Origin of the sequence: Streptomyces sp. KM273126, from assembly GCF_004337435.2 — a bacterium.
Classification (GTDB): Bacteria; Actinomycetota; Actinomycetes; order Streptomycetales; family Streptomycetaceae; genus Streptomyces; species Streptomyces acidicola.
The window spans coordinates 2,641,695-2,699,365 of record NZ_SJXB02000001.1 but is presented as its reverse complement, the minus strand read 5'-3'; the positions used below and the strand labels follow the sequence as shown (position 1 = coordinate 2,699,365).

42 protein-coding genes, 1 tRNA gene and 2 pseudogenes (2 of these 45 cut by a window edge) are annotated in these 57,671 nt (G+C 67.5%); 14 read left to right on the top strand and 31 right to left on the bottom strand.

What is annotated here, in order from left to right:
• The 5 genes from E0500_RS11605 to E0500_RS11585 all read right to left on the bottom strand — a co-directional run.
• Positions 1-2,295 carry the 5' portion of an FtsX-like permease family protein gene (locus tag E0500_RS11605; RefSeq protein ID WP_258572748.1) on the bottom strand. Its footprint begins 336 nt before the window's first position, so the window shows 2,295 of its 2,631 coding nt (coding positions 1-2,295); the start codon lies at positions 2,293-2,295; the stop codon falls past the left edge of the window.
• A 50-nt stretch (positions 2,296-2,345) separates the two neighbouring features.
• Complete coding sequence (locus E0500_RS11600; RefSeq protein WP_258572747.1) at positions 2,346-3,092, bottom strand: ABC transporter ATP-binding protein; 747 nt, start codon at positions 3,090-3,092, stop codon at positions 2,346-2,348.
• A 59-nt stretch (positions 3,093-3,151) separates the two neighbouring features.
• Positions 3,152-3,619 carry a hypothetical protein gene (locus E0500_RS11595; RefSeq protein WP_131558695.1) on the bottom strand — a complete coding sequence of 156 codons (468 nt, stop codon included), beginning with the start codon at positions 3,617-3,619 and terminating at the stop codon, positions 3,152-3,154.
• A gap of 144 nt (positions 3,620-3,763) precedes the next feature.
• A complete protein-coding gene (locus E0500_RS11590; protein ID WP_131558693.1) occupies positions 3,764-4,498 on the bottom strand; it encodes a response regulator transcription factor in 735 nt (244 codons plus the stop codon).
• Positions 4,495-5,700 carry a sensor histidine kinase gene (locus tag E0500_RS11585; RefSeq protein ID WP_131558691.1) on the bottom strand — a complete coding sequence of 402 codons (1,206 nt, stop codon included), beginning with the start codon at positions 5,698-5,700 and terminating at the stop codon, positions 4,495-4,497. The genes E0500_RS11590 and E0500_RS11585 overlap by 4 nt, the downstream gene beginning before the upstream one ends.
• A gap of 256 nt (positions 5,701-5,956) precedes the next feature.
• Between E0500_RS11585 and E0500_RS11580 the strand changes: the two genes are divergently transcribed.
• Positions 5,957-6,109, top strand: a complete 153-nt coding sequence (locus E0500_RS11580; protein WP_399120187.1) for a hypothetical protein — start codon at positions 5,957-5,959, stop codon at positions 6,107-6,109.
• Here the strand turns inward: E0500_RS11580 and E0500_RS11575 are convergent.
• The 7 genes from E0500_RS11575 to E0500_RS11545 form a co-directional block, all read right to left on the bottom strand.
• Complete coding sequence (locus tag E0500_RS11575) at positions 6,096-6,749, bottom strand: response regulator transcription factor (RefSeq protein WP_131558689.1); 654 nt, start codon at positions 6,747-6,749, stop codon at positions 6,096-6,098. The two genes, E0500_RS11580 and E0500_RS11575, sit on opposite strands and share 14 nt — an antisense overlap.
• Positions 6,750-6,849: 100 nt before the next feature.
• Positions 6,850-8,334 carry a histidine kinase gene (locus E0500_RS11570; RefSeq protein ID WP_309505028.1) on the bottom strand — a complete coding sequence of 495 codons (1,485 nt, stop codon included), beginning with the start codon at positions 8,332-8,334 and terminating at the stop codon, positions 6,850-6,852.
• Between the two features lie 100 nt (positions 8,335-8,434).
• A complete protein-coding gene (locus tag E0500_RS11565; RefSeq protein WP_131558687.1) occupies positions 8,435-9,733 on the bottom strand; it encodes a hypothetical protein in 1,299 nt (432 codons plus the stop codon).
• 158 nt (positions 9,734-9,891) lie between these two features.
• Positions 9,892-11,532: an alpha-amylase family glycosyl hydrolase gene (locus E0500_RS11560; RefSeq protein ID WP_131558685.1), complete on the bottom strand. Its 1,641-nt coding sequence runs from the start codon at positions 11,530-11,532 to the stop codon at positions 9,892-9,894.
• 8 nt (positions 11,533-11,540) lie between these two features.
• Complete coding sequence (locus E0500_RS11555; protein ID WP_131558683.1) at positions 11,541-12,419, bottom strand: carbohydrate ABC transporter permease; 879 nt, start codon at positions 12,417-12,419, stop codon at positions 11,541-11,543.
• Positions 12,416-13,252, bottom strand: a complete 837-nt coding sequence (locus E0500_RS11550) for a carbohydrate ABC transporter permease (RefSeq protein ID WP_220140494.1) — start codon at positions 13,250-13,252, stop codon at positions 12,416-12,418. Before E0500_RS11550 ends, E0500_RS11555 begins: the two co-directional genes overlap by 4 nt.
• A gap of 96 nt (positions 13,253-13,348) precedes the next feature.
• Positions 13,349-14,638 (bottom strand): ABC transporter substrate-binding protein, encoded by a 1,290-nt coding sequence (locus E0500_RS11545; protein WP_165934841.1) that lies wholly within the window; start codon positions 14,636-14,638, stop codon positions 13,349-13,351.
• 130 nt (positions 14,639-14,768) lie between these two features.
• Between E0500_RS11545 and E0500_RS44930 the strand changes: the two genes are divergently transcribed.
• Positions 14,769-15,485: a FadR/GntR family transcriptional regulator gene (locus tag E0500_RS44930; RefSeq protein ID WP_131558677.1), complete on the top strand. Its 717-nt coding sequence runs from the start codon at positions 14,769-14,771 to the stop codon at positions 15,483-15,485.
• 130 nt (positions 15,486-15,615) lie between these two features.
• A complete protein-coding gene (locus E0500_RS11535) occupies positions 15,616-16,587 on the top strand; it encodes a D-2-hydroxyacid dehydrogenase (RefSeq protein ID WP_309505027.1) in 972 nt (323 codons plus the stop codon).
• A gap of 561 nt (positions 16,588-17,148) precedes the next feature.
• Here the strand turns inward: E0500_RS11535 and E0500_RS11530 are convergent.
• Positions 17,149-17,292 (bottom strand): hypothetical protein, encoded by a 144-nt coding sequence (locus E0500_RS11530; protein ID WP_165934840.1) that lies wholly within the window; start codon positions 17,290-17,292, stop codon positions 17,149-17,151.
• 164 nt (positions 17,293-17,456) lie between these two features.
• On the opposite strand from E0500_RS11530, the gene E0500_RS11525 reads away from it, so the two are divergent.
• Complete coding sequence (locus E0500_RS11525; protein ID WP_131558675.1) at positions 17,457-18,893, top strand: DNA phosphorothioation-associated putative methyltransferase; 1,437 nt, start codon at positions 17,457-17,459, stop codon at positions 18,891-18,893.
• 13 nt (positions 18,894-18,906) lie between these two features.
• Here E0500_RS11525 and dndA read toward each other — a convergent pair whose 3' ends face one another.
• Entirely contained in the window at positions 18,907-20,079 is a 1,173-nt protein-coding gene (dndA, locus tag E0500_RS11520; protein ID WP_131558673.1) for a cysteine desulfurase DndA, read from the bottom strand.
• A gap of 231 nt (positions 20,080-20,310) precedes the next feature.
• Here dndA and dndB point away from each other — a divergent pair, with 231 nt between their 5' ends.
• The 5 genes from dndB to E0500_RS11495 all read left to right on the top strand — a co-directional run bounded on the left by dndB (position 20,311) and on the right by E0500_RS11495 (position 27,307).
• Positions 20,311-21,450, top strand: coding sequence for a DNA sulfur modification protein DndB (gene dndB, locus E0500_RS11515; RefSeq protein ID WP_309505026.1), 1,140 nt, complete (start codon positions 20,311-20,313; stop codon positions 21,448-21,450).
• Positions 21,447-23,045: a DNA phosphorothioation system sulfurtransferase DndC gene (gene dndC / locus E0500_RS11510; protein ID WP_131558671.1), complete on the top strand. Its 1,599-nt coding sequence runs from the start codon at positions 21,447-21,449 to the stop codon at positions 23,043-23,045. The genes dndB and dndC overlap by 4 nt, the downstream gene beginning before the upstream one ends.
• Positions 23,032-25,062, top strand: coding sequence for a DNA sulfur modification protein DndD (gene dndD / locus E0500_RS11505; RefSeq protein ID WP_131558669.1), 2,031 nt, complete (start codon positions 23,032-23,034; stop codon positions 25,060-25,062). The genes dndC and dndD overlap by 14 nt, the downstream gene beginning before the upstream one ends.
• Positions 25,052-25,432 (top strand): DNA sulfur modification protein DndE, encoded by a 381-nt coding sequence (dndE, locus tag E0500_RS11500; protein ID WP_131558667.1) that lies wholly within the window; start codon positions 25,052-25,054, stop codon positions 25,430-25,432. The genes dndD and dndE overlap by 11 nt, the downstream gene beginning before the upstream one ends.
• A gap of 132 nt (positions 25,433-25,564) precedes the next feature.
• Positions 25,565-27,307: a DUF262 domain-containing protein gene (locus E0500_RS11495; RefSeq protein ID WP_131558665.1), complete on the top strand. Its 1,743-nt coding sequence runs from the start codon at positions 25,565-25,567 to the stop codon at positions 27,305-27,307.
• A 108-nt stretch (positions 27,308-27,415) separates the two neighbouring features.
• Here E0500_RS11495 and E0500_RS11490 read toward each other — a convergent pair.
• From E0500_RS11490 to E0500_RS11465, 6 genes and pseudogenes are all read right to left on the bottom strand, one after another.
• Positions 27,416-28,172 (bottom strand): annotated as a pseudogene (locus E0500_RS11490) (IS630 family transposase).
• A 1,608-nt stretch (positions 28,173-29,780) separates the two neighbouring features.
• Complete coding sequence (locus E0500_RS11485; protein WP_131558663.1) at positions 29,781-30,254, bottom strand: DNA phosphorothioation-associated protein 4; 474 nt, start codon at positions 30,252-30,254, stop codon at positions 29,781-29,783.
• Positions 30,254-32,332 (bottom strand): AAA family ATPase, encoded by a 2,079-nt coding sequence (locus E0500_RS11480; RefSeq protein WP_131558662.1) that lies wholly within the window; start codon positions 32,330-32,332, stop codon positions 30,254-30,256. The genes E0500_RS11485 and E0500_RS11480 overlap by 1 nt, the downstream gene beginning before the upstream one ends.
• Positions 32,329-32,514, bottom strand: a complete 186-nt coding sequence (locus E0500_RS11475; RefSeq protein WP_086562769.1) for a hypothetical protein — start codon at positions 32,512-32,514, stop codon at positions 32,329-32,331. Before E0500_RS11475 ends, E0500_RS11480 begins: the two co-directional genes overlap by 4 nt.
• Before the next feature lie 60 nt (positions 32,515-32,574).
• Positions 32,575-34,725 (bottom strand): DEAD/DEAH box helicase family protein, encoded by a 2,151-nt coding sequence (locus tag E0500_RS11470; protein ID WP_131558660.1) that lies wholly within the window; start codon positions 34,723-34,725, stop codon positions 32,575-32,577.
• Complete coding sequence (locus E0500_RS11465; protein ID WP_131558658.1) at positions 34,725-36,524, bottom strand: hypothetical protein; 1,800 nt, start codon at positions 36,522-36,524, stop codon at positions 34,725-34,727. Before E0500_RS11465 ends, E0500_RS11470 begins: the two co-directional genes overlap by 1 nt.
• Before the next feature lie 526 nt (positions 36,525-37,050).
• Here E0500_RS11465 and E0500_RS11460 point away from each other — a divergent pair.
• From E0500_RS11460 to E0500_RS11450, 3 genes and pseudogenes are all read left to right on the top strand, one after another.
• Positions 37,051-37,725 (top strand): HAD family hydrolase, encoded by a 675-nt coding sequence (locus E0500_RS11460; RefSeq protein WP_131558656.1) that lies wholly within the window; start codon positions 37,051-37,053, stop codon positions 37,723-37,725.
• Complete coding sequence (locus tag E0500_RS11455; RefSeq protein WP_181586958.1) at positions 37,722-38,450, top strand: NAD(P)-binding domain-containing protein; 729 nt, start codon at positions 37,722-37,724, stop codon at positions 38,448-38,450. Before E0500_RS11460 ends, E0500_RS11455 begins: the two co-directional genes overlap by 4 nt.
• Positions 38,375-39,016: pseudogene (locus E0500_RS11450) on the top strand (site-specific integrase); the annotation flags it as partial. The gene E0500_RS11455 and the pseudogene E0500_RS11450, both read left to right, overlap by 76 nt.
• Positions 39,017-39,144: 128 nt before the next feature.
• On the opposite strand, the gene E0500_RS11445 reads toward E0500_RS11450, so the two are convergent.
• Together E0500_RS11445 and E0500_RS11440 are read right to left on the bottom strand one after the other, a co-directional pair.
• Positions 39,145-39,218, bottom strand: a tRNA-Thr gene (locus E0500_RS11445).
• Positions 39,219-39,319: 101 nt separating this feature from the next.
• A complete protein-coding gene (locus E0500_RS11440; RefSeq protein WP_399118978.1) occupies positions 39,320-40,810 on the bottom strand; it encodes an alpha/beta hydrolase in 1,491 nt (496 codons plus the stop codon).
• Here E0500_RS11440 and E0500_RS45385 point away from each other — a divergent pair.
• Positions 40,797-41,039: a hypothetical protein gene (locus tag E0500_RS45385; RefSeq protein ID WP_399118976.1), complete on the top strand. Its 243-nt coding sequence runs from the start codon at positions 40,797-40,799 to the stop codon at positions 41,037-41,039. The genes E0500_RS11440 and E0500_RS45385 overlap by 14 nt on opposite strands.
• Positions 41,040-41,214: 175 nt before the next feature.
• Here the strand turns inward: E0500_RS45385 and E0500_RS11435 are convergent, their stop codons facing one another.
• The 9 genes from E0500_RS11435 to bldG form a co-directional block, all read right to left on the bottom strand.
• On the bottom strand, positions 41,215-42,420 hold the full coding sequence (locus E0500_RS11435) for a DNA polymerase III subunit delta' (protein ID WP_131558652.1): 1,206 nt from the start codon (positions 42,418-42,420) through the stop codon (positions 41,215-41,217).
• A gap of 193 nt (positions 42,421-42,613) precedes the next feature.
• On the bottom strand, positions 42,614-46,036 hold the full coding sequence (tmk, locus tag E0500_RS11430; RefSeq protein ID WP_131558650.1) for a dTMP kinase: 3,423 nt from the start codon (positions 46,034-46,036) through the stop codon (positions 42,614-42,616).
• Between the two features lie 361 nt (positions 46,037-46,397).
• Positions 46,398-49,229 (bottom strand): type I DNA topoisomerase, encoded by a 2,832-nt coding sequence (topA, locus tag E0500_RS11425; RefSeq protein WP_131558648.1) that lies wholly within the window; start codon positions 49,227-49,229, stop codon positions 46,398-46,400.
• Between the two features lie 517 nt (positions 49,230-49,746).
• Positions 49,747-49,944 carry a hypothetical protein gene (locus E0500_RS11420; protein WP_131558646.1) on the bottom strand — a complete coding sequence of 66 codons (198 nt, stop codon included), beginning with the start codon at positions 49,942-49,944 and terminating at the stop codon, positions 49,747-49,749.
• Between the two features lie 130 nt (positions 49,945-50,074).
• Positions 50,075-51,601 carry a class I SAM-dependent methyltransferase gene (locus tag E0500_RS11415; protein WP_131558645.1) on the bottom strand — a complete coding sequence of 509 codons (1,527 nt, stop codon included), beginning with the start codon at positions 51,599-51,601 and terminating at the stop codon, positions 50,075-50,077.
• A 179-nt stretch (positions 51,602-51,780) separates the two neighbouring features.
• Positions 51,781-52,374 (bottom strand): small secreted protein, encoded by a 594-nt coding sequence (locus E0500_RS11410; RefSeq protein ID WP_131558643.1) that lies wholly within the window; start codon positions 52,372-52,374, stop codon positions 51,781-51,783.
• Between the two features lie 200 nt (positions 52,375-52,574).
• Positions 52,575-54,980, bottom strand: a complete 2,406-nt coding sequence (locus E0500_RS11405; RefSeq protein WP_131558641.1) for a sodium-translocating pyrophosphatase — start codon at positions 54,978-54,980, stop codon at positions 52,575-52,577.
• Positions 54,981-55,367: 387 nt separating this feature from the next.
• Entirely contained in the window at positions 55,368-55,799 is a 432-nt protein-coding gene (locus tag E0500_RS11400) for an ATP-binding protein (protein ID WP_131558639.1), read from the bottom strand.
• 103 nt (positions 55,800-55,902) lie between these two features.
• A complete protein-coding gene (gene bldG / locus E0500_RS11395) occupies positions 55,903-56,244 on the bottom strand; it encodes an anti-sigma factor antagonist BldG (RefSeq protein WP_005475923.1) in 342 nt (113 codons plus the stop codon).
• 80 nt (positions 56,245-56,324) lie between these two features.
• Here bldG and E0500_RS11390 point away from each other — a divergent pair, with 80 nt between their 5' ends.
• Positions 56,325-57,671, top strand: partial view of a DEAD/DEAH box helicase gene (locus E0500_RS11390; RefSeq protein ID WP_165934839.1) — the 5' portion only. Its footprint extends 1,131 nt past the window's final position; the window shows 1,347 of its 2,478 coding nt (coding positions 1-1,347); its start codon is at positions 56,325-56,327; its stop codon lies beyond the right edge, outside the window.

Below are 57,671 nucleotides of genomic sequence, written 5' to 3'. Positions count from 1 at the left end.
GCCGACGACCGCGATGAGGACCGTCAGGGCGACGAGCCCGAGCGCGGTGGCGCCCATGGTCCGGATCGTGTCCTGGTCGCTGTCCCGGCCCGCCGCCAGAACGCTCACGCTGAAGTCGTCGGGGTCCGGGACGTGTGCGCGGATCGTGGTCTCCAGCGCCCGGTGCGCTTCGCCGCGGGCGGCGAGGCCCTCGGCGGCGGCGTCGGCGAGGATGCCGTTCGCCTTGCGGGAGGCGCCCATCCGGTCGAGGTCGGCGGGTACGACGAGTACGTTCGCCTGGAGCGGGCCCTGACCGGGCAGCGTGGCGGCGACGGTCAGCCGGATGTCGCCGCGGCCGGACGGGAGGGTGAAGGTGTCGCCCGCCCGCACGCCGAGGAGGTCGGCCGTGTCGGAGGCTACGACCGCGTGGCCCGGGCCCAGGTCGTCCAGGGAGCCGGTGGCGGTGTCGACGTACCTGCCGGTGGGCAGCGCGTCCGGATCCAGGTCCGAGACCTCGATCTCCCTGCTGCCGACGGTCGTCAGGAGGGTGCGGTAGCCGGTGACATGAGTGAGCTGGGGTGACGCGGCGAACTGCCGTACCAGGCCGGCGTCCAGCTCCTTGCCGCCGGCCGTGACCCGGAAGTCGGCGGGGGCTTCGACGGCGGCGCTGCGTTCCGTGTAGCCGCTCAGACAGGCGACGCTGACGAGGGCGCCGGAGACCAGGGCGACGCCGAGAGCGACGACGACGGAGACGGCCGCGGCACGGTGCGGGGTGCCTCCGACCCCGCTGACGGCCAGTCTGCCGGTGGTGCCCAGCCGGCGCAGCGGCCATCCGGCCACGGCCAGCACGGGGCGGACCAGGAGCGGGCCCAGGGCGACGAGCGCCAGGAAGGCGAAGCCCGCCGAGGCGACTGTGACCATCATGGCGAAGTCGCGGTCGTAGTCCTCCTGGCCCGGCTCGGGAAGATCGCCGAGGAGCAGCGCGGCGAGCCCCGTGGCCGCCGCGGTGAGGAGGATTCCGGCGGCGAGCCGGGCGGGCCGGGTACGGCGTTCGCCCGTGGCGGTGCCGGCGGTGCGCAGTGCCTGGAGCGGGGACACGCCGGCCGCCGACAGGGCGGGGGCGAGGACCGCGCAGACGGTCACCAGCACGGTTCCCACGACCACCAGCACGGCCTGGAGCACGGGGAAGCCCGGTGCGGACAGCTCCTGTCCCGCGAGAAGACGGGCGGCCGGCGGGGCGAGGTGCCCGGCGCCCAGCGCCGTCACCACCCCGATCACACCCGCGACCACGCCCACCAGGGCGCCCTCGACGGCGAGTGCCGTCACCAGCCGGGGCTGCGGGGCTCCGATGGCACGCAGGAGCGCCAACTGCCGCAGCCGTTGCGCGAAGACGATACGGAACGCCGAGGTGGCGACCAGGGCCGCGGCCCCCACCGCAACGGCCAGGAACACGGCGATGAGCCGGAAGATCTCACGGACGTCCCCGTTCACCGCCTCGCGTGCTTCCCGGGCCCGTACGACGCTGCCGGACGTGAGTGACGCGCCGGAGGCCGCCTTGTCGAGCACGGAGGCCTTGTCGAGCACGGAGGCCTTGTCGAGCACGGCGCGCACCTGCTGGGACAACTCGCCCTCAGGAACACCGTTCCTGGCCCGGATGTCCACCCGCGGATAGCCCGGCACCTCGGCGAGACGAGCGATGTGCGCGTCGGTGGCGTAACCGCTGGTCTGCTGTACGGCGGTCGCGGTGCTCCGCACCACGCCGGTGACGGTGACGGTGACCTTGACGGTCTTCACGCCGTCCTCGTCGTCGGGGTCGGGGAGGAGCAGGGTCGTACGGGTGCCGGGAGCGAGTTGGAGTTCCTCGGCGGCCTGACGGTTGACCGCGATCTGGCCGGCGCCGTCGGGGTAGCTTCCCTTGACGAGCTCGACCTGGGACAGCGGTCCGGTGCCGGGGTCGGCGTAGAGCTGCAGATAGCGCTCGAACGGCCCGGCGATCGGCGCGCCGGCGTCCACGCGGCCGACAGCCTCGGCCACACCGGGCAACGCGCGGATCCGCTCCAGCGTGGCCTCGCTGATGGTCGTCGACGACTCGTCGTCGGCGTTCGCGATCAGGCTGACGGCATCGGGTGTGCCACGAAAGCGATCGACGGTGGTGTTGGTGGCGATCTGCTGGGCCATGACCGTGGCGAACACCACGAAGGCGGCCACCAGGACCGACAGACCGGTCGTCACCAGCCGTCCGGGACGGCGGAGCAGCTCGGCCAGCTGCGATCCCAGGACGCTCGCGCGCCAGGAGGGCTTCAAGGAAGGGTTCAAGGAGGGCTTCGAGGAGGGCTTCGAGAGGGGCTTCAAAGGGGCCGAGGGGGTCATCGGGCCCTCCCCACGGTCCGCAGGGCCCGGGTGACATCGGCGCCGGCCGCCGCGTCGACGTCGTCGACGATGCGTCCGTCGGCGAGGACGAGCACACGGTCGGCATAGGCGGCGGCGCGGGGGTCGTGCGTCACCATGACCACGGTCTGGCCGAGGTCGCGCACGGAACGGCGCAGGAAGTCGAGTACCTCCGTGCCCGACCGCGAGTCCAGGTTGCCGGTGGGCTCGTCGGCGAAGACCACGGCGGGCCGGGCCACCAGGGCCCGGGCCAGTGCCACCCGCTGCTGCTGGCCGCCGGAGAGTTCGCCGGGCCGGTGGGACATGCGGTCGCCGATGCCGAGCACGCCGACGAGGTGGTCGAGCAGCTCCTGGTCCAGGCGCCGGCCGGACATGGTGACCGGCAGCGCGATGTTCTCCAGGGCGGTCAGCTGGGGCAGCAGGTTGAACGACTGGAAGACGAAGCCGACCTTGTCCCGCCGTACGCGGGTCAGCGCCCGGTCGGACAGACCGCTCAACTCCGTGTCCTCCAGCACCACCTGGCCCGAGGTGGGCGAGTCGAGACCGGCCAGGCAGTGCATCAGTGTCGACTTGCCCGAGCCCGACGGGCCCGCGATGGCCGTGAACCGCGCACGGGCGAAACCGACCGTCACTCCGTCCAGGGCCCTGATCTGCGCCTGCCCCTGCTGATAGATCTTGACGAGATCCACGGCGGCGGCGATGTTCTCACCAGCAGCTGCGGACATTCCCGTTCCCTGAGGGATAGCCATGGCCATGAGATGAATTCCCTTGAGCCGCGGCGTATTCAGGACGCAATCGGAGGAAGCGTGAGCGTGACGCCCGCGTCCACGCAGTGACGGTTGGCCTTGTCCGCCAGCTCCTTCACCTGCCTGTCCGCCGGGGGCGTGCCCTCCCCCTTCGCCTGCAGGGCCGCCCAGATCTCGTACTGGGCGATCCGGAAGCCGAGGTAGCCGTCCTTCATCTCGGACCTGCGCAGCTTCATGGTGTTCTTCTCCCACTCCTCGACGGCCTGCTTGTCGTGGGAGAGGCCCTGCGCCCCGTCGACGATCCGCTGCGCCAGTGCGCAGTCGGCCTTGGACGCCTGGCTGGGCTGCTTGCGCTCGTACAGCCAGTATCCGCCGGCAGCCGAAATCGCCACGAAAAATGCCGCCGCGACGGTGCCGAAAATTATCGCCTTCTTTTTCCGGCTGGATTTGGAAACCACCATGACGCCCTCCGAGGATTTCTTCCGACGCTGTTCGTCGATCAGCACGGGTAATTCTCGAAGAACGGGCATCGCGGCACATCGGATCAGAACCTGATCTCCGCACCGCCGGACTGCGACCGGGAGGGGAGGGCGGGACTACGACCGCAGTCGCAGTCCCGCGGTGAGAGAAGAGCCCTGGCCGACAGCTGGTCAGCCGGCGGGGCTGACGAGGCCCGCGTCGTAGGCGAAGATGACGGCCTGCACGCGGTCGCGCAGGTCCAGCTTGGTCAGGATCTTCCCGAAGTGGGTCTTCACGGTTGCCTCGGCGATGAACAGGCGAGAGGCGATCTCGCTGTTGGACAGGCCCTCGGCGATCAGCCGGAGCACATCCTGTTCGCGCGCGGTCAGCAGGTCCAGCCGCTCGTCATGGCGGGGCGTGGGCGCCAGCTTGCCCGCGAACCGGTCCAGGAGCTGGCGGGTGACGCGCGGGGCCACGACGGATTCACCGGCCGCCACGACACGGATCGCCGTCACGACCTCCTCGGGCGGGGTGTTCTTCAGCAGGAAGCCGCTCGCTCCGGCCTGCAGCGCGGCGAAGGCGTCCTCGTCGGTGTCGAAGGTGGTGAGCACCAGCACCCGGGGCGCTTCGGGGAGCCGGCTCAGCCGCCCGGTCGCCTCGACGCCGTCCATGACGGGCATGCGGATGTCCATGATGACGACATCGGCCTCCGTGCCCGCCAGCAGCTTCAGCGCGTCCGCCCCGTTCTCCGCCTCGCCCACGACCTCGATGTCGCTCTGCGCGGCCAGCACCATCGCGAACCCCGCCCGGATCAGCGGCTGGTCGTCCACCACGACGACACGGATCGGCCCGCTCGTGTCCTTCACTCCGTCGGCTGCCCGGTCGGTTGCCCCGCCAGGTGTCTCGTCGGTCGTCCTGTCATTCATCCCGTCGTCCTCACCGAAGGCTCCTTCACCGGAAGCTCCGCGTCGACCTGCCATCCCGCGCCCAGGCGCGGCCCGGCGGTGAAACTGCCGCCGGACACCTCCACCCGCTCGCGCATGCCCACCAGCCCGTTCCCCCCGCTGACCCTCTCGGTCGCGGGCTGAGTGCCGGCCAGCTTTCCGCCTCCGTCGTCGACCACGCGGATCAGTACGACGTCCTTGTCGAACCGCAGCGTGATCGTCACCTCCGCACCGGGACCGGCATGCCGCAGCACGTTGGTCAGGCTCTCCTGGACGATCCGCAGCACGCTCAGTTCATCCGCCGCCGACAGCCCGCCTCGTTCGCCCTCGACCTCCAGGGCCACCTTCAGCCCCGCGGCGCGGGCCCGCTCGGCCACCGTCTCCAGGTCGTCCAGCGAGACCCGGCGGCGGTCCGTGTCCGCGTCCGTCGCCTCGCCCTGCCCGGAGGCCCGGCCGCCACGCAGGACGCGCACGATCCGGTGCATGTCCTCCAGCGCGTCACGGCCGGTGTCGGCGATCGTCTTCAGCGCCGAACCAGCCTTGTCGGGATCCGACTTGAGGGCGTAGCCCGCCCCGTCGGCCTGCAGAATCATCACCGCCAGACTGTGGGCCACCACATCGTGCAGCTCCCTGGCGATCTCCGCGCGCTCCTCGGCCGCCGCGATCTGCACCAGGTGCTCACGCTCCCGTTCGGCCGTGGCGGCGCGGGCTTCCAGACTGGCCACGTAGAGCCGGCGTGTCCGCAGCACCATGGCGGTCAGCCACACGGCCGCACAGACACCGCCGATGGCGACGATGTCGCCGACGCTCTCGCCCAACTCCTCGCCGAACGGAAGGAACCCGCCGAAAGTCACCACCACGCCCAGCAGCACGATCGCGCCCGCCGTGTAGGCGTCCCGCATCGACCGGGCATGGGTGACCACCGAAACCATCGCGATGAGCAACGCCGCGTCGTACGTGGCCGGGGCGGTCGCCAGCACGGACTGGACCAGCGCAAGCCCCGTGACCAGCCACATCACCTTCATCGGCCGGTGCCGGCGGAACAACAGCACCATGGCCATCGCCCCACCGATGACCGGGTCGAACGCCTGGTCGTAGGACGAGGTCATATAGACCACCAGCACCGCGAGCGCGACGTCGTACACCGTGTGTATCCACGGCAGAGCCAATAAGCGGCGCACCATGGCCGACAGGCTACGACACCACGTGGCCAACTCTCGTCCCACGCCCACGACTTCAGCGTCCGCGCGGTACCGATGACCGTGCGGCGCCCATCCCGTACTGCACACCGTCCGCGGTGCCGCGTCTCTGGAGGGCTGCGCCTCCTGCACCTGCTGTACGTCTTCGAGGAGGCTGGCGGTTCAGCGTGGAGCAGATCAGCCTGGAGGTCTCGGTGCGTTCCACCGGGCCGGGGAGGGCGGGGCGGGACTGCGCTTGGGGGTGGTCGAGGCGCGCCTCCGCGGCTCGGTGAGCCATGACTCCACCCACCGCATCCAGGTCGACCTCAAGCCCCTGCCCCGCCCGGACGGCCGCCCCCACGAGGTGAGCCGCAGCTGGCCGGAAGCCCTGGCGAGCACCCTCAGCGGTCGGTGAGCAGCCCGGCGTCGTGTGCGAGGACGGCGGCCTGTACGCGGTTGGCGCAGCCGGTGCGGGTGAGGATCCGGCTGATGTGCGCCTTGACCGTGCCGGCACTCAGGTGCAACTGGTCGGCGATCTCCGCGTTGGACAGGCCCGTGCCGAGCAGCCGCAGGACGTCCCGTTCGGCCGGGGTCAGCTCTTCGATCCTGCCCAGGGCGGCCTCGGTGTCCCGGCCGGACCGTACATGCCGGTCCAGCAGCTGCCGGGTGATCCGGGGTGCCAGTACCGGCTCTCCCCTCGCGGCGAGCTGCACGGCACGGATCAGGTCGGCGGGACCGGTGTCCTTGAGGAGGAAACCGCTCGCCCCGGCCCGCAGGGCGCGCGTCACGCTGGCTTCCTCGCCGAACGCCGTCAGCATCACCACACAGGTGCGGGGCGAGAGACGGGCGATGTCCTCGGCGGCCGCGATTCCGTCCCGGGCCGGCATCTGGATGTCGAGCAGGGCGACGTCGATGTCCTGGGCGCGGCAGGCCGCGACGGCCTCCCGGCCGTCGCCCGCCTCGGCGACCACCTCGATGTCCTCGGCGTTCTCCAGGATCAGCCGGATTCCCACGCGCATCAGCGCCTCGTCGTCGGCGACCAGGACTCGGATCATCAACTCATCTTAGAGCTGCCTCATCTTTGAACTGCCCTATCTCAGGACTGCCCCATCTCAGGACTGCCTCATCTCAGGGCTGCCCCATCTCAGGACTGCCTCATCTCAGGACTGCCGTGGTCAGCAGTACGACGAGGAAGCCCGCCGTCGGCAGAACCACGAGCAGCGCCGCGCAGCCCGACCCCAGGACGCGCGGCCAGGTCAGGATCTCGTCCGGCAGCGGGGCATGCGCCCCTTCCTGACCGGCTCCGCCGGGCTGAGGGCCGGCCGCGTCCGCAGGGGCGTCGGCACAGGTCCCGGGGAGCTCGGCTGACTCCGGGCGTCTGCCGCCGTGGGTGGGCAGCCAGGCCGCCACGCGGAAACCGCCGTTCGTCAGGGCACCCGCCTCGAACCTGCCGCCGAGCAACGAGATCCGCTCCTGGCAGCCGGCCAGCCCACTGCGGGTTCCCCCCTGGGAGTGGCCCGCCGCGCGCGGCGCCTCGTTGGTGACGGCCACCTCGATCCCCTGGTCCGTGCGCCTGACCTCCACCCTGGTGGGCGCGCCGGACGCGTGCTTCAGCACGTTCGTCAGCCCTTCGCGGACCACCCGGTGGATCGCCTGACGCGCACGGGCCCCCACCTCGGCCGTGTCCGGAACGGACCAGTCCAGCTCGACCTTGCTGCCCGTCTGCCGGGATTCCTTCACCAGAGCGGTGATGTCCTCACGCGTTCCCCTCTCGCTGCCCGTCCCGTCCGTCGGATCCGTGACGTCCTCGTGCCGCAGGACACCGAGGATTTCGCGCAGTTCCTCCATCGCCGTACCCGCGGTCGTGCGCAGCAGCTCGGCCTGCCCGGCGAGAGCGGGTGCCTGCCGCGCGGCGCCGAGCTCAAGCGCCCCGGCGTGCACCGAGATCAGGCTCAGCCGGTGACCCAGGAGATCGTGCATCTCTCCTGCGATCCGGGTCCGTTCCTCCATCCGGGCCGCCGCGGCGGTCAGCGTACGGGCCTGTTCCAGATAGGCGTTGCGCTCCCGCAACAGGCTGACCAGGGGTCGCCGCCGTCCCAGCAGGGTCCCGGACAGAGCGGGCAGCAGCAGAAGCAGCACCATGGAGAGGGCACCGTCGGCCAGGTCCCACGGCAGGTCCCCGGACCGGACCAGGGCACGGACAACGGCCAGGACACAGACGACGGCACAGGCCACCCCGACGACCTGCCACGCACGCCGCGGCGGTGCGATACGACGGGTGGCGGACAGCACGATCAGCGGCACCACCGCCAGCGTCCATACGTTGTGAGCCACCACCAGCGGAGAAACGCACAAGACCGCGCCGACCGGCCGGGCACGCCGGGCGGGCACGAGCAGCGCCGCCCACAACGCCTCCAGCACCGCCCACGCCGGCCAGTTCGGGGTTATCAGCAGAAGCGGTATCAGCCCGAAGGCCGCCGCCAGGACACAGACGAGCGCCTCGACAACGACGGTACGCCGCTCAGCGGCACGCACCGCGGCCCAGCTCTCGCCGACCTCGCGGCGCACCCACCGCGGCAATCCGCTCAGCGTGCGCCACAGCCGTACGGACGGACCCAACGGCTGTACGTTCTCGCCCACCTGACTCACCATCACCCCTGTCCCGCCACCGTGGATCCCTCGGGAGGAACGGTAACTGCGGCACCTGCGACGTCGATCGCCGCAGGGCGGCCCAGGGGTGTCACGCGCCCAGCCGGGAGCTCAACTCCGCGCGCAGCGCGGCGAGGTCCACTTGGCCGGCGACCAGCAGCCGCACGACAGCACCACCGACCCCACCGACCCCACCGTCGTCGCCATCGTCGTCATCCGTCGCCGGCTCGTCGAGCAGCGCGGAGAGCAGGTGAACCGTACCGACCGTGGGCGAACCGTGCTCGGCGGCGGACAGCCGCGCGACCGCCATGATCCGGTCGGCCGCGGCGGACAGCCACACACTGTCGCTGTCGCCGTCGGGAAGAGCAGCGGGCTGGGTCTCCGAGGCCGAGGCGACCAGGGAAGCCTGCCGTACGCCGTGCCGGCGCAGCAGTGCCGGAGCCGCGTTGACGTCCGCCAGACTCGGGGGAAGCGAGCGCCCGGCAACGGACAGTGCCCGGTCCAGAGCCAGTATCCCCAGCAGAAGATCCACCGGCTCCACCGCGGCACGCCCGCACCGTACCGCTTGCCGGACGGCCTCGGTGCTCACCGCGAACAGCACCGGTGAGCCGTTCACGGTGGACCCGGAGGTCCACGAAGCAAACGCGCGTGTCAGGGGGTTACCGCTCTTGCCCAGCGTTCCGCACCGTCGGAGAAGAGTGACGCCACGGGACTCCGGTCCCTCGGTCTCCGCCGCGGCGCTCGCGTCCAGTGCGTCGAGCGCGGTTGCCGCGGCGGCCAGATCCAGCCGCTCCAGCAGCAGGGCTTCCCGTGCCCTGGTGTCCGGCAGGTCCAGCAGGGCACGCGCCACATGCCGGCAGCGCACCGAGATCGTCCCCTCGGCGCGGGCCTTGCCGAGCGCGAGGAGCAGGCACGCGCGCAGCGCCCCGGTCATCCCGGGCAGCGCCTGATCGCTCCCCGGGGCCGAGCGGCGTGAACCGAGACCGAAGCGCCAACATGCCTCACGCCAGGTGGCATCGACCGTTTGCTCATCGGCCTCCCGATGGGTCTGCTGTTCGGCCTGCTGTCGGGCCTCCTCATCGGCGCCGTCCGCGCCGGTCGCACCGCGCACCTCGTCGTCGCTCACCCAACCTCGACCCGCATGACCGGCGATCAAGCCGCTGAGCGAACCGGCCTTCCGCATCCCCGGGGCGATCGCCTCACCGGCGTCCGAGTCCCCCAGCACGAGCTCCCCCAGCAGGGTGTCCGTCCCCACGACCGACAACTCGCACCTGACCGCACGACGCAGTGTCTCCACGAGCAGGTCCATGACGTCCTGCTCGAACTCCGTGGTCGCCCCGACCACAGCCGTGCCGTCGGAGTGGGCTCCGGTCGTCTCTCGCTGCCCCATCAACGTTCCCCTCAAAGCGCGGTGGCCTGGTCACCACGACGCTAGACGCACCCCACCCGCCACCGCGTCGGCCGACCGGCCACATTCCCGGTCCGATCGGCACACCGGCCACGGGACAGCAGCGCCCCGGGCAGCCGGTGCCGCGCAAGAAGGAGCGCCTACTGAGAACTGACCGTGAGGAGTCGCGCTTCGAACGGTGCGAGGTCGACCACTCCGTCCAGGAAGTCCCGCTCTTCGATGGCCGAGTGAGACGACCATCGAGTGCTCCTGGTACCGGGGAAGGCAACGCTCTGGGGGCGATCGGAGAGATTCACTGCCACGAGCACCGAGGCTTCGCCATCGCCACGGAGATAGAGGAGATGCTCCGGGTGGGAGGAGAGCACCGTGATACTTCCCTGGTGCAGGGCAGCCAGCTCCCGACGGAGCACGAGAAGCTCCCTGACCTGGGCGAGAACCGAGGGAGGGTTGCTTTCCTGGCTCTCGACACTGAGCGATGGCGCCCAGGAGGCGATCGGCAGCCACGGCTCGGCGCTGCCGGAAGTGAATCCGGCGTGTGCCGCGGTCTCGCTCCACGGCATCGGCATGCGCTGCGGGTCCCGGCCAAGTCCGAGTCCCGGCGCACGCAGTTCAGCGCAGTCGCGGGCATGCCTGCCGTCGACGCGGGCGTCGGGCAGGCCCAACTCGTCGCCGTAGTAGAGGGTCGGTGTTCCCCTGAGCGTGAGCAGCAGGGTGAGCGCCCCGGGGACGCGTTCCGGTCCGATGCGGCTGGCGAGGCGGGACCTGTCGTGGTTGCTCAGCACCCAGTTGGGGTGCGAGCCGGCCGGGAGTGCGGCGTAATAACGTCGAATCAGGTCTGCCAGGTCCAGGCCGTTCCACGGGGCGTCGATGAGTGAGAAGTTCATCGGGATGTCCAGCCCGCGGGCACCGAGAGCGGCCACGCGTTCGAGTTTGAGGTGCAGCTCACCCATCAGCATCCGGTCGTCGTACTCGTCGACAACCGTGTGCATCTCCGCGAGCAGGCCCGGTAGTTCGGGCTGGTCGGCGGTGTATTTCTGGATCTGCCGGACCGTTGTGTGGGCGGCTGCCCCGCCGATTTCGAACGAGTCGCTGTCGTCGCCCATCGGGTTGTCACGGAGTTGTGCGTCCTTGATGAGGCGCCACACCGCGTCCACCCTGAATCCGTCGACGCCTCGGTCGAGCCAGAATCTCATGACGTCGAACATCGCCTTTTTGACGTCCGGGTTGCGCCAGTTCAGGCTCGGCTGTTCGGGGAGATGTGCGTGGTAGTAGTACTGCCCGGTCGGCTCGTGGAAGGTCCAGGCGGGTCCACCGAAGGCGGAGGCCCAGTTGTTGGGCGGGCTGCCGTCCGGCCTCGGATCGTGCCAGATGTACCAATCCCGGTGAGCGCTGTCGCGGCTCGACAGTGCGTCACGGAACCATGGATGCTCACTTGAGGTGTGCTGGGGTACGTAGTCGAGCACGACACGGAGTCCGCGATCGTGTGCGCTCTCGACGATGCGGTCGAAGACCGCCAGATCACCGAATACTTCACCGATCTGCGTATACCCGGAAACGTCATACCCGAAGTCCAGCAAAGGCGACGCATAGACGGGGCTCAGCCAGATCGCGGTGACGCCGAGTGCCGCGATGTGGTCCAGACGCTGTTCCACGCCCCACAGATCGCCGAATCCGTCGGCGTTGCCGTCCTGGAACGACGGCACGTACACCTGGTAGAGGACCCCTTCCCGCCACCACTGTCCGCTCTTGCCAGTCTTGCTGCTCCTGGTCGCATCCGGCATCCGGGCGTTCATCCTTTCACCGCTCCCGACGTGAGGCCGGACACGATCTTCTTCTGGAAGACGAGGACCAGCAGGATCAGCGGAATCGAGATGATCAGCGAGGCGGCACTGATCGTACCGAGCGGCTGCTCGTATTCACTTGAGCCGCTGAAGAAGGCAATGGCGACCGGAACCGTGCGCGCCTCGGGGCTGTACGTCAGCGTGGCGGCGAGCAGGAACTCGTTCCAGGCGAAAATGAACGCGAGGATTCCCACCGTCGCGATGCCGGGCACCGCAAGCGGAAGAATGACCTTGTAGTACGTCTGGAAAGGTGTGGCCCCATCGATGTAGGCCGCCTCCTCAAGTTCCATGGGGATTTCCTTGAAGAAGGTCACGAGAGTGTAGATCGACAGGGGCAGCGTGAAGGTCAGATAGGGGATGATCAGCCCTACAAGGGTGTTGTAGAGCCCGAGATCGTTCCACAGGGAGAACATCGGAGCGGCGATCGCGATACCGGGGAATGCCGTCACGGAGAGTACGACGCTCAGGATGAGGAACTTGCCGCGCATCTTCAGTCGCGCGAGGGGGTACGCGGCGAACGACGCGACGATGAGCGCGAGAACGGTGGACGCCGTGGCCACGATTGCCGAGTTGGCAAGGGCTCTGAGGAACTGGGAATCACCGAGTACCGACTGGAAATTCTCGAAACTCAGGCGCGGCGGGACGAGACTCGCCGTCGAGAGATCGGCTCCGGTCTTCAGTGATGTGTTGATGAGCCAGTAGAAGGGCACCAGCGAGAAGACCATGACGACTGCGACGGCGCACCACACCAACGGGTTGCGCTCAGCGCTACGACGCCGAGACCTCCGGCGCGTTCGCGGCTGCCGGTCAACGACCGCATGGGTCATCGCGATCCTCCCTTGACGACCGATCGGATATTGCCGCCGGCGAATCGGATGTAGATGAAGGAGACGAGCATGACGATCACGAAGGTGAGGATCGACACGGCAGAGCCTTCACCGATCAGCTGTTTTCCTCGCAAGGTCTGATAGGCGAGGATCGACATCGACTCCGTTCCGTGCGCGCCGCGCGTCAGCACGAACGGCAGATCGAACACGCGCAGGGCGTCGAGCGTTCGGAAGATCATCGCCAGTGCGATCGCCGGCCACAGCAGCGGAAGGGTCACACTCCAGAAGTGCCGGAAGGCGCTTGCGCCGTCGATCTGTGACGCCTCGCGCAGTTCGGCCGGGATGACCTGAAGGCCGGCGAGCACGAGCAGCGCGACGAAGGGTGCCGTCTTCCAGACATCGGCCAGTACCACCACCGTCATCGCGTATCCGTCCTGCCCGAGCCAGACCACGTCGGTGCCCGTGATACCCACCGAGTTGAGCAGTGTGGAGACAAGTCCGAGGTCCGGATCGAACATGGTCCGCCACGTGATGGCGCTGACCACGGTCAGGATCGCGTAGGGGACCAGGACGACGCTGCGCAGGAGCGTCCTGAACCGGAACGCCACGTTCAGCAGGAGTGCCATTCCGGTTCCGATGACCAGTTCGAGCGGGACCGAGATCGCCGTGAAGAGGAACGTGTTGCCTACGGCGTCCCACCATGCTCGCGAGGTGAGCTGCTCCGCGTAATTCCCCAGGCCGACGAACCGGGAGAGCCCCGGAGTGATGACACTGTACTGGTGCAGCGAAAGCCATATCGCGTAGAGGATGGGGTATCCGGCGATGGCGGCCATGAGGATCAGAGCCGGCGCCACCATGCGGCCGGCGAGCCGCCTCTCAGTGGAATCCGCGGCCCAGTTCTTCGAGGATCGAAGGAATTGCATGGTGTATCAGAATGTCCTCATAGCCGCATCGGTCTCTTTCGCCATCTTGGAGGCCGCGTCCTCGGGAGACAGGGCTCCGGAGAGCACCTTTCCCACCGCCTCGTAGATCGCCTGTGAGATCTGCGGATAGACGGGGGACACCGGCCGGGTCTTCGCGCTCTTCAGCGCTTGCAGCAGCTCCTGCGAGAACGGCATGGCCTTCTGGACCTCGGCGGACTCGTAGGCCGCATTGGTGGCGGGGGCGAGTGCGTTGTTGATCGCTATCTGCTCCTGCCACTTCTCGCTGGTCATGAAGTCGATCATCGCGATGGCGCCGGCCTTGTTCTTGGAGAACGCACTGACTCCGACGTTGCTGCCACCGAGTACACCGACCCCGGCGCCCGGCTTGTTCCACCCCGGCAGGGGCATCACAGCGAACTTGCCGGCAATGCCCGACTTCTGGCCGGCGGCGTAGGCGTAGGGGTAGTTGCGCATCGTCGCCCCGGCGCCGGATTCAAACGCGAGGCGCGTGGCGTCCTCGTCGTACGTCAGCACTGACTTCGGAGAAGCGCCCTTGTCGATGCCGTTCTGCATGAACTTCAGTACGTCGACGGTCTTCGGCGAATCGATGGCCACCTTGCCGTCCTTGTCCAGCACCTCGCCGCCCGCGCTGTAGAGCAGCTCCAGGAAGCTGACGGTGAGCGACTCGCTCTGCGACGCCTGGTAGAGGAAACCCTTCGCGGAGTTCTTTTCCCCGTACGAGTAGAGCTCCTGCCAGGTCCCGGGAGCCCGCACCTTGTCGGTGCGGTAGTAGAGCAGACCCGCGTTCGAGTAGAAGGGAACGCCCCAGTACTTGTCCTCGTAGCGCAGGGTGCTGGCGGTGGACGGGATGAGCTCGTCCAGCTTGGGCTCGATCACCTTGCTCATGTCGGCGAGCCCGCCCTGAGCAGCCAGCTGCGCGGTCCAGACGACGTCCAGACGCAGGACATCACACTGAGTCGACTTGGTCTGCATACGCTGCGTGATCTGCTGGAGCTGGTCGTCGGCCGAGGCACCGAGCTCCACATAGCGGGCCGACATCTTGGGGTGCGCCTTGTTGAACGCCGCCATCGTGGCCTTCCAGACCCCCGACGCGTCCGTGGGCCCGCAGACCGTCACGTCCCCCTTCGCCGACTTGGCCAGCGAGGGTTCGAGCTGCGTGGAGCCGGCGCTCGTCTCCTGCGAGTCGGAGCACGCCGTGACCCCTACGGCCAGTGCCGTGACCACTCCGATCGCTGCCAGTACACGGAAGGCGCGTCGTTCACGTGTCGACGTCATTGTCATGCACCTCTTGATCACTCGGGCGGCCGTCCGCACTCCAGGTGTCCCTCTGGTTTGCCGCTGCGGCGCTCCGCTACACTGAGCCGAACAATCCTATTTGTAGGATGAATGGGAGGGAGTACAGCACGTGCCTGAACCTCGCGTCAAGGCAACCCGACGCAATCTCTCGACATCCATCGCCGACGATCTGCTGTTCAAGATCAAGAGCGGACAGCTACCGCCGGGCTCGAAGGTGCCGGGGGAAAAAGAGCTGATGGCGCACTACGGGGTGGGGCGGAACACCGTTCGGGAAGCCGTTCAGTCCCTGGTGACCATGGGCTACCTCGATGTCCGCCCCCGCGTCGGAGCAAGGGTGACCTCGGTCCCGGTCGACGAGGCCGTCGAAGCGGCGACCATCTCGACGCTCTTGGCCGGGGAGGCCATCGGGGACATCTACGAACTTCGACGCGTACTGGAGACCGAGATCGCCGAGCGTGCGGCGATCGAGGCCACACCGGAAGACCTTGAAGCGATCGCGGCCGCCCTTGAGGACTACAACCGCGCCTTCCAGGACGGCCGAGGTGCCTACCGTGCCGACGTGGCCTTTCACTCGGCGCTGGCGGTGGCGAGTCATAACGTGGCGTTCCGCAACGTGCTTGAGGGCGTGGGTGATCTCCTGCTGAACGCACGCCAGTTGACCGACCACCTCCCCGGGGCCATCTCACTTGCCGCCAAGGAGCATGCGGACATCGCGCGAGCGGTTGAGCAACGCGACCCCGAGAGGGCTCGTCACGCCATGAAGGTCCACATGCAAACCTCCGTCGAAGCGTGGAAGCGCGCCCAACGACTCTTCAGTGAAAAGTGAACCGCTCGTGAACGATCACACGACGTCGGCCACAGAGCGGATTCCGCCCGGTCAGAAGCGTCTTCGAGTAGCCGTAGCCAACCCCCTCCACGAGGAGTCCTGTCGACGCATCGTGGAACGCGAGCCACGCGTGACGTTGCTGATCGATCCCGTACTGCTTCCCCCCATGCGTCACCGAGCCGACTTCTCAGGTGATCCCGGGTACCTCCGGACCGCCGAACAGCAAGCGAGATTCCACGCCCTCCTTGATTCGGCCGACGCACTGCTCGGGATACCCGGCAGCGATCCGGCGGACCTCGCCCGCGCCGTGCGATCGAACCCGAGGCTTCGATGGGTGCACGCGACGTCTGCGGGTGGCGGTCAGCAGGTCGGGGCGGCCAATCTCGCCCCTCAGGACCTCCAGCGGGTCACTTTCACCACCTCGGCAGGTGTGCACGGATCGTCTCTGTCCGAGTTCGCACTGCTCGGCATCCTCTCCGGAGCGAAAGACCTCCCCCGGCTGCTGCGGCTGCAGGCTCAACACCACTGGAGCGACCGGTGGATGTCGCGCCCGATCTCTCGGCACAAGGTGCTTGTCCTCGGCTTCGGCGGAATCGGCAGGGAAGTCTCCAGATGCCTCTCGCTACTTGGCGCGAGCGTCACCGTGATGTCGCGGAACGCCGACGCCGAGCACCCGGACGTCGACCGATTCGTCACCCCCGATGCACTGAGTGACGTCATCGGTGAGATGGACGCGATCGTATGCGCACTGCCGGGCACCGACCTGACAAGGCACATGGTCGACGACCAGTTCCTCGCGAAGGTCAGACCCGGTGTCACCTTCGTGAACGTGGGCAGAGGCACCGTCGTCGACGAATCGGCCCTCATCACGGCATTGCAGGACGGTCGGATCGGTTACGCCGCGCTCGATGTGTTCGAGGTCGAGCCGTTGCCGCACTCAAGCCCCCTGTGGTCCATGCCCAACGTGTTGATCAGTCCACATACCGCCGCCCTCTCGGCCGACCAGGAAGAAGGCGTTGCCGACCTTTTCGCCGACAACGCCACCCGTCTGCTCGACGGACATCCGCTCAAGAATGTAGTGAACACGATCGAGTTCTACTGATATCCCTCCCGGGAGGGCGCACACTCAGGGTGAACCTCAGGCAGGGCAGGCCTTCACCCCTGCCCGAGGGCCCACGATCACATCAGCCACCGGGCCACCCTGAGCAACACAAAGGCCAGGTCACACTCTGCGTGACCTGGCCTTTTCTGGAGCCGCCTTCGGGATTCGAACCCGAGACCTACGCATTACGAGGGCTTGCAAGATCGTGACGGGTGGTGCCGGGCGGTGCCAATGAATCCTGTTCTCGCTGATCAGAGACCTGCAGCCTTGATCAGCATGACGCCCGATCCGCCGTGGTGCCACACAGTCCGCTCACGCAGCGCTCACGCTTCAGACCTACGCCCGCATACCAGCAACTGAGCGGTCCGAATTGTCATGGCGGATGCCGCGACTCAAGGAAATCGCCGCAGCGGAGTCACGCTGCCCGGGCGAGTACTCATTCTGGGGTCAGCGGTCCAGGTCTCACCCAGTGGTCGTACGGCGGCGGGGTGCCGACACGGCCGAAGCAAGGACGGCTACCACGGCACGAACCCAGAGCGCCCGGTTCTGCTGACCCTGGTTCTACGTGGTGTCGAGGGGCGCGGTGCGAACGGCGATGCCGTTCGCACCAGCCGCCGAGCCGAGGGTGCGCAGCGTCGTCGCTGCCGAGGTAGTCACGCCCAGCTGCTCGGGCGGCGACTGGTCTTGGATGAGCGCGAGTGTCATCGTAATGACAGTGCCGATACCCACCGTCTTGCCTGCCAGCCAGGCAAGTTCACTGGTCGCACTGAGGGACGCGCTGGAAACCTCAGCTTCCGGAAACCTCTTCGCCCGTACTGCCGCCCTGCCTATGCTGCGACCCGCCCCCTTCCTCGACTGACGAGGCCGACATGCAGCAGTCATGGAACAGCGACCGCCGCCGCACCGCAATCGGTCGCTCCAGCCTCTCCGTGCCGGCGCGCCAGGCTCTGGCCGACCGCCAGCTCAACACGGACCGCACGATCCTCGACTACGGCTGCGGCCGAGGCGGCGACGTCGCCTCCCTCCAGCACCTCGATTGCAAGATCACCGGTTGGGACCCCTACTACAACTCGAGCGCGCCGGTGGCCCCCTCCGACGTCGTCCTCCTCACCTACGTCCTGAACATCATCGAGGACCCCGTCGAGCGTCGGCAGACGCTCAAGGAGGCATGGAGGCTGGCCACCTCCGTACTCATCGTCTCGGCTCGCCTCACCTGGGAGCGGTCCAAAGTCCGCGGCCAGGAGTACGGCGACGGCCTCCTCACCAGCCGGCAGACGTTCCAGCACCTCTTCAGCCCGGACGAGCTCCGGATCTACGTCGAGGAGGTCACAGAAACACGCTGCATATCGGCGGCCCCCGGCATCGTGTACGCCTTCAAGGACGACTCAGCCCGACTGGGCTACCTCGCACACCGCATCGTCCCCGACGCCGAGTGGCTCGCTTCAGCCGATACCACTTCCGCTATCGCCTCGCTGGTCGACTACGTCGAACGGCGTGGCCGCCCGCCCCGTGTCGACGAGATGCCCCGGCCGATGGCCGAACAGCTCGCCCACCTGAAACCCGGCGAACTTAAGCGCCTCATACGCGACTCCGCCGACGCCGAGAGGGTCTCCGAGGGCGCCAAGCGCACGACGCTGAACACGTTGCTGTTCCTCGCCGTCGAGCTCTTCAACGGCCGAGGTCCGTTCAGCAGCCTCCCCCTCGGCATCCAGCTCGACGTCCGTTCGTTCTTCACCTCGTACAAGGAAGCCTGCAGGCGCTCCGACCGTCTGCTCCTCAAGCTCCGGGATGACACCTATATCCGGGGCGCCATGAACGCATCCAGCGTCGGCAAGATCACCCCGACCGCGCTGTACGTGCACCGCCGGGCGATCGACCGGATGCCGACAGTCCTGCGCCTGTACGAGCACTGCGCCTCCGTCGCCGCCGGCCGCCCTCAGGAATGGACCATCGCCAAGCTGAAGCACCAGGGGCGAGCCATCAGCTGGCTCGACTACCCGGAATTCGACAAGGACCCACACCCGCGGATCACGTCCTCGTACCTCGTAGATCTCAAGACCCTCGAGACCTCGCACATGTCCTACGCGAACTCTGCCAACCGTCCTCTGCTCCACCGCAAGCACGAATTCCTGGCGCCCGACGACCCGGACGTTCCGCGTTACCGCCGTCTGACCGAGTCCGAGCTACGCGCCGGCCTCTACGAGAATCCGCACCTGATCGGCACCGAGAATGGCTGGGAGGCCGAACTGATCAGGTGCGGTCGCATGCTTCGGGGACACCGGCTGGTCCAGCGCCCCGAAGACTGAGCAGCTCAAACCGTCAGGGGGCATCCGGTTGCATGTACGCGATCGTCTCCGCCAAGCCGTCCGGGTCGAAGTCCGAGACCTGCCCGGGGAACCACGAGAAGCGGAGGCCATTGGTGGCCACCTCCTCCGGGAGGCCCATTGCGGTCAGCACGTGGCTCGGCGTGTACGAGGCGCTGGTGCATGCGGAACCGGTCGCCACGGCCACCTGGTCCTTGATCCGTACGATCAGGGCCTCGGCATTGAGCCCGTCGAAGGTCACATTGAGGATGTGCGGGACCGCATGGTCGGCATCGCCGTTGATCTGGAAGCGGGTCTTCCCGAGCGCGGCGAGCAGCCGCTCCCGCATCTCCTTCGCGTCCCGTTCCCAACGCGACCGGTTCTCCTGGAAGACCTTGGATGCTTCGTACAGCCCCATGACCAGTGGCACGGGAAGCGTCCCGGGGCGCAGCTTTCGTTCCTGCCCCCCGCCAAACATGATCGGCTCCAGCGGCACCTTGTCCCAGCCGCGGCGCCGGGTCACCAGAGCGCCGATCCCCTTGGGTGCACCGATCTTGTGGCCGCTGATGCTGGTCAAATCGATGGGCGCCTTCAGGTCCTCGGGAACCTTCGCGTACCCCTGCGCGGCATCGACGTGGAGATAAGTCTGGGTCTTCTGGAGCTTCTCCGCCAGCTCGGCCACGGGCTGGATGACGCCTGTCTCATTGTTCACGTGCATTAGCGAGACGAGCAGGGTGTCTGGCCTCAGCTTCTCCAGCACGGCCTCCGTAGAAATCCGCCCCGAGGGACCGGGCTTCAGGAAGTCGACCTCGAACCCCTGCTTCTCCTGCAGATGCAGCAGGGGCTCGATGACCGCCTTGTGCTCGATAGCGGAGGTGATGATGTGCTTCCGGGCGTGCTTCTCGCCGTACGGGGCCATGCCGAGCAGCGCGATGTTGTTGGACTCCGTCGCTCCACTGGTGAAGATGACCTCTTCGGTCCTCACACCGACTGTCCCGGCGAGGAACGTCCTGGCCTCCTGGACCGCTTTCTTTGCCCGGGCTCCGTACTCATGGGTGCGGCTGCCGGCGTTGCCGAAGTCCTCGGTCATCCAGTGGAGCACCACGTCAGCCACCCGCGGCTCCACACGGGTCGTCGCCGCCACATCCAGATACGCCACCACCGCGCTCACCCATCCCAGAGCAATCATCCCGTTACCGGGTACGTCAAACCGTTAACGTACACGCATGCTCGGCTGACGCACAGCGCAGCGCCTCAGAGTTGTCAACGCAGACATCGACGTACGCCTTCCCGGGCAGGAACGTCCTTCGCGCGAGCCGAGCGTACCCCCAGACATGCCGGTGCGTCTTACGTACGTGAAGGTGACGTAACTTCAGCAAGCTCCGTACGTTAAACGGATGACGTACGCTAAGGTTGCCGGGTGGAGATCAAAGCAGCGACACCAGCGCCCCGAGTCGTAGCTCCGCGCACCTCAACGGGGTTCGAGTACACGTTCCCGGCGATCCGCGGCATCCAGGCAGGGCGCGAGTATTACGTCTCGATGTGCCCCCTGCGCCTCATCCCAAAGATCTTTATCTTCGACGAAGACGAGCTCTCGCCGGAACTGCGCGCCCAGCGGCTCCTCAACAAGGGGCGCCTCCCGGCACTCACGAGGTACATTCTGGACAATCCAGGGGATTACGTCTTCAGTGCTTTGACCGCATCCGTCGACGGCGACGTGGAGTTCGACCATCTCGGCTCCGACGGCAACGCCTTCCGTACCGGGCAGCTGCGCATCCCCATGGACTCCCGCTTCCTGATCAACGACGGCCAGCACCGGCGCGCAGCCATCGAGCACGCCCTCAAGGAGAACCCGGACATCGGCAACGAGACGATCGCCATCGTCTTCTTCCATGACGCGGGGCTCGCCCGCTCGCAGCAGATGTTCGCGGACCTCAACCGGCACGCGGTACGTCCAGCCCGGTCCATCGGCGTCCTCTATGACCACCGGGATAGCGAAGCCCAGGTCGCGCGCTCGCTGGCCGGCCAGTGCAAGGTCTTCAAGGGGTACGTCGAGATGGAGAAGAGCACCCTCTCCGCCCGTTCCCGGATGATGTTCACCTTGAGCGCTCTCTACTACGGCACCCAGTCCCTCCTGCAGGGCCTGGAGATCGAGGCAGACGCCGCAGCCGAGCTGGCGCAGGAGTACTGGGAGCACATCGACACGACGCTTCCCGAGTGGGAGATGGTTCGCAAGCGAGAGCTCTCGGCACCCGAGATGCGGCGCGACTTCATCCACAGTCACGGAATCGCATTGCACGCTCTCGGCCGCATCGGAAATTCCCTACTTCGAGAATCCACCACGCCCAGTAAATGGAAACGGAAACTCTCCCCCCTGAAAAAGGTCGACTGGACTCGGTCAAATGCAGATTGGGAGGGCCGCGCCATCGTCGGCGGCCGTGTTTCCAAAAGCCACCAAAATGTAACTCTCACAGTCAACTACCTGCGCAATCACTTGCGCCTCGGCCTCAGCGCCGAAGAGCAGCGGGTAGAGGACGCATACCTGCGAGGCGAAGCATGAGCACCATCCCTCTACAACTCGGCATCACGCCGGTGCGGCGGAAGCCATTCGACGGGCAACCCCTCGAAGAGGTCATCGCCAAGCTCTCAGACGAGGTTCGTGAGCTCTACACCGCCGACCAGGTGCCCTGGGTCATTGGATACAGCGGCGGCAAGGACTCCACCGCGGTCCTTCAGCTCGTATGGAACGCCATTGCCGCTCTGCCGGCGGAGCAGCGCACCAAGACGGTCCACGTCATCAGCACCGACACCCTCGTCGAGAACCCCGTTGTCGCGGCGTGGGTGACGACATCACTGGAGACGATGGAGAAAGCCGCCGCCAAGCAGGACCTCCCTATCGAGCCTCATCGCCTGACGCCGGAGATCAAGGACACCTTCTGGGTCAACCTGATCGGTCGGGGCTACCCGGCGCCGCGCCCCAAGTTCCGCTGGTGCACCGAGCGCCTCAAGATCAAGCCCTCAAACTCCTTCATTCGGAACGTCGTGGCAGCGCATGGCGAGGCGATCATGGTGCTCGGTATCCGTAAGACCGAGAGCCAGGCGCGCGCCCGTGCCATGGAGAAGCACGAGAAGCGGCGCGTCCGTGATCGTCTCTCCCCCAATGCAAACCTTCCCAACTCCCTCGTCTACAGCCCGGTCGAAGACTGGACCAACGACGACGTCTGGGAGTACCTGATGCAGAAGCCCAACCCGTGGGGCTACAACAATCAGGATCTCCTCACCATGTACCAGGGCGCCTCCGGCGATGGCGAATGCCCGCTAGTGGTCGACTCGACCACTCCCTCATGCGGCTCCAGCCGCTTCGGGTGCTGGACGTGCACGCTCGTCGAGCAGGACAAGTCGATGTCGGCGATGATCCAGAACGACGAGGAGAAGGAGTGGATGAGGCCGCTCCTGGACCTCCGCGACAAGCTCGACGCCCCGTTCGGCTACTTCGAAGAGGGCGAGGAAGGACTCCCCGCCGGCCGGAAGCTACCGTACCCCCGCCCTGACCAACCGGCCCGAGACTTCCGCCGCATGAACGGCAAGGTCATGGTCTACAAGCGCAGGACCGACGGCGAAGAGGTCCCGATCCACGGCCCGTACCTGCAGAAGTTCCGCCAGGACTGGCTCAAGGACCTGCTGGACGCCCAGACGTGGATCCGCGCCAACGCGCCGGAACACGTCAAGAACATCGAACTGATCACCCTCGACGAGCTGCACGAGATCCGCCGCATCTGGGTCTTCGACAAGCACGAGGTCGAGGACTCCCTCCCCCGTATCTACGCGGAGTCCACGGGCGAGGACTTCCCGGGCGGACCTCTGGACGAGCAGCTCGTCATGGGCGCGGACGAGATGGAGCTCCTGAAGGAGCTCTGCGGGGACGACGACCTGCACTACGACATGGTCCGCGAGCTGCTCTCCGTCGAGCGGAAGTACCGGACAATGTCCCGACGCTCTGGCCTCTTCCAAGCCCTGGAGAGCGCCGTAAAGAAGGGTTACTACGAGGACAGCGCCGACGCCATAGACTTCGCGCAGCGCAAGAACAAGTGGCGTGAGGAATCGCAGACCCACCTGACCCTGGACGAAGAAACCAATATCGATGCTCCTGCGTAAGATCACTCTCGAAGAGTTCGGGGCTTACCGCGGCACCCAGTCGCTGGATCTGACCACCAAGAAGAACAAGCCGATCGTCCTCATCGGCGGCCTCAATGGCTGCGGCAAGACGACCCTCCTCGACGCCATCCAGCTGGCACTGTACGGGCCGCGAGCACGTTGCAGCGGTCGAGGCAGCAAGTCATACGAGACGTACCTCCGCGAGAGCATCAACTGGCAGGCCGACCCGACCCGCGGTGCGCAGATCATTCTGGAGTTCACGGTCACGGTGGACGGCACGGAGCACTACTACAAGGTGGTCCGCAGCTGGCACACCAGCGGCAAGACGACGGTCAAGGAATTCGTGAACGCGTTCGTCGATGAGGAGTACGGCTCCAGGGCGAAGCCGGGGCGACGCGTCGAACCTGAGCTGAAGTTCAGCCGGGTTCTCAGCCAGGAGTGGGCCGATCACATCGAGAGCCTGCTCCCCCTCGAAGTCGCCTCGCTGTCATTTTTCGACGGAGAGAAGATCGAATCGCTCGCCGACCCCGAGCGCGCGGCATCGGTCATCGAATCGGCCATCCACTCGCTGCTCGGTGTCAGCACCGTCCAGCAGCTCCGTACGGACCTGCTCGCGCTCCAGCGCCGGCAGAAGCTGTCGGACGAAGAGCAGCACCTGATGGACAAGATCCACGCGGAGGAGCAGGAACGGCAGTCGGCCGACGCCGCTCTGGAGAACGCAGAACAGCGGGCCGCGCAGCGCAACAGCGAGCTCGGCAAAGCTCGGCGCACTCTCGAAACGCTGGAGGCTGCCTACAAGCAGGAGGGCGGAAACCTCTTCGAGCGTCGCGTCGAGATCGAGCGCGAGTACGCGCAGGTTTCCGCTCGCCTCGCCGAAATCCGCAGCTCCCTCGTCCAGTTGGCTGCAGGCCCGCTTCCGCTCCTGATGATGGGAAGTCACCTCAAGGAGCTGCGCAAGCAGGCTGGTCGCGAGCGGACGGCAGCCGAGTCCCACCAGGTACTGGGGGTGCTCGAAGAGCGTGACCAGTGGCTACTGGACATGCTCCCTGACGAGGCGAAGGCCGCTGTAATGGAGAAGCTAGAGGCTGACCGCGCCAAGCGCGCCAAGTCCGCTGGCCTCAAGGTGGATCTCGGCCTCTCCCCAGACACGCTCCCTCAGCTGTCGGCACTCGACGAGGCACTCAGTCGCGACAAGGCACGAGCTGCCGAGCTCCTTCAGCAGGCTGCGGAAGCCGCCGAAGAGAGTGTGCAGCTGGAGCGTCAGCTGGCGGGTGTACCGGCCAAGAGCAAGGTCGAGGCCATCCAGAAGAAGCGTCAAGACCAGCTCCAGGAAGTCGCACGGTTGGAACAGGCGCACGAGAACAGCCTTAAGAACGTCGACGAGTTGAAGCGCCGCCTCGAATACGTCTCTGCCTCCCTGCAGCGTGCCCATGAAGAGTTCGTTCGCACCAAGGTGAAGGCCGAAGAGGTCGAGCGGATCATCAAGTACTCGGAGAAGGCCCGGAAGACGCTGGAACAGTTCGGCGATGCCCTCCTCAAGCGGCACATCAGCCGCCTTGAGGTAGCAATGCTCACGAGCTTCCAGACCCTCATGCGCAAGCAGGGCCTGGTGAACGACCTGCGCATCGATACCGACAAATTCACGCTCACCCTGGCTGACACCAACGGTGAATTGATCGATCCCGGCCGTCTCAGCGCGGGCGAGCGACAGCTACTCGCCGTCTCCCTCCTCTGGGGCTTGATGAAGGTCGCCGGCAACCACCTGCCCAGCGTCATCGACACGCCGCTCGGCCGGCTCGACAGCCGCCACCGCGAGCACTTGGTGGACCGATACTTCCCATACGCCAGCGACCAAGTCCTCCTTCTCTCCACGGATGAGGAGATCGACGAGTACCTGCTTGGCCGCCTCAAGAAGTCCGTCGCTCACACCTACACCCTGGTCCACGACGACACCACCTTCACCACCAGCGTCGTCGAGGGTTACTGGTGGAACGTAGGAGCCAGCAATGTCGCTTGAGAACATCCGCCTCGCCACCGCAAGCAAGGACCGCCTGAGCCGTTTGAAGCACACCACCGGCATCACCCAGTGGAACGTCCTGTGCCGCTGGGCCCTGGCGCTCTCCCTGGCAGACGCCTCTACCCCCCTGGTTCGTGAGGTCGTCACCGACTCCAACGTCGAGATGTCCTGGAAGACCTTCGCCGGACCCCACGGCGACCTCTACCTCGCCCTACTCAAGCAGCGCTGCGTGGCCGACGGCCTGGAGCCGACGGACGAGAACGTCTCCAATACGCTGACGATCCATCTGGCGCGGGGGGTCGGGTACTTGGGTGCGCACAAGGAGATGACAGCCATCGAGGGGCTGATCGGGGCCGTAACAACCGTCTGAATTGTCAAGAATCAACCAGTTTAGGGCCGATTCGCCTGCGCGGGTCGGCCCTTTTCTGCACCTCCACACGATGGCGACCAGTCATCAGAAAACACAGATCCACTTAACTCATTGACACTTAAACTGCCCTGTATGGCATCGGGACACGGCAGCACCTCGCTTCAGCTCTACCTCGTCGGCATCGGTGAGGTTCTGCGCAACAATCGCCTGGTCGTTCCCCAGTTCCAGCGCTCGTACTGCTGGAAGGTGGAGCAGGAGGTCCTCGACTACTGGACCGACCTGAACCGGGCGATCAACGGCGGGGCGAAGGAGGAGTACTTCTTCGGCACGATTGTGATCACCCAGGACGGCGACGGGACTCGGAAGCGGATCATCGACGGCCAGCAGCGGCTGGTCACCTCCTCCCTCCTGATCGCTGCCATCCGCGACGAGCTGCGAACCCTGGAGGGGAACCTGCTTAAGGCGGACGACTCCCAGGCTGTGGGCATCAGCCGCACCTTCCTGGCCAGCAAGGCATGGAACGACAGGTACGCAGAGTCGCACCTCAAGCTCAACGAGAACGACAACCTCGACTTCCTCGGGATCACCACCGAGACCGCACTCCCGGGGAAACCCGCGAGGACCGACTCCGACATCGTCAAGGCGTACCGGTTCTTCCGGGAAAAGATCTCGCAGTTCCGCAGCCTGCATGGGATGGACGCGGCCAACGTCCTCGAGAAATGGGTGAGCTACATCCAGCACCGGGCGCAGCTCGCCGTGGTCGAGACCCCGACCGAGGCAGACGCCTACGTGATCTTCGAGACTCTCAACAATCGAGGCGCCGACCTGACCACCGCGGACCTCCTGAAGAACCACCTCTTCGGAGCCGCCGGCGAGCAGCAGAACCTCAACGCGGTGCGGAACAACTGGCACCAGTCACTCGGGACACTACAGCTCGGGGCCGCCGATGCGAAGTTCACCAAGTTCCTGCGCCACTACTGGAGCTCGAAGGTTGGCAAGATCACCGAGCGCGATCTCTACGCAGAGATGCGCAAGGAGGTGACCCATCGACAGGAGGCGCTACATTTCTCGGAGAACCTCCTGTCAGCCACACACGCCTACACCGCGCTCTCCAACCCGGAGAGCGACTTCTGGGCGACCAAGTGCAGCGGCAACGGTCACCGTCCCGCTCTCGACACACTCGCCATGTTCGACCTAGTTCCCAACAAGATCCTCCTGCTGGCGGCAGTCGAGCACTTCCACTCCCACGAGCTCGAGAAGCTCCTCCGGGCCATGGTGAACTGGTCAGTGCGCGGCATGATTATGAGCATGATGAACCGCGGCCGCTTCGAGGACCAGTACTCTCAGATCGCGGTCGCCATCCGGAAAGGCGAGGTCACCACTACCGCGCAGGTCCGACTGCGCGTAGAGGACCTAATCCCCTCCGACACCGACTTCAGGGAGCAGTTCGCGCTCGCCACCATCGGAAGAAGCGATTCCAAACTTGCCCGATACTACCTGAGCGCCCTGGAAACGACAAGGCGAAAGGAGTCCCAGCCGGAGTTCGTCCCCAACAGCAACCCGAGCCAGGTCAATCTGGAGCACGTATTCCCGCAGAACGCCAAGGAAGCCGACTGGGAGGACTTCATCAAGAAGAGCGGGGACAAGCAGGACGCCGCCAGCTGGGTCTACCGCATTGGCAACATGGTGCTCCTGCAGGCTGGAGTGAACTCTAAGATCGGGAACAAGTCGTTTGCCGAAAAGGCCGAGGTCTTCAAGGCATCGGGCTTCGAGCTGACCAGAAAGATCAGCGAGAAGAGCGAGTGGACCCCGGACAGCATCCGGCTCCGGCAGACCGTCCTTGCCGGACTCGCAGTCAAGACCTGGCCGCGCTGAACTACGGCAGGCACGAAGAATCCATTCCTCAACCGGCTCAAACGCCAAAGGACGTGAAATGTCAGCCGGTCGAGGCTGAAGCGCGACTCCCCCCCCCCGCCTACCCTTCTACTGCATCCTCTCGAATACAAAAATAGTGCTGAGGCTGAAACCGTTATTGATCAGAAACTCAAACGGTTCTCTTCGAGGGTGTAGCGGACGTGGGGGGCCGCCGAAGTAGCCGCGGACGATGTGGGGCTGGCGCTGGCGGCGGTGGAAGAACCTACGCGTCTCGGCTACGAGTTGGGCCTGGTTGCGGGCCCTGCTGCTCATGGGCAGGCTTCGTTTGAGGTCGGCGTTGACGAGTTCGTCGGGGTTCAGCTCGGGCGAGTACGAGGGCAGGAAGTGCAGCTCGATCCTGTCGGAGTGGTCGGCCAGCCATGTGCGGACCACGTGAGAGCGGTGTGCGAAGTGACCGTCCACCACGAGGTGGATCTTGCGGTCGGAAGTGGCCTATGAGCCGGCCGAGGAAGCGGCACATGACTTTCGCGTCGAAGGTCTCGGTGAACACCATGAAGTACATCCGGCGCTTCGCGCTGATCGCGGACATCGCATTCACGGAGAACCGATTGCCGGTGCAGCGCACGATGGGGGTGCGGCCCTTCTCGCCCCAGGTGCGACCGGTGACCTGATCAGAGCGGATTCCGACCTGGTCGGCGAACAGCACCTCACCGTTCTCGGCCTTCGCCGTCGCCCGGATCGCCGGCCATGTCTCCTCCAGCCAGGTCCGCACCGCCTCCGGTTCTGCTCGACCGCGCGCTTGTCGGGCCGCTGGAACGATAGGTCCCCAGCGCCGCAGGTACTTGCCGACCCCGGGCTCGGTCATCCGCACCCGATACAGCTTCGCAATCAGCTCACCCACCTGGCCACGCGTCCGCAACTGGCCACGAAGACCCAGGTCACACGGCAAGTGATCCAAAATCGCCTGCCGCACTGCTGCCTGCTCGACCCCGGACAGCACCTGATGCTCACCCACGCGCCGCCCACGCGCCGCGCAGTCAGCGCCTCCCCCACCAGTTCACTCACGCAGCATTCGACGACCCGGAACGCTTACCGTTTCGGATCAATAAGTGGCATTTAACGCTATCCGGTTGCTCACTATCAGACTCCTGACCCTCTCGCCGAAAAATCAATATGCCTCCAACAACCTCGATGATTTTCGGCCGACACTCTCTGTAACGAAAGAGCTCTCATCGATGTAGCGTGAGGGTTTTCACTTTGCAATGCAGCGGATCCAGGCTTCATTCTGAATGAAAACGGAAAGAAAAGTTCCGAGACTTAGGGCAGCCATCATGCGCACCGCCCGGCACTCGAATGAAGTAACCCATATGAGGTGTCGCTTCGCTTTCCGCGAGTGTCACCCTCCGGACCAGCAGTTTTAGGGTGCCAGTCGAGGGAATCCCCCCTTCCGGATTTCCTCGACTGGCACCTAGACGCCAAGTCGCACCGTTCGCGAAGTGCACTGCGACTTGGCGTGCTGCTGCACGAACATGGTTTCGGGTGTCGCAACGGCGGATCGAATCCAGGCGGCTTGAATTTATAAATCAAAAACTGTTACGCACAGCTACGTATAGCTGTTTGTGAGAACGTCTGATTCCAAAGCGGTATGACTCGGATGGTGTCAGAGTTACCCCGTCATGGTCGTTCCTCTTCCCTTTGGCTCGCTACAGCCGAGGGGGAGGGGTAGTTGGGCTCCGCTTTCACCTGCTATGTGGCAACCGCATGAGCCCAAAGGAAGGAGCAACGTGCACAATCCGCTTGGCGACGATCACTGCTGCACCTCGACGTCCCTGCGGGATGAGGGCCGGAGCGCGTCTGGTGGTCAGAGTAACGAGGGCCCCTTGAAGGGGCGTATAACTCCGGCCACAATCACGGCAGTTGCCACCCTGGTAACTTCCCTGGCTGCACTGATCACGGCCTTCCGGTAGCAGGCAGATGTACTGCAATAGTAGGGACACGCTGCCAAGTCGTGTGTGAGGCGCAGGTGACGCCGGCTGACCATCTGGGATCAGCTTCAGCGTCTTTTCAGGAGTCGCATAACTTCCGAGCACGTTGACCCTATCGGCATCAAGTGGATTAGGGCATGAAGCGCTTCGGTGCTAATTGAAGGCTCGATTCCCTGAGCGAATCAAGTCATGACCCGCCCGTCCTCTTACCCTGCCGAGTTTCGCGAGTGCGCGGTACGCATGGTCGCGGAAATTATTCACAGCCACCCCACCGGGTGGGCCGTTATGAATGCGGTCGCCGCGGACCTGGGCATCGAGGCCGCGGCCACCGCAGAGTGGGCCGACTGGTTCAACAACCAGCTGCTTCACACCGCCATCGGAGACATCCCGCCCCATGAACACGAGACCAGCTACTCTGCTCAACAGAGGTGGGCAGGGTTGATAGCCGTACGGCTTCCGGCTGTCGACCCTGCCCTGAGGTAGCGGCTTTACCAGTCCAGGTCAGCGCTGGCGAGGATGTCGCCAACGTCGTCCTTCTCGTCCTCCAGCGGCGCCCTAAGCCCCTCGAGGACGAGGTTCGAAATGATCGTGTCAAGGTCCTGGTCGGACTGACGATTTATAAGGGTCTGCAGGTGGGACAGGCCAGCGTTCGCGTACTCCTCGAAGATGAGTACCCGCTCAGGCTGGCGGTCCGCGCTGAGGATCTTCGGGTCGTCGGGGCACTCGACAGCTCCGAGCATGTCGAGGAGCACCTCCCCGTAGTCCCGGCTCTCCATGAGCGCGAGGCGGATCGGCTCGTCAGCCTGGTCGAACGGCTTGCGCTCGCCTCGGCGGCGGCCGAGCAGCGCTGCGAACATCATCGCCTCGACCATGGTCGCAAATGTCCCGGTCTTTCTGTCGGTGAGCTTACCGAGCAGCTCCTCATGCTCTTTGGGCCGGCGGAATCGGTCTGTGTAGGCCATCAGAAGGTCACCTTCTCCAGAACAGTGTGCTCGAAGTCGCCGTGTGACACGTACGGAACCTCACGGTTGTTGATCACGATCGTCTCTTCGCCCGCCGACTGGTTCGGCGTGTAAGAGCGCAGTACGTACATCTGATTGGCGGCCTGCTGGAGGTTCTCCAGAACCTTGCCCCGCGCCTGCGACTGCGAGAGCAGGGTGATGATCTGGGATGTCAGCGCCGGCAGGGCCTTGGAGATCTCTTCCTGATAGGTCAGGTCGAGGCTGCCGAAGGGGGCGTCCATGACGACCGGGTAGACACCGCCGCTGCCGGTCTCGATAGTCGCCTCCCCCCTATTCTTCTTTCGAGCACTGATGTTCCTGGCAACCTCGGAGACCGCGCCGACGAAGCTGAGGCCGAGGATCTGGTTCTCACCGGTGGAGCGGATGGCCACTCCGCTCGCGGTGTGCAGTTCCAGCTCGAAGTCGTCGTTCAGCTCGGGTACGTAGCTCTTGATGAAGATCCGGGAGAAGACCTCCTTGACCTTCTTGTCGAGCTGGTCGCGGACCTCCTCGGTCTTGATCTCGAGGATCTCCTTCAGCGCGGCACGCACCTTCTCGACGAGTTCGACCTGCTTTTGAACCTTGCGGGCCTTCTCGCTCTTGACCTCAGCATTCCGGTACTGACGGCCTGTGGCCTCTGTCTCCTGCTTGATCGAGGTGACCTTGTTCTCAGCCTCCTTGTGCGCGACGCGGGCGTCGGTCTCCTTGGAGGCGTAGTTCTTCCGGCGCTCGATGAGGCGCTGGACGTCCTGGATATTCACCCCCTCCAGCTGCCGATCGACATCGGAGCGTTCCTCTTCCAGCTCGCTGATCTCTGCGTCTGCCTGCTGAATGTCGGAAGCGTTGAGGGTGAGCTGCTCCAGGATCTCCTGGCGCCTCTCCTCCAGGTTTTTCATCTTGCCGCTGACCCGCATCCAGCTCTCCTGGACGTCCTCGAGGCCGGCGTTGTACTTGCGCTTGTCCAGCTCCTCGTACTCCTGGGTCCCCTCGCGGACCTCACGGCCGCACAAGCACAGCTGGGCTTCGAGAATGTCCTCGATGAAGCTGCGCTGGATGCCTGCGGGCAGCTGGCGGCGCTCTCGCATCTCGTCCGCGAGCTCAATCACCTTAGTGTCGATCCCGCTGGTCAGAGCCAAGAAGCCGTGCCGCGACAGCAGCTCGCGCTTGCGGCTCTTGTACTCCATGTGCCGGTCGTGCGCGGCCTTGATCCGGCGGGTCAGCGAGTCCCGCTTCTTCTGGAGCGGCTCCGCCTCCCTGTTCTGGAGCAGGGCGCGGTCAATGGCCTGGACTTCCTTCTGGAAGGCGCTGATTTCGCCGGAGAGGCGCAGCATCTCTGCAACCTCTTCCTTCTCGCGGGTGGCGAGGTGGTCCATATGGTCGGACAGCTGCTTCAGCCTGCTGTCCTCCTTGGAGTCGATCTCGCTGGCGAGCTTTCGGGAGACCTTCGGCAGGTCCTCCAGAGCACGCTCGATGGCCTCCAAGTCGAGAAGGGTCTTGATGGCCTTCTGGACCTCCTGGTTCTTGCCTTCGCCTTCCCGCTTCACGTCGCCAGAGAACATCTTCTCCATGCGCTCACCGTTGAAGAAGAAGAACTGACGCAGGCCCTTGGGCAGGATCTTCTCGATCCGATCTTGGCCGTTGAGGATGCTCTGGGCTTCGCCATCCGTCCCGATCTCCGTGACCGTCAGCTCAGGCTCGACTGGCTCCTGCTCCGCCTTCTCCTTGACAACAGTGACGTGCCGGACCACGGAGAACCGGGTCCCGTCGTGCGCGAAGTCCAGCCGAACGGAGGCCGTAATGTCCTCCCCGAACGCCGTGTCCGCCCATGCCTTGTCGTGAATGACGCGATGCTGCTGTTCCACGTCTTCCGAGAAGGTGCCGTACAGGGCCCAGGCAAACGCGTTGAGCAGGGTGGTCTTGCCGGCACCGTTGTTACCGAAGATGAGGACGGCGGGCTTGCCCTCCTCCACAGACAGGTCGAGAACCTGCTCACCGTAGAAGGCGCGAAAGTTCTTCAGCGTCAGCTTGAGCAGCTTCACTTGGTCAGCTCCCTCACGGCGTCGACGATCTTCGGGACGACCTTGGTCGTCTCCCTGATGTGGATGTTCTCGGTCTCCAGGTCGATGACCTTCTGGACGAGGATCTTGGCTTCCCGCGGCAGCTCGTTCAGGACGTCGCGCACCGTTCGTGCGGGAGGCTGGCCGGCTGTTTCGTCGCTCACGGGTTACTCCTGGTTCGAGGTAGCGGGTACGGAAGGCATGGGGGTACTTGCAGTGAGGGCTCAGGTGTCGAAGAGGCCGTAGCGCTCGCGCACGGGGCGGAGGACATTGAGCGTGTCCCCCTCGTTGTCAGCGAGGTAGGCGAACTCTTCGACGCGAGCCAGTTCGCGACGGAGCAGGCTGCGTTCGGTCTCGTTCTGAATCGCGTCCCCGCCCGCAGGCGGCACGACGACGAAGTCGATGATGTCCGCGCGCTTCTTGCCGGGCGCCTTACGCAGGACGCGGCCGCGGCGCTGGATGAACTGGCGGGGGTTGGAGGAACTGGACAGGAGGTAGGCAGTCCGGGAGGCCGGGACATCCACGCCTTCGTCCAGGCAGCGCATGGAGGAGATGACCTGGAGGTCGTTGTTCTCGAAGCGGCGCAGAATGTCCAGGCGGGCCGAGCGCTTGGTCTCCGAGGTGTAGCGGGCAGCGGGCATGTGCAGCTCGTTGCCGACCATCTCCATGACCTGGTCAATCTGACGTGGGCCGTCGGTGCCGTGTTCGTAGAGAAGGGGATGCTTGCCCTCGGCGCAGTAGATCAGCTGGTGGCTGGTGTCCCGGCGCCTCTCGATCTCCGCGTGGAGGATCTCTAGCTTGCCGCGGGCGTGGCCGATGATGTCGGCGCGCTTCTTCAGAAGTCGGCCGAGCGGGCTGTCCCGGTCGGCGGTCTCCTTCAGGTCTGTGCCGCCCGCGATCAGGCGGGCGATCTTCGCGCTGGTCTCTGCGTACAGCTCGGCTTCTTCGTCGTCCAGCTCCACGAGGATGGGCGTGTAGGTGTAGCGGCACAGGGCGCTACGGCGGATGGCTTCGCCGATGCCCATCTCGAAGACGACTCGGTCGAAGTAGTCGGTGAGGGCGTCGGTGCCCTCCTCATCGAACCAGCGCTCCGGGGTGGCGGAGAGGCCGAGGCGGTACTGGGCCTTCTCCGGGAGGCGGGTACGCAGGTGCGCGGCGCCGAGGTTGTGGGCCTCGTCCGCGATGAGGAGGAGGTGCCCCTGGTAGGAGCTGAGCAGGTTCTTGAAGGCATCGCCGCCGAAGGTGGCGTTGGTGGTGACGATGACGCCGCCTCGGGTACCGCCGAGGGCGATGTTCTGGAGCAGGCTGTGAGCGCGCGGGGACCATCTGCTGGTCGCCTCGTAGGCCCGCAGCGGTGTCACGCCGAACCACTCGATGTCCTTGGCCCATTGGTCGACCAGATGCTGGTACGGGGCCACGACGACGGTGAGGAGTGAGGCGGACGCATCGTTCTTCCGAAGGAGCGTGCCGAGTTGGGAGGCAGCGGAAAGTGCGGTCAGGGTCTTGCCTGTGCCTGTGGCCATGCGGAGGATGCCTCGGCACTGGTTGCGGAACCAGTTCTGGACAGCTTCCTTCTGGTAGTCGCGAACCTTCAGGCTAGGCGGGATCGCAAGCGTGCCCGGAGGAGGCAGCGGCGTGGTGCGGATGGGGGTTCCGCCGGTCGGGAGGTCGTCCAGCTCGTACTGGTCGGCGGTGGCCCGGGCGCTGCGCTCGACGATCACCTTGGCGGCATCGGTGAACGGGATGACGCGCAGCATCTGCGTGCGGTTCTCCCAGAGGTCGTCGAAGTCCTTGCTTATGCGCGCGGCCCGGCGTGCATCGCTCGGGTCCCAGCTCCGATAGACCTCGATCGCCTCGAAGTTGCCAACGAGACCGGAGCGGGTCTCGTTGGCGCTGCCCTTGAAGGCGATGACGTCTCGGCCGTCCCGGAAGACACCGATCTTCTCGTGGTACATGCCGACGCGGCCACGCTCTTCGACATAAGCCAGCTTGAAATCGACTCGGTGCTCGGCGACCAGTCGTCCGAGCTTGCCGAGGCCGCGGGCTGCCCGCGCGTCCTCGACCGCCTGCTCCAGGTCTCGGAGGGCAGCACGCTGGAGGACTTTGCGCAGCTCGTAGCCGTCCTCAATGTCCTTGATGTCGGCCGGGTCAAGGTAGGGGGAGGCGATGATCCGCATGGTGCCGCCGCGCGAGGTGAACTCGTCGATTCCCTGCCCGAGCGTGGCGACCACGGACGCAGCGAAGTAGCCCACGGCCCGGTCGTAGGCGGTGGAGGCGGCGAGGGCAGGCAGGTAGAAGTCCTCGACAAGGTTGTTGCGGTCGCTGCGGTAGTCGGACTCCGCGCCGCAGTCTCGGAGGAAAGGGGAAGCCGCCATCAGATCAACCCCAGGTGGTCCATGAGGTCGTCCACGTCGGGGGCCTCGTCGACGGGGTGGGGCTGCTGCTCAGCCGACGCATCGGTCTCAGCGGTGCGGGCTGCGGGGACAGCTGCTTCCTCGGAGCCAGTGTCCAGGTCTTCAGCTATACGGCGGACGATCCCTCCACGTGCGGTGAAGGGCGCAATGGACATGGCGGCCCGCAGGCTGGACTCCTTGATGTCGAAGTCTCGGCGGAGAAGCGCCACGACCTTGTCTGCCTCAACCTGGCCGCCGTGCGCATCGACCATGTCAGAGATCAGTTCCTTGATCGGCTTGTACACCGGGAGGTGCCACTCGGTCAGCGCCCACTGGTTCCGCTGGCTCCGGCTGAAGCGGGCATCCCCTTCGATCTGCTGCCGGAGATACTGGATCCCGATGGCGACGCCCGTGCGCTCCTTCAGCTCCTCGACAGTGAGCGGGGTGTCCGCCTCGCGCAAGGTGGCCTCCACCTTGTCGAGGCGCTCGCGCTCACGCTGAAGCCCGCCGCGCGAGCCGACGCCGCCGGCAGCCTCGGTGGTCGAGGCGGACGCTTCTTCTTCTCGGAAGGAAGGTCCTTGGGCCGGGATCGCTGCAGCAGAGGGTGCAGTCGCGTCGGAACCGTGCTGGAGGCACCAGGCTCCCCTGGCCGTGATCGCGAAGCGCGCATCCGTGAAGAGCGCCTCTGTCACTTCTCCCTGTGGCACGACTCCGTCCAGTGCGCCCTCGATAAGCGAGGTGCTCATGCCCTCAGCGCAGCCTTCGAGGAGCTGTGCGATGAGGTCTCCGGGCGACGCCTCCAGACCCGCTTCGCCGGCATCCGCCAGCGCGCCTGCAAACGGAATGGATCCGTCACTCTCTGCTTCCCTGTTTTTGATTTCCTCGGCCGCACTCGAAGTGCTATTACCCTCCGTAACGCTCTGCTCCTCCGAAATTCCTTCGCCTCGCACTGCCCGACGCCGCTCGGAATCGGTGGAGCGATCCGGCACAACCCAGCCCTCTCCCGCCGTGAAGGTGGCGTCGCGGAGCATGCGCGAGACCACTCCAAGCTCCCCGTCCGCCATCTCCGCCTCACCAAGAAGGTCACCGAGAGTAAGAATGCTCTCGCCGCTTTTCTTTACTAGGAGGAGGGCAGACAGCTGCTCGACCAACTCGGACAGCCCGCCAGAGACGACAACGGTCTCAGTCGGCTGAGGCTTGGAGCGAGTCAACGAGATCTGGTTGCCCTCACAGTCAAGACCGCAGTGGATCAGCCACTGACGCAGGGTGTCGAGATCGCTGGGGACAGGCACCTGGCGTACGTCGAGAAGAGCGGAGGCTGTCGACAGGCTCATCACCTTGTCGACATCAAGATCAAGGGCTCTTAGCGTGGCGGCGCCACACTCTTCCAGATCTTCCATGAAGATCCACTGTCCGGTCGGGGACGCGGAGGTGGTCGCGTCCAGCCAGCGCATGCCGGTGAACAGGCGGAGGACGGTGAGCCTGTCTCCAATGTTCTCGCCAAGCCAGGCGTGGCGGTCCAGAAACGAACTGACGAGGCAAGGTTTCCGCAGGTCAAGCTCCGCGTGCTCTATCCAGGCACTGAGTATCGAATCCCCCTCGACACTGCGGTTGAACTCGTCCATGAGGAAGTTTCGGCACTGCCGCGCAGTCTCCCGAAGAAGGGCATGCTGAGAAGCAAGTTCGCCCAGCGGAACTGGAGCCTCTGCGCAGAAGTGCTGCAGGACGAGGTCCCGGTTGAAGCCGCTAAGCCCCTTGTACCAACGGTCGAATGCGTTCATGGCCTTCAGAGGTAGGGGTGGACGATGTTCAGCGCGCTGGGAGCAGCGCCTCATCACACGCGGCGATCGAGTTGCCGGTCACGGCGCGTTAAAGGCGTCATTGGGTTGTTCGTTCCAGCACACCCCTGTGCCTCTTCCTCCCTCCTGGTACACCAGCGACAGCGCTGATGCTTCCAACGGTACGGGCGACGCCTTGAACTGATCCATGGTTCCCTGAACTGCAGCAGACGCGGAACGGCGGCCGCGGTCTACAACCTCACGCCCGCCTCCATGTAGGAAATTCTGGGCGGTAAGGGCCTCGCCCGCCGAGACTCGCCAGCCACTCTGACTCGTGGTACCTCGTCGAGGCCGACAGGGTGCTGACCGGGGACGGTTTGCCTGATGGTCCTGGGCCAGCCTCGGGGTGACCGTATGGCTGGCAGCATGAAGGAACGATGTGCGGCGCAGAGCGCGGCGGGAAGGGGGGCTCGACCCGCCCTCTCGGCCCCGAGCACACAGCTGACCGGCGCGCATTAGGGTGCGGGATGTGCCGCCGCCTCTGGTTCTCTTCGATCTCGACAACACCCTCGTTGACCGGTGGGGAGCGCTCGCTGTCTGGGCCGCCGAGTTCACGACCCGGCACGGTCTGGAGGACGAGGAGCAAACGTACGTTCTGGGCCTGGTAGCTCAGCGAGCCTCTCCGTCCACCTTTGACGTGATCCGCACTCGGTACCGACTGCCCATGTCGACTGCGGAGTTGTGGCACACGTACTGCACCGACATCGCGGCCTTGGTGTCGTGCCAGGCCAGGGTCCTCGACGGCTTGGACGAGTTGCGTGCGGCTGGCTGGCGGGTGGGGGTGGCGACCAACGGTGCGGCGGATATCCAGCGCGCCAAGCTGCGGGCCACCGGTATCTCCGAACGCGTGGACGGCGTCTTCGTCTCCGAAGAGGCTGACGCGCGCAAACCGCACACCCGGCACTTCGCCCTGGCGGCGGCCCGCTGCGGCACCGTGCTGGGCGACGGTGGCTGGATGGTCGGGGACAACCCGGTCAACGACATCGGCGGCGGACGCTCCGCAGGGCTGCGCACCATCTGGATCGGCAACGGCCGCTCCTGGCCTCCGGACGATCCCGGACCGGACCACGTGGTGTCGCATGCACGCGCCGCCATCGACCTGCTGCTTTTGCACTCCGCCGACCACACAAGGACAACGGCATGACGAGCACCATTGGGCTGTTGCACCCCGGCAGCATGGGAGCCGCCTTCGGCGCCCAGCTGCGCGCGAGAGGCCACATCGTGCTGTGGTGCCCCGACGGACGCAGCGACACAACCCGCCGCCGGGCCGAGCGCGCGGGCCTCGAAGGCGCGGCGCTGCCTGAGCTTGTCTCCCGCTCCGATGTGCTGCTCTCACTGGGCCCTCCCGCCGCAGCGGAGGAGACCGCCGGCCAGGTAGCCGAGCTCGGCATGTCCGAAGCGGGCACGATCTATGTCGACGCGAACGCCGTCTCGCCGTCGCGCGTGGTGAGTATCGCCGACCGCCTGGCCCCGATGCCGGTCATCGATGCCGCGGTGGTCGGATCCCCTCCGGTGGGCGGCAAGTCCCCGACGCTCTACCTTTCCGGCGCCGTCGAGCAGGCCGACCGGATCGCCGAACTTTTCGCCGACACCGATGTGCGGACCCACGTCCTGGGCGACAGCATCGGCAAAGCCTCCGCACTCAAGCTCGCGTACTCCAGCTACCAGAAGGTCTCCCGGGTGCTGGCTGCCGTGGCCTACGGGGCGGCGGACACGTACGGGGTTGCGGACGAGCTGTTGGTGATCGCGGCCAAGCGCACCCGCAGCTACCTTGTGGAGACCGACTACATCCCGCCTTCCGTGGCCTGCGGCGAGGCGAGGCATGCGCGCAGCCCTGGTCGGAGACCAACCTCGACGACCACTCCCTGACCGTCTCCGCCCAGCTCGTCCAGGACGGGTGGGAGGTCGAGACCTCCGAGCCCAAGACCGACAGCGGCTTCCGCGTGGTCGCGCTCGACGACGACACCGTCAACGTCCTGAAACGGCACCGCGAACAGCAGGACGCGGACCGCGAGGAGTGGGAATCAGCCTGGGTCGAGACCGGCATGGTCTTCACCCAGGAAGACGGCTCCTGGCTCCACCCCGGGAAGCTGACCGACCTCTTCGAGCGCCTCGTCGCCGCCTCCGGGCTCCCGCCGATCCGGCTGCACGACCTCCGGCACGGCGCGGCCACGCTCATGCTCGCCGCCGACATCGACGTGAAGATCGTGTCGGACACGCTCGGGCACAGCGACACCCGGATCACGCGGGACATTTACCAGAGCGTTCTGCCGCAGGTCGGCAAGAACGCGGCCGAGGCCACCGCCAAGCTGGTCCCGCTTCAGCGGAAGACCGAGGCGGAGGAGGCCCGTAAGGCCGCCAAGAAGGCCAAGGACAAGGCGAAAGCCGAGGCCAGGGCCAAGAAGAAGGGCAAGCGGAAGAAGCCCAAGAAGTAGGGCACCGGACCGCTCCGCTCACGCATCGCTCACGCAAGCCATCTCGCGGCACCCCGGCCGTGTGACGCGTCATGTCCCGAGCAACACAAAAGGCCAGGTCACGGGCTATGTGACCTGGCCTTTGCCGGAGCCGCCTTCGGGATTCGAACCCGAGACCTACGCATTACGAGTGCGTTGCTCTGGCCATCTGAGCTAAGGCGGCGCGCTGTCCGCACTATGGTGCGATCAGCAACGTCGGTAAGTCTACACAGTTTCCGGGGTGCTCCGTACCAGCCGTCGGAGCACCCCGGAAGGGGCTGGTGATCAGGGCTGTGAGCAGCGCTTTCCGCTGGTGGGAGGAGTGCCGTCGAGGAGGTAGGTGTTGATCGCGGAGTCGATGCAGCGGCTGCCGCGAACGTACGCCGTGTGGCCGTCGCCGTCGTAGGTGAGGAGGCGTCCCGAGGACAGCTGGGAGGCGAGGGCGCGGGCCCAGTGGTACGGGGTCGCCGGGTCGCGGGTGGTGCCGACGACGACGATCGGGGCCGCGCCCTTCGCCTCGATGCGGTGTGGAGTGCCGGTGGGCTTCACCGGCCAGTACGCGCAGCCCAGGGACGCCCAGGTCAGGAAACGGCCGAAGACCGGGGAGGCCTTCTCGAAGGCGGGGAGCGCCTGTCGCGCCTGCTCGGGGGTCGAGAACGCCGACGGGGAGTCCAGACAGTTCACGGCGGCGTTGGCGGAGATCAGGTTCGCGTACTCGCCGTCCGCGCCCCGCTCGTAGTAGCCGTCCGAGAGGGCGAGCAGGCCGGAACCGTCCCTGTGGTCGATCGCCCGGGTGAGGGCCTGGCGCAGCCTCGGCCACGTCTTCTCGTTGTACATCGCCGCGACCACCCCCGTGGTGGCCAGGGACTCGCCGAGCGCGCGGCCGCCCGAGCCGCGGGCCGGGATGGGTTTGGCGTCGAGCCGGGCGAAGAAGGCCTTCAGCTTCTGGCCCAGTTGGGCCGGGGTCGCGCCGGCGTCGCCCAGCGGGCAGTCCGACCGCCGCACGCAGTCCCTCGCGAACGACCGGAACGCGGTCTCGAACCCCGCCGTCTGGTCCTCGTTCAGCTTGCGGGCGGGCAGGGACGGGTCCATCGCGCCGTCCAGGACCAGCCGGCCGACGCGCTCGGGGAACAGGCCCGCGTACGTCGCGCCGAGGAACGTCCCGTACGACGCCCCGACGTACGTCAGCCGCTTGTCGCCGAGCACCCCGCGCAGGATGTCCATGTCCCGGGCGGCCTCGACCGTCGAGACATGACGCAGCAACCGGGCGGAGTGCGCGCCGCAGCCGTTCGCGAACTCCCGGAAGGCGGCGACCAGTTCGTCGGTCTCCCGCCGGTCGTCGGGAGTGAAGTCCGTCTCCGTGTACGCGTCCATCCGGCGCCCGTTGAGGCATTCGACCGGCTCGCTGCCGGCGACGCCGCGCGGGTCGACGGCCACCAGGTCATAGCGGGCGCGGACCGCCGCCGGGTAGGCGATGCCCGCGTACGCCTGCAGGTACTGGACGGCCGCACTGCCCGGGCCGCCGGGGTTGAGCAGCAGCGAGCCGAGGCGCTTGCCCGGGCCCGTGGCCTTCTTGCGGCTGACGGCCAGCCTGACGTCACCCCGGCCCGGCTGGGCGTAGTCGAGTGGCGCCTTCATCGTGGCGCACTCGAAGCCGCGGCCGCCGCAGCTGCGCCAGGTCAGCTTCTGCCCGTAGTACGGGGTCAGAGCCGATGGTGTCGCGCCGGGCAGCGCTTTGAGTACCGGCGTTCCCGATGTCGCCGTGGTGCCCGTCACCGTGGTCCCTGTCGCCGCGGTCCCCGTCGCTGTGGACCTTGCCGCCGCGGTCCCTGTCGCCGATGCCGCCGATGTCGAGCTGCCCAAGGAGCAGGCCGAGATGAGCAGTGCGGAGGCGAGGAGGAATCCGGTGGTCGTACGCAGGGTTCGGTTCCGGCGATCGGGACGAGCGTGGGTGGTCGTGCCACTGGAGGGCAACCGGGGGCAGCTCCTGATGTACATTCCGTGATCGTAACTCTGCGCGATGAGTTGGTCACTATTCGCAAGGGGGAGGGGAACGGCTCGTACGGGTGACGGCAACGACACACCAGTCCGCCGGACGACTCATCGGTCCGCCAGACGGCGCACCCGTCCGCCAAAGGGACCGAACCCAGCCGAGCAGCGGTGACCGCCGGACCGGAACCTCAGCCTGCCCGCAGCGCCACCGTCATCGCCTCCACCGCCAGCAAGGGGGCCACGTTCCGGTCGAGGGCGTCGCGGCAGGCGGCGATCGCGTCGATGCGGCGCAGCGTGGACTCCGGTGTGGTGTCGCGGGCGATGCGCTCCAGCGTGTCGTGCGCCTCGGTGTTGGCGAGGGCGACGCGGGAGCCGAGCTGGAGGGCGAGGACGTCGCGGTAGAAGCCGGTGAGGTCGGTCAGGGCCAGGTCGAGGCTGTCGCGCTGCGCACGCGTCCGGCGGCGCTTCTGCTTGTCCTCCAGGTCCTTCATGACGCCCGCGGTGCCGCGCGGCATGCGGCCGCCCTGTACCGCGCCCAGTGCCGCCTTCAACTCCTCGGTCTCCTTGACGTCGAGCTCCTCGGCGAGCTGCTTGGACTCCTCCGTGGCGGCGTCGACCAGTTCCTGTGCCGCCTTGAGGCAGCCGCCGATGTCCTCGACGCGCAAGGGCACCTTGAGCACGGCGGCCCGCCGCTCCCGCGTGCGCGGGTCGGTGGCCAGACGGCGGGCGCGGTCGATGTGCCCCTGGGTGGCGCGGGCCGCGGCGGCGGCCACGTCGGGCTCGATGCCCTCACGCCGTACCAGCATGTCGGCGACCGCGTCCACCGACGGTGTGAGCAGACTCACGTGGCGGCAACGGGAGCGGATGGTGGGCAGGACGTCTTCGAGCGAGGGTGCGCACAGCAGCCAGACCGTGCGGGGGGCGGGCTCCTCGACTGCCTTGAGGACGGCGTTCGCCGACTTCTCGTTCAGCCGCTCGGCGTCCTCGACGAGGATGATCTGCCAGCGGCCGTTCGCCGGCGACGTGAACGACTTGCGGACCGTGTCCCGCATGTCCTCGACGAGGATCTGCGAGCCCACGGCGGCGACCGTGGTGACATCGGCGTGTGTGCCCACCAGCGCCGTATGGCAGCCGTCGCAGAAGCCGCAGCCGGGGGTCCCGCCCAGCGCGCGGTCCGGGCTGACGCACTGGAGGGCCGCCGCGAAGGCCCGCGCGGCCGTGGTGTGTCCGGCGCCGGGCGGGCCCGTGAACAGCCAGGCGTGGGTCATCTTCGACGCCTCGGGCAGCGGCGCGTCGGCGGCGGCCGCGGTGACGATCGCGTCGGCATCCCGGGCGGCGGCTTCGAGCTGCGCGCTCAGCCGCTCCTGGCCCACCAGGTCGTCCCACACGGGCATGCGGCACCGCCCCTTCCGTCACACTCTGCCTTGCCGCACCCCATTGTGCGCGAGGCCACTGACAGTCGGGGCCGGACCGTGCTCTTCGCCGCCGCCCGCCCCGGCCTGACGTACTCAGCGGCGCCGTCCACCCGCACCGTCCGCCCTGGCCCGACCGTGATCAGCGCCGCCGTCCACCCTGGCCCGACCGTGATCAGCGCCGCCGTCCGCCCCGGCCTCGGCCCCGGCCGCCACGGCCCTCGCCGTGCCCGTCGTCGTCTCGGCTGTCGTCGGCCCTGTCCTCGTAGCCGTCGCGCGGCCCCAGCAGTTCGTCGGCCAGGGTCGGCAGGTCGTCCAGCGGAGTCTCCTCCGCCCAGTCGGACCGGGGACGGCGGCGCGGGGCTCCCTCGGCGTCCACCTGGGGCAGCTCGCGCGTACGGTCCTGCGAGCCACCGGGCGCCGGGCGCTCGTCCCGGAAGAAGCCCGACGGCATCCGGTCCGCCGGGTCGGCCGAGCCGCCCGCCGGTGCCTGCCGCGACTCCTGGCCCGCGCTCCGCGCACCACGCGGAGCGGCACCCTCCTCCGTTACGGGAGGAAGCACGGCCGTCTCGTCGGCCGCGCCGTCCGGAGCCGGCTGCTTCCGCAGCACGGTGGTCTCGTCTCCGGCGCCCGGAGGCACCGGCGGCTGCGGCAGTTGGGTGGTCGTCTCCGAGTCGGGGCCACCGGGGCGTACCGGCGGCAGCACGGCCGTCTCGTCCACGGGCCCGCCCGACAGGTTCGACGAGGTCACGACGGGCGTGGGGACGGTCAGCTCGTTGTCCGGCGAGGACGCAGAAGGTGACGCGGACGGGAACGACGGGGACGACGGGGACGACGCGGACGACGCGGACGACGAAGAGGGAGACGGCGAGGACGAGGCGGACTTCCCTTCGGAGCCCCGCTCCCGCGACGCATCCGCCCCGGCAGCAGCCGCAGAGCCCCCGGCCGCACCGGCCGCACCGCCGGTCCTCGACGCCGTCCCGGCCGAAGCCGCGGCCGCGGCCTCCGCCGCCACCCGCCGCGCCTCCTCGGCCCGCACCAGGGCCTCCTCGGCCTTGCGCTGCTTCTCCAGGCGGCGCGCCTCGGCCTCGGCCCGCAGCCGGGCCTCCTCCTCGGCCTGCCTGCGGCGACGGTCCTCCTCGGCCTTGCGGCGCGCTTCCTCCTCGGCGCGCGCCTTCTCCTCCGCGAGGAGCCGGGCGCGCTCCTCCTCGGCCCTCCGCCGCGCTTCCTCGGCCCGCTGCCGGGCCTCCTCCGCCTGCCGCTCGGCCTCGCGCCGCTGGGCCTCCTCCAGCTCGCGCTGCTTGCGCTCCTCCTCCTCGGCGCGCAGCCGGGCGAGCTCCTCCTGGCGCTCACGCTCCAGGCGCTCCTCCTCGGCCTTGCGGCGCGCCTCCTCCTCGGCCTTGCGCCGCGCCTCTTCCTCGGCCTTGCGGCGGGCCTCCTCCTGGGCCTTCACCTCGGCCTCGGACAGCGGCAGCATCAGGTCGAGCCGGTGCCGGACGACGGTGGTGACCGCCTCGGGCTCCTGGCCCGCGTCCACGACCAGGTAGCGCCCCGGGGCGGCCGAGGCCAGGGTCAGGAAACCGGCCCGCACGCGCGCGTGGAACTCGGCCGGCTCCGACTCCAGCCGGTCCGGCGCCTCCGTGAACCGCTCGCGGGCGGTCTCGGGCGAGACGTCCAGGAGCACCGTCAGATGCGGGACCAGTCCGTTCGTCGCCCAGCGCGAGATCCGCGCGATCTCGGTGGGCGACAGGTCCCGGCCCGCGCCCTGGTAGGCCACCGAGGAGTCGATGTACCGGTCCGAGATGACGACGGCGCCCCGCTCCAGGGCGGGCCGTACGACGGTGTCCACGTGCTCGGCGCGGTCGGCGGCGTACAGCAGCGCCTCCGCGCGGTGCGACAGTCCGGCCGACGACACGTCCAGGAGGATCGAGCGGAGCCGCTTGCCCACGGGGGTGGCGCCCGGCTCGCGCGTCAGTACGACCTCGTGTCCCTTGGCGCGGATCCACTCCGCGAGCGCCTCGGCCTGGGTCGACTTGCCGGCCCCGTCGCCGCCCTCCAGGGCGATGAAGAAGCCCGAGGAAGCCGGGGCCACCTCCGGGTCGTCCCCACCCCGCAGCGCGTCCAGCAGGTCGTGCCGCAGCGGAACCCCGGAACGGTCGTCCACCTTGGCGAGCACCAGCGCGGCCACCGGCAGCAGCAGTGCGCCCACCAGCATCAGCGTGAAGGCGGCGCCCCCGTGTGCGAACACGAACTTGCCGCTTTCCAGCCGGTGCGGCCCGATCAGCGCGGCCAGCACCGGGGCGATCACGGCGCAGATCGCCACGAAGACCCGTACGACCGCGTGCAGGTGCTCGGTCGTGCGCGTCCGGCGGGAGTCCTCGGCCTCCTGGTCCAGCAGCGCGTGCCCGGTGTTCGCGGCGATGCCCGCGCCCACGCCCGCGAGGGCGAGGAGCAGGACCACGGTCGTGACGTCCGGCACGAGCCCGGCGGCGAGCAGCGCCACTCCGGTGGAGGCGATCGCCAGGGCGAGCAGCCGGCGCCGCGACAGCGCGGGCAGTACCGACGGCGCCCTGCGGATGCCGGCCACGACGCCACCGGTCAGCGCGACGACCAGCAGCCCGTACGTGACCGGCCCGCCGCCCAGGTCCTTGGCGTGCAGTACGGCGACGGCGACCGCGGCGGAGACGGCGCTCGCGACGGCCGCGCACGCGAGCACGAGGATCGTGATCGCGCCGGTGCGGCCCTTGTCGGCACCCGTGCCCGACTTGGGGCGGCGCAGACCCTCCAGCGGCGACCGCGGGCGCGGGGTGCGCGTGTCGGGCAGTTCGAGGAAGACCAGGACCGAGAGGGAGGCGGCGAACAGCCCGGCCGCCACGTACGAGGCGAGTGCCGCCTGGTGCTGCCCGAACCAGTCGATACCGGCGCCCAGCGCGTTGTTGAGCAGCGAGACCACGACGAGGCCGCCCGCGGCGAGAGGCACCGCCACGAATCCCGTACGCAGGGACAGACGCCGCAGCGCGTCCATGTGGTCCGGCAGCGGGCGCACGGTCGCGCCCTCCAGCGGGGGCGTGGGCAGCAGGGCGGGCGCCGCGCTCTCGCGGCACACCGTCCAGAAGCGCTCGGCGACCCCGGTCACGAAGGCGGTCACCAGAAGGACGGCGAGCGCGTTGTCCGGAGTCCAGTCGATCCACAGGGGGGCCACGAGCAGCAGCGCGGCGCGCAGTCCGTCCGCGCCGACCATGGTCCAGCGGCGGTCGAGCGGGCCCTCCTGGGACGTGAGCGACGTGAGCGGTCCGAGGAGGACCGCCCCGAAGAGCAGCGTGGCCAGAAGGCGCGTCCCGAAGACGGCGGCCACACAGAGGGCGACCCCGCGGTAACCACCGCCGAACGAGCCCTGGGCGATCGCCGCCTGGAAGGCGAGGAGTACGAGGACCAGCAGCGCGAGGGCATCGCCCACGCCGCCCACGAGCTGTGCACTCCACAGCCGCTTGAGCTGCGGCTGACGCAGCAGGGCGCGGACGGCGCGCTCGCGGGAGTCCGCGACCAGGACGTCGTCGGGTGCCGGATTCTGGGCCGTTGGCTGCTCGGCTCGGGTCATCTCTCTCTTCCGTCCGGAGAACCGTCGCATCCCTCTACTGGGTGATGGTACGCGGGCTCTCCGTCACGCTAGTTTGGCCAAGTCCGGGCAACCGGGCCTGCTGCCGGGTCGGCGGGACGTCACGTCTGTGGAGTTGGTGCCAGGCCGCGGATCGGGTACCCCGTAGATCGGGTACCCCGTCCTGCAGCGGTCGACATTGAAGCAGAAAGCGCCCTGCCGGGCAGGACCAAGCGTTCAGCCTAGCGGGGAGCGAAAACCAAACTTCACAAGGCTTCTACAAGTCGGGCCCCGGCGGCTGCCGGGGCCCGACCTGCTTCTGTCTACTGTGCCGCTCCCTGCTCGGCGTCCTCTACGGCGTCCCCTACTCGGCGTCGGCCGTCTTGGCCGCCGCCTTCTTCACGGGCGCCTTCTTCGCCGCGGTCTTCGACGTCGTCGTCTTCTTCGCGGCGGTCTTCTTGGCCGGGGCGGCCTTCTTGGCGGTGGTCTTCTTGGCGGTCGTCTTCTTCGCCGCGGCCTTCTTCGCCGTCTTCTTGGCGGGCCCCTTCGCCCGCTTCTCGGCGAGCAGCTCGAACCCGCGCTCCGGCGTGATCGCCTCGACGCTGTCGTCCGACCGCAGGGTCGCGTTCGTCTCGCCGTCGGTGACGTACGGGCCGAAGCGCCCGTCCTTGACCACGACCGGCTTGCCGCTGACCGGGTCCGCGCCCAGCTCCTTCAGCGGCGGCTTGGCCGCGGCCCGCCCACGCTGCTTGGGCTGGGCGTAGATCGCCAGCGCCTCCTCCAGCGTGATCGTGAAGAGCTGCTCCTCGGCCTGGAGGGAACGGGAGTCCGTGCCCTTCTTCAGATACGGGCCGTAACGGCCGTTCTGCGCGGTGATCTCCTGGCCCTCGGCGTCGGTGCCGACGACGCGGGGCAGCGACATCAGCCTGAGCGCGTCCTCAAGGGTCACCGTGTCCAGCGACATCGTCTTGAACAGCGAGGCCGTGCGCGGCTTGACCGCGTTCTTGCCGGTCTTCGGGGTGCCCTCGGGGAGCACCTCGGTGACGTACGGACCGTAGCGGCCGTCCTTGGCGACGATCTGGTGGCCGGTCGAGGGGTCGGCGCCCAGTTCGAAGTCACCGCTCGGCTTGGCGAGCAGTTCCTCCGCGAGCTCGACGCTCAGCTCGTCCGGGGCGAGGTCTTCCGGGATGTCCGCGCGCTGGTGGTTCCCGGAGTCCTTGTCGCCGCGCTCGATGTACGGGCCGTAGCGGCCGACCCGGAGCACGATGTCGCTGCCGACGGGGAAGGACGACACCTCGCGCGCGTCGATCGCGCCGAGGTCGGTGACCAGTTCCTTCAGGCCGCCCAGGTGGTCCCCGTCGCCGTTGCCCGCCTCGGCGGCGCTGCCGTCACCGTTCGCGCCTTCGCCGAAGTAGAACCGCTTCAGCCACGGCACGGACTGCGCCTCGCCGCGCGCGATGCGGTCGAGGTCGTCCTCCATCTTGGCGGTGAAGTCGTAGTCGACGAGCCGCCCGAAGTGCTTCTCCAGGAGGTTGACCACGGCGAAGGACAGGAAGGACGGCACCAGGGCCGTGCCCTTCTTGAACACGTAGCCGCGGTCGAGGATCGTCCCGATGATCGACGCGTACGTCGACGGGCGGCCGATCTCGCGCTCTTCGAGCTCCTTGACCAGGCTGGCCTCGGTGTAGCGGGCCGGGGGCTTGGTGGCGTGCCCGTCGACCGTGATCTCCTCGGCCGTGAGCGCGTCGCCCTCTGCCACCTGCGGCAGCCGGCGCTCGCGGTCGTCGAGCTCGGCGTTCGGGTCGTCGGCGCCCTCGACGTAGGCCTTCAGGAAGCCGTGGAACGTGATCGTCTTGCCGGACGCGCTGAACTCGACGTCCCGCCCGTCGGCAGCGGCGCCGCCGATCTTGACGGTGACGGAGTTCCCGATCGCGTCCTTCATCTGCGAGGCGACCGTCCGCTTCCAGATCAGCTCGTAGAGCTTGAACTGGTCGCCGGTCAGCCCCGTCTCGGCGGGCGTGCGGAAACGATCGCCCGAGGGCCGGATCGCCTCGTGCGCCTCCTGCGCGTTCTTGACCTTCCCGGCGTACGTACGCGGCCGGTCCGGCAGGTAGTCGGCGCCGTACAGCTGAGTGACCTGGGCGCGGGCCGCCGAGACCGCGGTGTCGCTCAGCGTCGTGGAGTCCGTACGCATGTACGTGATGTAGCCGTTCTCGTACAGCTTCTGCGCGACCTGCATGGTCGCCTTCGCACCGAAGCCGAGCTTGCGGCTGGCCTCCTGTTGGAGCGTCGTCGTACGGAACGGCGCGTACGGCGAGCGGCGGTACGGCTTGGACTCGACCGAGCGCACGGAGAACCGCGTGCTCTCCAGGGCGGCGGCCAGCGCGCGGGCGTTGGCCTCGTCCAGGTGCAGCGTGTTCGCGCTCTTGAGCCGGCCGAGCGAGTCGAAGTCACGGCCCTGGGCGACCCGCCGGCCGTCGACCGCGGTCAGCCGCGCGACCAGCGAGGACGGGTCGGACACATCGCCGGCGCGGCCGGTGCCGAAGGTGCCGGTCAGGTCCCAGTACTCGGCGGAGCGGAACGCCATGCGCTCGCGCTCCCGCTCCACGACGAGCCGGGTCGCCACGGACTGCACGCGGCCCGCCGACAGCCGCGGCATGACCTTCTTCCACAGGACCGGCGAGACCTCGTAGCCGTAGAGGCGGTCGAGGATGCGGCGGGTCTCCTGGGCGTCGACCAGCTTCTTGTTGAGCTGGCGCGGGTTGGCGACGGCCTCGCGGATCGCGTCCTTGGTGATCTCGTGGAACACCATCCGCTTGACCGGGATCTTGGGCTTGAGGACTTCCTGGAGGTGCCAGGCGATGGCCTCGCCCTCGCGGTCCTCATCGGTGGCGAGGAAGAGCTCGTCCGACTCCTTCAGGAGGTCCTTGAGCTTCTTGACCTGGGCCTTCTTATCGGCGTTGACCACGTAGACGGGCTGGAAGTCGTGCTCGACGTCCACGCCGAGGCGGCGCACCTCGCCGGTGTACTGCTCGGGCACCTCCGCGGCGCCGTTCGGAAGGTCACGGATGTGCCCGACGCTCGCCTCGACGATGTAGCCGGGGCCGAGATAGCCCTTGATCGTCTTCGCCTTGGCAGGCGACTCGACAATGACGAGTCGGCGGCCGCCCTTCGCGGTCTCGCTGGTCGGGGACAACTTCGCTCTTCTCTCCGGTCGACGCTGGGGGCACCCCAGGGCTGGGGCCACGGGATGTGGCGCGCACGTACTGACGCTGCGGAGTGTGACGGTAAATCCCGCCCCCGTGTCAAATGACCGAAGTCCACAACGGCCACTCGAACGGTCTCCCAATGTAACGGGTCAAGCCTCAGACTAACCCGGGGCCGGAATGAAGGCTCATCGGTTCTTCTCACCATCCGTAGCCTTCTTGTGGCAGTATGCACACGCGGGCTCGGCGTCAGGACACGAGGACAACGGTCGTGTGCCGGGTGTATCGCCGAGCATGGTTTCCGAGGGTAACTCGGGAGCGCCGCTTCCCGTCGGAGAGGCGGCAAGGGCGCCTCATCTGCTCGTATGCGCGGTGCCCGGGAGCCTGCTCCTCATGCCCGCGAGGGAAGCACGTATGCCCGGGAGCCTGCTGGGGGAAGCAGTCGTCGACGTGTGATGCGCCAATGGAGATCGTCCGGGCCGACGGGCCGTTGGTCGTGCGCCGTCGTCAGAGTTGTGCGAAGCACCACGCCGCGAGCGCCAGTGCGCTCACACCGGCGAGTGTCGCGACCACAGCGGAGACCTTGGGGTGCACTCCGTCGGCGACAGCCTCGTGGCGCCAAACCCGGTGTCCGGTCCACAGGAGCAGCGACGATCCGAACAGTACGAACACGGTGCCCGTGAAGATCGCCGGTGCGGTTTCCATGTCTCTTCCATGTCCTGTGTGCTCGGATCCTCGGGCCAGGAAGCCTCACAGGCCCGGGAGACCGGAAGGCGAACGCGTGGTGAACACCCCGGCCGTCGTGCACGAGACGGCCGGGCAGACGCCGACAGCCTCAGCCGGCCGGTTCGAGGAACCCCTGTTCCACCAGCAGCCGGATCTGCGCCGGGGTCCGGTCGCGCAGCAACACCGGGTCCTCGCCGACCAGTTGAGCGATGGCGTCGAGGATCCGGCCCGCGCTGAGCGTGCCGTCGCACACCCCTGCGAAGCCCGCGCCGATCGTGTCCACCTTGGTGGCCCGGCGCATCCCGCGGTTCTGCCGCAGCACCACGTGCTCGGGGTCCTCGGCGCCCGGCAGCCCGACCTGCTCCTGGACGATCTCCTCGACGAGCCTGAAGTGCCCGGCGAGCAGGGCGGCGTCGTCGTGCTCGCGCAGGTAGTCGAGGCGCTCGAAGTGTGCGCGCACCGTGTCGCCGAGCGGCTGTTCGACCGGATGCGGCCACTCCTCCACGGTGATCGACGGCTCGGCGGCACCGGTCTTGCGCAGGGTGATCCAGCCGAACCCGACGGCCCTGACCTTGCGCGCCTCGAACTCGTCGAGCCACGCGTCGTACCGCGCCTGGTACTCGGCGGGGTCCGCGCGGTGGTCGCCCGCGTCGCGCAGCCACAGCTCGGCGTACTGCGTGACGTCCTGTACCTCGCGCTGCACGATCCAGGCGTCGCACCCGCGCGGCACCCAGGAGCGCAGCCGGTCCGGCCAGTCCTCGCCCTCCACGTGCTGCCAGTTGGCGAGGAACTGTGCGAACCCGCCCTCGCTCAGCCGCTCCCCCGCCTGCTGGACCAGCGCCCGGCACAGGTCGTCCCCACCCATGCCGCCGTCGCGGTAGGTGAGCCGGGCGCCGGGAGAGATCACGAAGGGCGGGTTGGACACGATCAGGTCGTACGTCTCGTCCCGCACCGGCTCAAACAGTGAGCCCTCGCGCAGGTCGGCCGCCGGTGCGCCGGACAGCGCGAGCGTGAGCGCGGTGATGTGCAGCGCGCGCGGGTTCACGTCGGTCGCGGTCACCCGGGTGGCGTGGCGCGTGGCGTGCAGGGTCTGGATCCCTGATCCGGTGCCGAGGTCGAGCACGGAGGCGACCGGGTTCCGTACGGTGATTCCGGCAAGCGTGGTGGACGCCCCGCCCACTCCGAGTACGACACCTTCCCCATGGCTGCCGATGCCGCGGGCCCCGCCGACCGCACACCCCAGGTCGGACACGATGAACCAGTCCTCGCCACCGGGACCGCCGTACGGCCGTACGTCGACGGTGGCGGCGAGATCGTCCCGGGCGTCCGGGGCGACGCGCACCAGCCAGCCGCTCTCCAGGCATGCGTCGACCGGCAGCGCGTCCGCCACGCGCGCGTGCGCCACGGGCTGCTGGAGCAGGAACAGCCGCACGAGCGCCTCCAGCGGCGTGTCCCCGCGCGTCGCCCGCAGTGCCGGCACGGTCTCGCTGCGGGCCAGCGCCGCGTACGCGGGAGCGCCGAGCAGGTCGAGCAGGCCGTCGGCGGTGAAGCCGGCTCCGATCAGGGCGTCCCGGAGTCGGGCGGCGACGTCGGGGCGGTCGGTGGCGGGCAGGGGCGACAGGCTGGAGTTGCTCACGGTCCCATTGTGTCGGCTTCCGCGACATGGCGCGTACACCTGTGGACGGCATATGCCAAGGGTCCGGCACGCGCGCGTACCGGACCCTTGTGAGGCTGACGAACGATCGCCCTCCTCAGGCGCGCCATTTCACGAGGGGCGCCCTTCACGTTCACGAGGGGCGCCCTTTCACGCGGCCGTCAGCTCTTGCCCGCCGAGGACGAGACGGCAGCGGTCTTGCAGCTCTGCTGTGCGGACATCGCCTTGCCCACGTCGCCCTCCTCCAGCTTGGCGAGCGCGTCGCTGCCGCTCCTGCTCAGCTTCTCCAGCTCCGTGGCGACGCCCTTGAGACCGTCGGCGAACTTCGCCTGGTCCTTGGTGTCGAGGTCGTCCGACTTCTTCTTCAGTCCGGCGTAGGCGGTGGAGAGGGTGTTGAGCTCCTTGACCGCGTCCTGCGTCTTCTTGTCGCCGTTCTCGACGTCCGGCGCCCCGGCCTTCTGGACGGCGGTCGCCATCGCCTTGTAGGCGTCGGAGATGTCCTGGAAGGCCTGGGAGTCCACCTTCTGCACGGCCTCCGGTGTGCTGTCGTCCGAGGTCTCCTGCTGGATCGCGGCATTGGCGGCCGTGATCTTCTTCGTCTGCGGCTGCACGGCGTCGCAGACCTGCTTGGCCCAGGAGTTCAGCTGTTCGCTGTTGTCGTCGCTGCTGCTGCATCCCGACAGCGCCAGTACCAGTACCGCACCGCCGGACAGTGCGGCCGCGAGCTTCTTGTTCACCGGATTGGTCCCTTCCATGGCTCTCGGCCCGGAACATACACGCCGAACGGGTGACACCCCGATGTCATATGACCGCTATCACACCATATGATCCATTTGCACGAGCGAGAGAAGGCTCACGGACAGGGCACACAAACGGCAGAACGGGCGGTCGGCGCGCCAACACGCGCCAACCGCCCGCCCGTTGGCCGGCGCGAAGCCGACCCCCGTACCGCCGTCTACGAAACCACCGCGGGATCCGCCGACTTGGCCACCTTGTCGGTGTTGTCTTCGTCACCCACGGCGATACCGCGCCGCTTGGACATGTACACCGCGCCGACGATCACGGCGAGCGCGACCACCGCGATCAGCACACGGAGCACGATGCTCTTGTCCTCGCCGTAACTGAACTTCACGACCGCGGGCGCGATGAGCAACGCCACCAGGTTCATCACCTTCAGCAGCGGGTTGATGGCGGGGCCCGCGGTGTCCTTGAACGGGTCGCCCACCGTGTCGCCGATGACGGTCGCCGCGTGGGCATCGCTGCCCTTGCCGCCGTGGTGGCCGTCCTCGACGAGCTTCTTGGCGTTGTCCCAGGCGCCGCCGGAGTTGGCGAGGAACACCGCCATCAGCGTGCCCGTGCCGATCGCACCCGCGAGATAGGCCCCGAGCGCGCCGACGCCGAGCGTGAACCCGATCGCGATGGGCGCCATCACGGCGAGCAGTCCTGGTGTGGCCAGCTCCCGCAGGGCGTCCTTGGTGCAGATGTCGACGACTCTGCCGTACTCGGGCGTCTCGGTGTAGTTCATGATCCCCGGCTTCTCACGGAACTGCCGGCGGACCTCATAGACGACCGCACCGGCGGACCGCGAGACCGCGTTGATCGCCAGCCCCGAGAAGAGGAAGACGACCGCGGCGCCCGCGACGAGCCCGACGAGGTTGTTGGGCTGTGAGATGTCCATCATCAGGTTCATCGGCGCGCCCGCGCCGGAGACCTTCTCGCCCACGTCGTTCGCGGCCGTGAGGATCGCGTCGCGGTACGACCCGAAGAGTGCCGAGGCCGCGAGTACGGCCGTGGCGATGGCGATGCCCTTGGTGATGGCCTTGGTGGTGTTGCCCACGGCGTCGAGGTCGGTGAGCACCTGCGCGCCCGCGCCCTGGACGTCGCCGGACATCTCGGCGATGCCCTGAGCGTTGTCGGAGACCGGTCCGAAGGTGTCCATGGCGACGATGACGCCGACCGTGGTGAGCAGACCGGTGCCGGCCAGCGCCACCGCGAACAGGGCGAGCATGATCGACGTACCGCCGAGCAGGAACGCCCCGTACACGCCGAGGCCGATCAGCAGGGCGGTGTAGACGGCCGATTCGAGGCCGATGGAGATACCGGCGAGGACGACGGTGGCCGGGCCGGTGAGCGAGGTCTTGCCGATGTCCCGCACGGGACGACGGGTGGTCTCGGTGAAGTAACCGGTCAGTTGCTGGATCAGCGCGGCCAGCACGATGCCGATGGCCACCGCGACGAGCGCGAGGATCCGCGGATCGCCGCCCTTGCCGAGGATCGCCGCGTCCGTGACGCCCTTCAGGCCGGCGTACGACGACGGCAGATAGACGAAGACCGCGACCGCGACCAGCGCCAGCGAGATGACCGCAGAGATGAAGAAACCGCGGTTGATGGCACTCATGCCACTGCGGTCGGCGCGCCGCGGGGCCACGGCGAAGATGCCGATCATCGCGGTGACCACACCGATCGCGGGCACGAGCAGCGGGAACGCCAGCCCCGCGTCACCGAACGCCGCCTTGCCGAGGATCAGCGCGGCGACGAGGGTCACGGCATACGACTCGAAGAGGTCGGCCGCCATGCCCGCGCAGTCGCCGACGTTGTCGCCCACGTTGTCGGCAATGGTCGCGGCATTGCGCGGGTCGTCCTCCGGAATGCCCTGCTCGACCTTGCCGACCAGGTCGGCGCCGACGTCGGCGGCCTTGGTGAAGATGCCGCCGCCGACCCGCATGAACATCGCGATCAGCGCCGCACCGAGACCGAAGCCCTCCAGGACCTTCGGCGCGTCGGCCGCGTACACCAGCACCACACAGGAGGCGCCCAGAAGACCGAGCCCCACCGTGAACATGCCGACGACGCCACCCGTACGGAAAGCGATCTTCATGGCTCTGTGCGAGACGGCGGTGAGATCCTTTTCCGGCTCGCCTTCCGCCGGGGTCGCTTCACGCGCCGCTGCGGCGACCCGCACATTGCTGCGTACGGCGAGCCACATCCCGATATAACCGGTGGCCGCCGAGAACGCGGCGCCGATCAAGAAGAACACCGATCGGCCGGCGCGCTGATTCCAGTCGTCCGCGGGCAGCAGCATGAGCAGGAAGAACACGACGACGGCGAATACGCCGAGCGTGCGCAGCTGCCGGGCCAGATAGGCGTTGGCGCCTTCCTGGACCGCCGCCGCGATCTTCTTCATGCTGTCGGTGCCTTCGCCTGCCGCCAGCACCTGGCGCACCAGGACCCCGGCGACCACGAGCGCGGCCAGCGCGACGATCCCGATGACCATCACGATGAGGCGATTGTCGTTCGTCAGCACTGCGGCTGCGAAGGTTGTGGGGTGATCAAACTGTTGAGGGGTAAAAAGCCCCGCCATTCGTCCTCCTTGACGCTTGGGCTGAGCTCAAGATGTGGACGGATTCTAGGGAGGGGAACCTGATCAAAACAGTACGCGGTAAACGGAATTAGCTCCACCTGCCCGTCAGCAAATGATCGCCGGGTAGGCACAGAACCCGAAAGCGGTAATGCCTCAAAGGCGTTGACGCTTGATCAAATGACGGCCTGATTGATCGTGAATTCCTTCACTAATTCAGGCGCATCATCGGGAAGTCGTCGCAGAATGATCGGACAAAAGGCAAAGGGCCCTGCTCAGCAGGGCCCTTTGCAGAGACTCGAAGCCCCTCGTGGAGACTCGGAGACGGAGACTCGCGGGCGGAGACTCGAAGAAGGAGGTACGCCGGCGGTGCGTACGGGGAGGTGCGCGTCAGGGAACCGCGGCCGGCGGTGTGGTCGGCCAGCTCATACGGATCTTGCCGCCGTGCTCGTCCGCGGTGACCTCCACGTCGTCGACGAGGCCGCTGATGACCGCGAGGCCCATCTCGTCCTCCTCGGCCTCCACGTCCGCGTCCTCGTGGGCTCCGTGCGTCGTGCCGCCCGGCACGGCGCGCGGAGCCTCGTCACCGACCTCGATGGAGAACTGCTTCTCCTCCTCGATCAGCAGCACCCGCACCGGCGCCGAGATGCCGCTGCTCTGGTGCAGGCCGACGGCACGGGTGCAGGCTTCGCCGACGGCGAGCCGCACCTCGTCGAGGACGGCCTCGTCCACCCCGGCCTTGCGTGCGACGGAAGCGGCCACCAGTCGGGCGGTCCTGACATGTCCTGGGACCGCACTGAAACGGAGTTCAACGGTGGCCATGCATCCCCCTCGGAAACGGGCGTGCTGTCAGGGGGCCGGGCCGTCGTGGGCCCGGTCCCCCTCCTGTTGTCTCAGCCGTCACGGGCACGCGGCCCATCGACGGTCAGTCCGTCGCCGCCACCGCTTCGTCGACCGAGGTGTGGATCGGGAACACCTTGGTGAGACCGGTGATGCGGAAGATCTTCAGAATGCGCTCCTGGTTGCACACCAGGCGCAGCGAGCCCTCATGGGCCCGGACACGCTTCAAGCCGCCTACCAGCACGCCGAGCCCGGTGGAGTCGAGGAAGTCGACACCCTCCATGTCGACGACGAGGTGGAAACTCCCGTCGTTCACCAGCTCGACCAGCTGCTCGCGCAGCTTGGGCGCGGTATATACGTCGATTTCACCACCGACCTCGACGACCGTACGATCGCCGACGGTACGGGTCGACAGGGACAGGTCCACGGATCCTCCAGCACCTTGCTAATCGAGCGGTCGTCCCTCAGGACACCTCGGCGGAGCCCCAGGACGGTTCGCCAGCCGCGATGGCATTCAATCACTTACCGGCAGGCGTGCACGACGCCTTGGGACCATTGTCCGTCACGCCGGTGACACACTCGGTGCCGATGGCCAAGAATCACCGAACCGATCGATCCCCGACGGACTCCACCGCCCGCCCCGCGCCGGGGACGGTCCTGGACCGGCTCGCCTCCGCGCCGGGCAGGGCTTCGCGCATCACTCATACGGAGCACCTGCCCCCGCGTGAGGGCCGCCATGCCGTCTGGCCCGACCGGATCCGCGCGGAAGTCATCTCGGCCGTGCAGGCCAAGGGCATCGAACACCCCTGGGCCCATCAGGCTCTCGCCGCCGAACACGCGCTGGACGGCGATTCGGTGGTCGTCGCCACCGGCACGGCCTCCGGCAAATCGCTCGCCTACCTCGTCCCCGTCCTCTCCGGTCTCCTGGACGGCTCCGAGGCACCCAACGGCCGCGGCGCCACCACCCTGTACCTGGCGCCGACGAAAGCACTCGCGGCGGATCAGTGCCGATCGGTGAAGGAAATTTCACATCCGCTGGGCACCGCGTTCCGCCCCGCCGTCTACGACGGCGACACCCCTGTCGAGGAACGCGAGTGGATCCGCCAGTACGCCAACTACGTCCTCACCAACCCCGACATGCTGCACCGCGGGATCCTTCCCTCACACCCGCGCTGGTCCTCCTTCCTCAAGGCCCTGAAGTACGTCGTCATCGACGAGTGCCACACCTACCGCGGCGTCTTCGGCTCCCACGTCGCCCAGGTGCTGCGCCGTCTGCGCAGGCTGTGCACCCGGTACGGCGCCTCGCCCGTCTTCCTGCTGGCCTCGGCGACCGCCGCCGAGCCCTCGGTCGCCGCTTCCCGGCTCACCGGCCTGCCCGTGGTCGAGGTCGCGGACGACGCCTCCCCTCGCGGGGAATTGGTGTTCGCCCTCTGGGAGCCCCCGCTCACCGAGTTGCACGGCGAGAAGGGCGCGCCGGTGCGGCGCACGGCGACCGCGGAGACGGCGGATCTCCTGACCGACCTCGTCCTACAGGGTGTCCGCTCGGTCGTCTTCGTCCGCTCCCGGCGCGGCGCCGAACTCATCTCGGTGATCACCCAGGAACGCCTCGCCACGGTGACATCGGAGGCCGGCACCGCGGGCGACCGCTCGCTGGCCCGGCGCGTCGCCGCGTATCGCGGGGGCTACCTCGCGGAGGAACGCCGCGCCCTGGAGCGCGCCCTCCACTCCGGCGAACTCCTCGGGCTCGCCGCCACCACCGCCCTGGAGCTGGGCATCGACGTCTCCGGCCTGGACGCCGTGGTGATCGCCGGCTACCCGGGCACGCGGGCCTCCCTGTGGCAGCAGGCGGGCCGC

Excerpts from the sequence above, each read along its gene's own strand:
- E0500_RS11600 (WP_258572747.1), bottom strand. The coding sequence starts at position 3,092 with ATGTCCGCAGCTGCTGGTGAGAACATCGCCGCCGCCGTGGATCTCGTC.
- E0500_RS11590 (WP_131558693.1), bottom strand. The coding sequence starts at position 4,498 with ATGAATGACAGGACGACCGACGAGACACCTGGCGGGGCAACCGACCGG.
- E0500_RS11585 (WP_131558691.1), bottom strand. The coding sequence starts at position 5,700 with ATGGTGCGCCGCTTATTGGCTCTGCCGTGGATACACACGGTGTACGAC.
- E0500_RS11575 (WP_131558689.1), bottom strand. The coding sequence starts at position 6,749 with ATGATCCGAGTCCTGGTCGCCGACGACGAGGCGCTGATGCGCGTGGGA.
- E0500_RS11565 (WP_131558687.1), bottom strand. The coding sequence starts at position 9,733 with ATGGGGCAGCGAGAGACGACCGGAGCCCACTCCGACGGCACGGCTGTG.
- E0500_RS11560 (WP_131558685.1), bottom strand. The coding sequence starts at position 11,532 with ATGCCGGATGCGACCAGGAGCAGCAAGACTGGCAAGAGCGGACAGTGG.
- E0500_RS11555 (WP_131558683.1), bottom strand. The coding sequence starts at position 12,419 with ATGACCCATGCGGTCGTTGACCGGCAGCCGCGAACGCGCCGGAGGTCT.
- E0500_RS11550 (WP_220140494.1), bottom strand. The coding sequence starts at position 13,252 with ATGGCCGCCATCGCCGGATACCCCATCCTCTACGCGATATGGCTTTCG.
- E0500_RS11545 (WP_165934841.1), bottom strand. The coding sequence starts at position 14,638 with ATGACGTCGACACGTGAACGACGCGCCTTCCGTGTACTGGCAGCGATC.
- E0500_RS11530 (WP_165934840.1), bottom strand. The coding sequence starts at position 17,292 with ATGACACTCGCGCTCATCCAAGACCAGTCGCCGCCCGAGCAGCTGGGC.
- E0500_RS11525 (WP_131558675.1), top strand. The coding sequence starts at position 17,457 with ATGCAGCAGTCATGGAACAGCGACCGCCGCCGCACCGCAATCGGTCGC.
- dndA (WP_131558673.1), bottom strand. The coding sequence starts at position 20,079 with ATGATTGCTCTGGGATGGGTGAGCGCGGTGGTGGCGTATCTGGATGTG.
- dndC (WP_131558671.1), top strand. The coding sequence starts at position 21,447 with ATGAGCACCATCCCTCTACAACTCGGCATCACGCCGGTGCGGCGGAAG.
- dndD (WP_131558669.1), top strand. The coding sequence starts at position 23,032 with ATGCTCCTGCGTAAGATCACTCTCGAAGAGTTCGGGGCTTACCGCGGC.
- dndE (WP_131558667.1), top strand. The coding sequence starts at position 25,052 with ATGTCGCTTGAGAACATCCGCCTCGCCACCGCAAGCAAGGACCGCCTG.
- E0500_RS11495 (WP_131558665.1), top strand. The coding sequence starts at position 25,565 with ATGGCATCGGGACACGGCAGCACCTCGCTTCAGCTCTACCTCGTCGGC.
- E0500_RS11485 (WP_131558663.1), bottom strand. The coding sequence starts at position 30,254 with ATGGCCTACACAGACCGATTCCGCCGGCCCAAAGAGCATGAGGAGCTG.
- E0500_RS11470 (WP_131558660.1), bottom strand. The coding sequence starts at position 34,725 with ATGGCGGCTTCCCCTTTCCTCCGAGACTGCGGCGCGGAGTCCGACTAC.
- E0500_RS11465 (WP_131558658.1), bottom strand. The coding sequence starts at position 36,524 with ATGAACGCATTCGACCGTTGGTACAAGGGGCTTAGCGGCTTCAACCGG.
- E0500_RS11455 (WP_181586958.1), top strand. The coding sequence starts at position 37,722 with ATGACGAGCACCATTGGGCTGTTGCACCCCGGCAGCATGGGAGCCGCC.
- E0500_RS11435 (WP_131558652.1), bottom strand. The coding sequence starts at position 42,420 with ATGCCCGTGTGGGACGACCTGGTGGGCCAGGAGCGGCTGAGCGCGCAG.
- tmk (WP_131558650.1), bottom strand. The coding sequence starts at position 46,036 with ATGACCCGAGCCGAGCAGCCAACGGCCCAGAATCCGGCACCCGACGAC.
- E0500_RS11420 (WP_131558646.1), bottom strand. The coding sequence starts at position 49,944 with ATGGAAACCGCACCGGCGATCTTCACGGGCACCGTGTTCGTACTGTTC.
- E0500_RS11410 (WP_131558643.1), bottom strand. The coding sequence starts at position 52,374 with ATGGAAGGGACCAATCCGGTGAACAAGAAGCTCGCGGCCGCACTGTCC.
- E0500_RS11405 (WP_131558641.1), bottom strand. The coding sequence starts at position 54,980 with ATGGCGGGGCTTTTTACCCCTCAACAGTTTGATCACCCCACAACCTTC.
- E0500_RS11400 (WP_131558639.1), bottom strand. The coding sequence starts at position 55,799 with ATGGCCACCGTTGAACTCCGTTTCAGTGCGGTCCCAGGACATGTCAGG.